This is a genomic window from Tessaracoccus luoxuelianae, assembly GCF_055326245.1.
Window position 1 is genome coordinate 466,859 of record NZ_JBUZNO010000001.1, and the last position, 55,901, is coordinate 522,759.

Annotated in this window: 55 protein-coding genes, 1 other RNA gene and 1 riboswitch (2 of these 57 running past the window's edge); of the genes, 24 read left to right on the top strand and 32 right to left on the bottom strand. The window is 70.2% G+C overall.

Annotated features, from left to right (window positions below):
* The 4 genes in view from ACZK39_RS02090 to ACZK39_RS02105 are tightly spaced (at most 27 nt apart) and all read right to left on the bottom strand, a layout consistent with a single transcriptional unit that may run on beyond the window.
* Window positions 1–1,399, bottom strand: the 5' portion of a protein-coding gene (locus tag ACZK39_RS02090; RefSeq protein ID WP_463612383.1) for an FAD-dependent oxidoreductase. 122 nt of this gene lie to the left of the window's left edge; 1,399 of the gene's 1,521 nt are visible here — the first part of the coding sequence; its start codon is at window positions 1,397–1,399; its stop codon lies beyond the left edge, outside the window.
* Window positions 1,396–2,112 (bottom strand): class I SAM-dependent methyltransferase, encoded by a 717-nt coding sequence (locus ACZK39_RS02095; protein ID WP_459056431.1) that lies wholly within the window; start codon window positions 2,110–2,112, stop codon window positions 1,396–1,398. The genes ACZK39_RS02090 and ACZK39_RS02095 overlap by 4 nt, the downstream gene beginning before the upstream one ends.
* A gap of 27 nt (window positions 2,113–2,139) precedes the next feature.
* A complete protein-coding gene (locus ACZK39_RS02100) occupies window positions 2,140–3,159 on the bottom strand; it encodes an NAD(P)H-binding protein (RefSeq protein WP_459056430.1) in 1,020 nt (339 codons plus the stop codon).
* Window position 3,160: 1 nt separating this feature from the next.
* Window positions 3,161–3,883, bottom strand: a complete 723-nt coding sequence (locus tag ACZK39_RS02105; protein WP_182800097.1) for a CPBP family intramembrane glutamic endopeptidase — start codon at window positions 3,881–3,883, stop codon at window positions 3,161–3,163.
* Window positions 3,884–4,024: 141 nt separating this feature from the next.
* Here ACZK39_RS02105 and ACZK39_RS02110 point away from each other — a divergent pair, with 141 nt between their 5' ends.
* Entirely contained in the window at window positions 4,025–4,768 is a 744-nt protein-coding gene (locus ACZK39_RS02110) for a DUF554 domain-containing protein (RefSeq protein WP_182782445.1), read from the top strand.
* Window positions 4,769–4,786: 18 nt separating this feature from the next.
* Complete coding sequence (lipB, locus tag ACZK39_RS02115; RefSeq protein WP_463612384.1) at window positions 4,787–5,428, top strand: lipoyl(octanoyl) transferase LipB; 642 nt, start codon at window positions 4,787–4,789, stop codon at window positions 5,426–5,428.
* Here lipB and ACZK39_RS02120 read toward each other — a convergent pair whose 3' ends face one another.
* On the bottom strand, window positions 5,429–6,361 hold the full coding sequence (locus ACZK39_RS02120; protein ID WP_463612385.1) for a DMT family transporter: 933 nt from the start codon (window positions 6,359–6,361) through the stop codon (window positions 5,429–5,431).
* Window positions 6,362–6,419: 58 nt separating this feature from the next.
* On the opposite strand from ACZK39_RS02120, the gene ACZK39_RS02125 reads away from it, so the two are divergent.
* The 4 genes from ACZK39_RS02125 to ACZK39_RS02140 are packed head-to-tail and all read left to right on the top strand — an operon-like array spanning window position 6,420 to window position 11,080.
* The gene (locus ACZK39_RS02125) at window positions 6,420–7,355 is read left to right on the top strand and encodes a lipoyl synthase (protein WP_182782442.1); all 936 of its coding nucleotides are present in this window, start codon (window positions 6,420–6,422) and stop codon (window positions 7,353–7,355) included.
* A 13-nt stretch (window positions 7,356–7,368) separates the two neighbouring features.
* Window positions 7,369–8,124, top strand: a complete 756-nt coding sequence (locus tag ACZK39_RS02130; RefSeq protein ID WP_463612386.1) for a DUF4191 domain-containing protein — start codon at window positions 7,369–7,371, stop codon at window positions 8,122–8,124.
* Between the two features lie 3 nt (window positions 8,125–8,127).
* A complete protein-coding gene (locus tag ACZK39_RS02135) occupies window positions 8,128–9,885 on the top strand; it encodes an ABC-F family ATP-binding cassette domain-containing protein (protein WP_463612387.1) in 1,758 nt (585 codons plus the stop codon).
* Between the two features lie 52 nt (window positions 9,886–9,937).
* Window positions 9,938–11,080 carry an AAA family ATPase gene (locus ACZK39_RS02140; protein WP_463612388.1) on the top strand — a complete coding sequence of 381 codons (1,143 nt, stop codon included), beginning with the start codon at window positions 9,938–9,940 and terminating at the stop codon, window positions 11,078–11,080.
* 9 nt (window positions 11,081–11,089) lie between these two features.
* Here the strand turns inward: ACZK39_RS02140 and ACZK39_RS02145 are convergent, their stop codons facing one another.
* Window positions 11,090–11,512 carry an RDD family protein gene (locus ACZK39_RS02145; protein WP_182782438.1) on the bottom strand — a complete coding sequence of 141 codons (423 nt, stop codon included), beginning with the start codon at window positions 11,510–11,512 and terminating at the stop codon, window positions 11,090–11,092.
* A 196-nt stretch (window positions 11,513–11,708) separates the two neighbouring features.
* Here ACZK39_RS02145 and ACZK39_RS02150 point away from each other — a divergent pair, with 196 nt between their 5' ends.
* From ACZK39_RS02150 to ACZK39_RS02175, 6 genes are all read left to right on the top strand, one after another.
* A complete protein-coding gene (locus tag ACZK39_RS02150; RefSeq protein WP_182800103.1) occupies window positions 11,709–13,058 on the top strand; it encodes a dicarboxylate/amino acid:cation symporter in 1,350 nt (449 codons plus the stop codon).
* A gap of 99 nt (window positions 13,059–13,157) precedes the next feature.
* Window positions 13,158–13,877 carry an ABC transporter ATP-binding protein gene (locus tag ACZK39_RS02155; protein WP_463612389.1) on the top strand — a complete coding sequence of 240 codons (720 nt, stop codon included), beginning with the start codon at window positions 13,158–13,160 and terminating at the stop codon, window positions 13,875–13,877.
* Window positions 13,874–14,656 (top strand): ABC transporter permease, encoded by a 783-nt coding sequence (locus tag ACZK39_RS02160; protein ID WP_370586115.1) that lies wholly within the window; start codon window positions 13,874–13,876, stop codon window positions 14,654–14,656. The genes ACZK39_RS02155 and ACZK39_RS02160 overlap by 4 nt, the downstream gene beginning before the upstream one ends.
* Before the next feature lie 117 nt (window positions 14,657–14,773).
* Window positions 14,774–16,195, top strand: coding sequence for a type I glutamate--ammonia ligase (glnA, locus tag ACZK39_RS02165; RefSeq protein WP_182782435.1), 1,422 nt, complete (start codon window positions 14,774–14,776; stop codon window positions 16,193–16,195).
* Between the two features lie 144 nt (window positions 16,196–16,339).
* A complete protein-coding gene (locus ACZK39_RS02170; RefSeq protein ID WP_463612390.1) occupies window positions 16,340–18,484 on the top strand; it encodes an MMPL family transporter in 2,145 nt (714 codons plus the stop codon).
* Between the two features lie 33 nt (window positions 18,485–18,517).
* Window positions 18,518–19,483, top strand: a complete 966-nt coding sequence (locus tag ACZK39_RS02175; RefSeq protein WP_463612391.1) for an MDR family oxidoreductase — start codon at window positions 18,518–18,520, stop codon at window positions 19,481–19,483.
* Between the two features lie 529 nt (window positions 19,484–20,012).
* Here the strand turns inward: ACZK39_RS02175 and ACZK39_RS02180 are convergent.
* The 3 genes from ACZK39_RS02180 to ACZK39_RS02190 form a co-directional block, all read right to left on the bottom strand.
* Window positions 20,013–21,035 carry an ABC transporter substrate-binding protein gene (locus ACZK39_RS02180; RefSeq protein ID WP_463612392.1) on the bottom strand — a complete coding sequence of 341 codons (1,023 nt, stop codon included), beginning with the start codon at window positions 21,033–21,035 and terminating at the stop codon, window positions 20,013–20,015.
* Entirely contained in the window at window positions 21,032–21,871 is an 840-nt protein-coding gene (locus tag ACZK39_RS02185; RefSeq protein WP_463612393.1) for an ABC transporter permease, read from the bottom strand. The genes ACZK39_RS02180 and ACZK39_RS02185 overlap by 4 nt, the downstream gene beginning before the upstream one ends.
* Window positions 21,872–21,956: 85 nt before the next feature.
* Window positions 21,957–22,089, bottom strand: a riboswitch (FMN riboswitch).
* 50 nt (window positions 22,090–22,139) lie between these two features.
* Window positions 22,140–25,058, bottom strand: coding sequence for a bifunctional [glutamine synthetase] adenylyltransferase/[glutamine synthetase]-adenylyl-L-tyrosine phosphorylase (locus tag ACZK39_RS02190; RefSeq protein WP_463612394.1), 2,919 nt, complete (start codon window positions 25,056–25,058; stop codon window positions 22,140–22,142).
* 70 nt (window positions 25,059–25,128) lie between these two features.
* Here ACZK39_RS02190 and ACZK39_RS02195 point away from each other — a divergent pair, with 70 nt between their 5' ends.
* Window positions 25,129–25,554, top strand: coding sequence for a sterol carrier family protein (locus tag ACZK39_RS02195; protein WP_182800110.1), 426 nt, complete (start codon window positions 25,129–25,131; stop codon window positions 25,552–25,554).
* Between the two features lie 6 nt (window positions 25,555–25,560).
* Here ACZK39_RS02195 and ACZK39_RS02200 read toward each other — a convergent pair whose 3' ends face one another.
* Entirely contained in the window at window positions 25,561–26,853 is a 1,293-nt protein-coding gene (locus ACZK39_RS02200) for a glutamine synthetase family protein (RefSeq protein WP_182782515.1), read from the bottom strand.
* 172 nt (window positions 26,854–27,025) lie between these two features.
* Here ACZK39_RS02200 and ACZK39_RS02205 point away from each other — a divergent pair, with 172 nt between their 5' ends.
* Genes ACZK39_RS02205 through ACZK39_RS02215 form a run of 3 tightly spaced genes read left to right on the top strand, consistent with a single transcriptional unit; the run spans window position 27,026 to window position 29,558 of the window.
* Entirely contained in the window at window positions 27,026–27,871 is an 846-nt protein-coding gene (locus ACZK39_RS02205; RefSeq protein WP_463612395.1) for a DUF2510 domain-containing protein, read from the top strand.
* A 26-nt stretch (window positions 27,872–27,897) separates the two neighbouring features.
* Entirely contained in the window at window positions 27,898–28,758 is an 861-nt protein-coding gene (gene map / locus ACZK39_RS02210) for a type I methionyl aminopeptidase (protein WP_182800111.1), read from the top strand.
* Complete coding sequence (locus tag ACZK39_RS02215) at window positions 28,755–29,558, top strand: transglutaminase-like domain-containing protein (RefSeq protein ID WP_220489360.1); 804 nt, start codon at window positions 28,755–28,757, stop codon at window positions 29,556–29,558. The genes map and ACZK39_RS02215 overlap by 4 nt, the downstream gene beginning before the upstream one ends.
* Here ACZK39_RS02215 and ACZK39_RS02220 read toward each other — a convergent pair.
* Window positions 29,522–30,484 (bottom strand): transglutaminase family protein, encoded by a 963-nt coding sequence (locus ACZK39_RS02220; protein WP_459056411.1) that lies wholly within the window; start codon window positions 30,482–30,484, stop codon window positions 29,522–29,524. The two genes, ACZK39_RS02215 and ACZK39_RS02220, sit on opposite strands and share 37 nt — an antisense overlap.
* Window positions 30,481–32,985 carry a circularly permuted type 2 ATP-grasp protein gene (locus ACZK39_RS02225; protein WP_463612396.1) on the bottom strand — a complete coding sequence of 835 codons (2,505 nt, stop codon included), beginning with the start codon at window positions 32,983–32,985 and terminating at the stop codon, window positions 30,481–30,483. Before ACZK39_RS02225 ends, ACZK39_RS02220 begins: the two co-directional genes overlap by 4 nt.
* Before the next feature lie 472 nt (window positions 32,986–33,457).
* Here ACZK39_RS02225 and ACZK39_RS02230 point away from each other — a divergent pair, with 472 nt between their 5' ends.
* Window positions 33,458–33,700, top strand: a complete 243-nt coding sequence (locus ACZK39_RS02230; RefSeq protein WP_463612397.1) for a hypothetical protein — start codon at window positions 33,458–33,460, stop codon at window positions 33,698–33,700.
* A gap of 13 nt (window positions 33,701–33,713) precedes the next feature.
* On the opposite strand, the gene rnpB is transcribed toward ACZK39_RS02230, so the two are convergent.
* From rnpB to rplM, 6 genes are all read right to left on the bottom strand, one after another.
* Window positions 33,714–34,080: RNase P RNA component class A (gene rnpB / locus ACZK39_RS02235), an RNA gene on the bottom strand.
* A gap of 34 nt (window positions 34,081–34,114) precedes the next feature.
* Window positions 34,115–35,548, bottom strand: a complete 1,434-nt coding sequence (locus tag ACZK39_RS02240) for an RNB domain-containing ribonuclease (protein ID WP_459056408.1) — start codon at window positions 35,546–35,548, stop codon at window positions 34,115–34,117.
* Window positions 35,548–36,288 (bottom strand): zinc ribbon domain-containing protein, encoded by a 741-nt coding sequence (locus tag ACZK39_RS02245; RefSeq protein ID WP_182782423.1) that lies wholly within the window; start codon window positions 36,286–36,288, stop codon window positions 35,548–35,550. Before ACZK39_RS02245 ends, ACZK39_RS02240 begins: the two co-directional genes overlap by 1 nt.
* Window positions 36,289–36,351: 63 nt before the next feature.
* Window positions 36,352–37,704: a phosphoglucosamine mutase gene (gene glmM / locus ACZK39_RS02250; RefSeq protein WP_182782422.1), complete on the bottom strand. Its 1,353-nt coding sequence runs from the start codon at window positions 37,702–37,704 to the stop codon at window positions 36,352–36,354.
* Window positions 37,705–37,808: 104 nt separating this feature from the next.
* Window positions 37,809–38,336 (bottom strand): 30S ribosomal protein S9, encoded by a 528-nt coding sequence (gene rpsI, locus ACZK39_RS02255; RefSeq protein ID WP_182782421.1) that lies wholly within the window; start codon window positions 38,334–38,336, stop codon window positions 37,809–37,811.
* Window positions 38,337–38,356: 20 nt separating this feature from the next.
* Complete coding sequence (gene rplM / locus ACZK39_RS02260) at window positions 38,357–38,800, bottom strand: 50S ribosomal protein L13 (RefSeq protein WP_182782420.1); 444 nt, start codon at window positions 38,798–38,800, stop codon at window positions 38,357–38,359.
* Window positions 38,801–39,047: 247 nt separating this feature from the next.
* On the opposite strand from rplM, the gene ACZK39_RS02265 reads away from it, so the two are divergent.
* The gene (locus tag ACZK39_RS02265) at window positions 39,048–41,129 is read left to right on the top strand and encodes an elongation factor G-like protein EF-G2 (protein ID WP_182800117.1); all 2,082 of its coding nucleotides are present in this window, start codon (window positions 39,048–39,050) and stop codon (window positions 41,127–41,129) included.
* A 31-nt stretch (window positions 41,130–41,160) separates the two neighbouring features.
* On the opposite strand, the gene coaBC is transcribed toward ACZK39_RS02265, so the two are convergent.
* Window positions 41,161–42,384 carry a bifunctional phosphopantothenoylcysteine decarboxylase/phosphopantothenate--cysteine ligase CoaBC gene (coaBC, locus tag ACZK39_RS02270; protein WP_459056406.1) on the bottom strand — a complete coding sequence of 408 codons (1,224 nt, stop codon included), beginning with the start codon at window positions 42,382–42,384 and terminating at the stop codon, window positions 41,161–41,163.
* Between the two features lie 68 nt (window positions 42,385–42,452).
* On the opposite strand from coaBC, the gene ACZK39_RS02275 reads away from it, so the two are divergent.
* Window positions 42,453–43,157, top strand: coding sequence for an NRDE family protein (locus ACZK39_RS02275; protein WP_182782417.1), 705 nt, complete (start codon window positions 42,453–42,455; stop codon window positions 43,155–43,157).
* Between the two features lie 8 nt (window positions 43,158–43,165).
* Here the strand turns inward: ACZK39_RS02275 and ACZK39_RS02280 are convergent, their stop codons facing one another.
* The gene (locus ACZK39_RS02280) at window positions 43,166–43,549 is read right to left on the bottom strand and encodes a YccF domain-containing protein (RefSeq protein ID WP_182782416.1); all 384 of its coding nucleotides are present in this window, start codon (window positions 43,547–43,549) and stop codon (window positions 43,166–43,168) included.
* Between the two features lie 120 nt (window positions 43,550–43,669).
* Here ACZK39_RS02280 and trmB point away from each other — a divergent pair, with 120 nt between their 5' ends.
* The 4 genes from trmB (at window position 43,670) to ACZK39_RS02300 (ending at window position 46,598) form a co-directional block, all read left to right on the top strand.
* Window positions 43,670–44,401 (top strand): tRNA (guanosine(46)-N7)-methyltransferase TrmB, encoded by a 732-nt coding sequence (trmB, locus tag ACZK39_RS02285; RefSeq protein WP_459056404.1) that lies wholly within the window; start codon window positions 43,670–43,672, stop codon window positions 44,399–44,401.
* Window positions 44,385–45,218 carry a tRNA pseudouridine synthase A gene (locus ACZK39_RS02290; RefSeq protein ID WP_459056403.1) on the top strand — a complete coding sequence of 278 codons (834 nt, stop codon included), beginning with the start codon at window positions 44,385–44,387 and terminating at the stop codon, window positions 45,216–45,218. The genes trmB and ACZK39_RS02290 overlap by 17 nt, the downstream gene beginning before the upstream one ends.
* Window positions 45,215–45,817 (top strand): class I SAM-dependent methyltransferase, encoded by a 603-nt coding sequence (locus ACZK39_RS02295; protein ID WP_370585712.1) that lies wholly within the window; start codon window positions 45,215–45,217, stop codon window positions 45,815–45,817. Before ACZK39_RS02290 ends, ACZK39_RS02295 begins: the two co-directional genes overlap by 4 nt.
* Window positions 45,818–45,983: 166 nt before the next feature.
* A complete protein-coding gene (locus ACZK39_RS02300; protein ID WP_182782414.1) occupies window positions 45,984–46,598 on the top strand; it encodes a superoxide dismutase in 615 nt (204 codons plus the stop codon).
* Between the two features lie 60 nt (window positions 46,599–46,658).
* On the opposite strand, the gene ACZK39_RS02305 is transcribed toward ACZK39_RS02300, so the two are convergent.
* From ACZK39_RS02305 to infA, 11 genes are all read right to left on the bottom strand, one after another.
* A complete protein-coding gene (locus ACZK39_RS02305; protein WP_182782413.1) occupies window positions 46,659–47,450 on the bottom strand; it encodes an ABC transporter ATP-binding protein in 792 nt (263 codons plus the stop codon).
* Window positions 47,450–48,355, bottom strand: coding sequence for an ABC transporter permease (locus tag ACZK39_RS02310; RefSeq protein WP_459056399.1), 906 nt, complete (start codon window positions 48,353–48,355; stop codon window positions 47,450–47,452). The genes ACZK39_RS02305 and ACZK39_RS02310 overlap by 1 nt, the downstream gene beginning before the upstream one ends.
* 20 nt (window positions 48,356–48,375) lie before the next feature.
* Window positions 48,376–49,401 carry an ABC transporter substrate-binding protein gene (locus ACZK39_RS02315; RefSeq protein ID WP_182782411.1) on the bottom strand — a complete coding sequence of 342 codons (1,026 nt, stop codon included), beginning with the start codon at window positions 49,399–49,401 and terminating at the stop codon, window positions 48,376–48,378.
* Between the two features lie 89 nt (window positions 49,402–49,490).
* Complete coding sequence (locus tag ACZK39_RS02320; RefSeq protein WP_459056397.1) at window positions 49,491–50,507, bottom strand: ABC transporter substrate-binding protein; 1,017 nt, start codon at window positions 50,505–50,507, stop codon at window positions 49,491–49,493.
* A 129-nt stretch (window positions 50,508–50,636) separates the two neighbouring features.
* Complete coding sequence (rplQ, locus tag ACZK39_RS02325; protein ID WP_182782409.1) at window positions 50,637–51,179, bottom strand: 50S ribosomal protein L17; 543 nt, start codon at window positions 51,177–51,179, stop codon at window positions 50,637–50,639.
* 26 nt (window positions 51,180–51,205) lie between these two features.
* Window positions 51,206–52,228, bottom strand: coding sequence for a DNA-directed RNA polymerase subunit alpha (locus ACZK39_RS02330; protein ID WP_182782408.1), 1,023 nt, complete (start codon window positions 52,226–52,228; stop codon window positions 51,206–51,208).
* A gap of 102 nt (window positions 52,229–52,330) precedes the next feature.
* On the bottom strand, window positions 52,331–52,936 hold the full coding sequence (gene rpsD, locus ACZK39_RS02335) for a 30S ribosomal protein S4 (RefSeq protein WP_182782407.1): 606 nt from the start codon (window positions 52,934–52,936) through the stop codon (window positions 52,331–52,333).
* Window positions 52,937–52,964: 28 nt separating this feature from the next.
* Window positions 52,965–53,375 carry a 30S ribosomal protein S11 gene (gene rpsK, locus ACZK39_RS02340; RefSeq protein ID WP_182782406.1) on the bottom strand — a complete coding sequence of 137 codons (411 nt, stop codon included), beginning with the start codon at window positions 53,373–53,375 and terminating at the stop codon, window positions 52,965–52,967.
* A gap of 36 nt (window positions 53,376–53,411) precedes the next feature.
* Window positions 53,412–53,786, bottom strand: a complete 375-nt coding sequence (gene rpsM, locus ACZK39_RS02345) for a 30S ribosomal protein S13 (RefSeq protein WP_182782405.1) — start codon at window positions 53,784–53,786, stop codon at window positions 53,412–53,414.
* Window positions 53,787–54,036: 250 nt separating this feature from the next.
* The gene (gene rpmJ / locus ACZK39_RS02350) at window positions 54,037–54,150 is read right to left on the bottom strand and encodes a 50S ribosomal protein L36 (protein WP_020575560.1); all 114 of its coding nucleotides are present in this window, start codon (window positions 54,148–54,150) and stop codon (window positions 54,037–54,039) included.
* 260 nt (window positions 54,151–54,410) lie between these two features.
* Complete coding sequence (infA, locus tag ACZK39_RS02355; protein ID WP_068749455.1) at window positions 54,411–54,632, bottom strand: translation initiation factor IF-1; 222 nt, start codon at window positions 54,630–54,632, stop codon at window positions 54,411–54,413.
* Window positions 54,633–54,753: 121 nt separating this feature from the next.
* Between infA and ACZK39_RS02360 the strand changes: the two genes are divergently transcribed.
* The gene (locus ACZK39_RS02360; protein WP_182782404.1) at window positions 54,754–55,035 is read left to right on the top strand and encodes a YciI family protein; all 282 of its coding nucleotides are present in this window, start codon (window positions 54,754–54,756) and stop codon (window positions 55,033–55,035) included.
* A gap of 13 nt (window positions 55,036–55,048) precedes the next feature.
* On the opposite strand, the gene ACZK39_RS02365 is transcribed toward ACZK39_RS02360, so the two are convergent.
* On the bottom strand, window positions 55,049–55,901 hold the 3' portion of the coding sequence (locus tag ACZK39_RS02365; protein ID WP_459056395.1) for a family 4 glycosyl hydrolase. 527 nt of this gene lie beyond the right edge of the window; the window shows 853 of its 1,380 coding nt (coding positions 528–1,380); the start codon falls outside the window, past its right edge; it ends in the stop codon at window positions 55,049–55,051.

A 55,901-nucleotide genomic window follows, 5' to 3' on the forward strand; every position in this document is an offset into this window, starting at 1 on the left:
CCATCAGTGCCACCGGGTACTGGCAGCGGACCCAGTCGCCCGCCAGCACCAGCCGCGGCGACGGCGTCCTCACGCCTGGGCGGTCCGCCCACCTGCCCGGCCCGATCAGCGTGCAGTCGTCGCGCACCAGCACCTCGCGCTCCAGAACGCCGGCCGCGGCCGTCTCCGGGAAGATCCGGTGCAGTTCCTCCTCCAGCCTCGCCGCGACCCCCTCAGCCGCGCCCGGATCAGACGCCACCGCCGGGTCCGCGGCGTAGGCGTGCAGCTCGACGACGGAGCCGCGATGCTCCGTCGCCCAGTCCGCGGCGCCCTTCTCGAAGCGCTCCAGCACGGAGACGTTGTCCAGCGGCCCGTAGCCGGAGGTGCCGACGAACGCCGGGCGCGAGGCGTCCACCGGGGTGTCCAGCCACAGCCGCACCACAACGAACGGCGGCGCGTTGACCGTGCCCGCGACGCGTCGCTGCCACGCCCCCCAACTGCTGCCGGCCAGGTCCGAGATCAGCTCCCGGCTGGTGCGTGGGTCCGTGGCGAGGACGACGGCGTCGTAGGTGCTCGCCTCCCCGTCGATCACCACAGTGGTGGCGCCCTGCCCGATGCCGATCGCCTCAACGTGCTGGCCGACCCTGATGTCCACCCCGCGACCCGCGAGGTAGCGGCCGAGGGGCGCCCACAGGGCGGTGTCGTAGTCGTCGACGGGCACGTCGAAGAGCAGGCCCTCGGCCGATCCCATGAAGTAGGTGTGGAACATGGCCACCAGTTCCCCGGCGCCGAACTGCGACGGGTCGGCGAAGAACGACCGGGCAAACACCTCCAGGGCCAGGTCGCGGGCCGCCTCCGGGAAGCGCAACCTGTCCAGGAAATCCGCGGCGGACTCGCCGTCGTAGGCGGAGTAGGTCTCGGGGAACTTCACCCGGAGCAGTTCCATGGCCGCGGGCACGTTGACCTTGGCCAGCGTGCGCGCGCTGAACGCGGGACTGCGCCACACGAACTGCATCACGGAGAACGGCGGCGTGGTGGCCAGCCCGGTGAAGGAGTCCCGCATCCCGTCCGGGCGCTGCAGCGGGTAGTCCTCGATCGGCACGAGCGAGTTCAGCTGCGGATCGATGCGCCGCAGCAGCCCGCGCAGGTTGTAGTACTGCCGGAAGAACGCGTGGAACCCGCGGCTCATGGTGCGACCGTCGTCCAGCGGCCATGCCGCCACCCGCCCACCGAGGCGGTCCGAGGATTCGATGAGCGTGACCTGCACCCCGCGCTCGGCCAGCCCGGCGGCGGCGGCCAGGCCTGCGATCCCTCCGCCGACGACGGCCACCGACTTCGGCTCCCCCACCCGCGACACTCCCAGCGGGCCCGGATGTCGGACGGCCCGCTTGTCGCGGCCGGGGTGGGTGGTGGTGCTCATGCATGCTCCTCGGGCTTGCGGGCGACGAACGTGTGGAGGATGCCGCGCTGCCATCCGGAGGCGGTGCGGTGCGCGATGTCGACGAACCCGGCCCTGGTGAGCCGGTGCGCGAAGCGGTCGACGGAGTCGAAGTCGCGGACGCTGCGCCACAGGTAGCGGTAGAGGTCCACGTCGCGGTCCACGACGGTGCCCAGCGGGATGATGACGGCCCGGCACACCGCGTCCCAGACGCGCCTGGCCCGGTCGTCGCCGGCCACCGAGTACTCCTGGACGACGAGCCAGCCCCCGGGGCGCAGCAGCTGGAACACCTCCGTCACGGCGCGGTCACGCGTCATGGGCGGCACGTTGCGGAAGAGGTAGCAGGTCAGGATGCCGTCCCGGTCACCGCCGACGGCGTCGAGGTCCAGCGTGCCGGCCACGGCCTGCTCGAAGCTGACCCCGCCGGGCCACTGCTTGCGCCCGGCCTCGGCGAGCATCCCCGAGGACGCGTCGAGGCCGAGGATCTCCGTGCCCTCGGGGGCGGCACCCACCAGCGCCGCCGTCGAGGCACCGGAGCCGCAGGCGAGGTCGATCAGCCGCAGCCGGGCATCCCCGCCCACCCGCTCGACCAGCGCCGTGGCGGCGCGCCTGAGCTCGCGGTGGTACCCGGGGTTGAGGGCCACCATGAGGTCGTAGTGCCCTGCGCCGCGGTCGAACGCCTCGGTCGTGGTCACGCTTCCAGCCCTGTAATGGTCGTGCATTCAACGGCCTCCATTCCTACGTCGGATCAGGCTACTCGCGGCAGCGACCACGAGGGCCAGAGCGAGCAATGCGACCCCGAGGCGCGCGTAGGTGCGGCGGGGACGCGCCGGATCCACCTCCGCGGTGGCCTTCCGGACGGCGTCGTCGAACCCGGTCAGCCCACCCGGGGGGTCCCCGAGCAGGCCCGCGGCGTCGTCGTCGCTCTTGACGGCGTCGTGGATGAGGCTGCCCACCAGCGGCCTGGCGATCGCGGAGTCCACGGGGGTCACCAGACCCACCCACAGCGAGGCGAGGCGGGGCGTGAGGACGGGGAGCGTGACCACGAACGGCGGCTGCAGCCCGGTGGCCGTGGCGTAGCGGTGCATCATCTCCACATAGGTGAGCACCTCCTCCATCCCGACGTCGATGGCGCGGTTGACGTCTGGCTGGAGGTCGGCGGCGCGGACGAGGTAGTGGATGACGTCGTCGACGGCGATGGGCTGGATGCGGTTGCGCAGCCACTTGGGCCCCACCGCCACGGGAAGCCGCTCGGAGAGGTGGCGCAGCATGTCGAAGGACGCCGACCCCTCCCCCAGCACCACGCCGGCCTGGAGGACCGCCGTCGGCACCCCTGAGCCGAGCAGGATCTCACCCACCTCCACCCGGGAGGCCATGTGTTCCGAGAGCTTCCCCTCCGGGTGCAGTCCGCTGAGGTAGACGATCCGCTCCACCCCGGAGGCCAGTGCGGCGGCGGCGAAGGTCTCGGCGAGCTCGCGGTCACGCCGGCGGTAGTCCCCGCGACCGTCCATCGAGTGCAGCATGTAGTAGGCCACCTCCACCCCGTCCAGCGCCCGGAGCACGTCGGAGGTGCGGGTGGCGTCTCCGGCGGTGACCTCGACCCGGTCACGCCAGGCGGGCGCGAGCTTCCCGGGGTTGCGCGACAGCACCCGGACCCGCCACCCGGCGTCCAGGAGCGCGGGGACGAGCCGGGCGCCGACGTGGCCGGTGGCGCCTGTGACGAGTGCGGTGCGGGTGGACATGTCAGCCTCCAAGGGACAACAACGGTGGGAGCAGGATCAGCATGCCCAGTGACCAGGTCAGGTGGGAGGCGATCGGCCCGAGGACCCCGCCTGTGACCCTGCGTTGGGCGGCGGTGAGCAGGCCGAGGCAGACCGCGGCGAAGGTGAGCAGCGGGACCCCCGTGAACAGCGTGGACGCGGCATACAGGGCGGTGGAGCCGACGGCGTTGAACCGTCGGTCCAGCGACGCGTAGACGGCGCCCCGGAAGAACAACTCCTCGGCCACCCCGTTGACGGCCGTGACGAGCGCCACGAGCCACAGCGACCCGTAGCGGGCGTAGTCCAGCAGGTCCTCGACGGGGGCCGAGAGGACGGGGATCCGGTTGACGACGAGGGCGCCGGCGAGGAAGACGGCGAGCAGTATGAGCCCCAGCAGGAAGCCCTGCAGCGCGCCCCTGCTGCGGCCACCGTCGCGGGTGCGCCCCTCCCCGAGGTAGAGGGGGCCGGAGACGAACGCCCCGAGGATCCAGAGCGCCGCGACGCCGAGTGTCGCGGCGTAGAACTCGGGCGCGCCGGGTTCGATGGAGAGCGCCAGACCCAGGGCGACGGCGCCCAGGACAACCGTGACCCCCACCACGATCCGGCGACGGCGGCGCACGGCAGGCGTCTCCGTGCGGATCCGCTCGACGGGATTGACCAGGGCGGCGGTCAGGAAGGCGCGCGGTTCGTGCAGGAATCGGCGCACGGTCCCCTCCTTCTCCCGCCGGTGCCCACAGCCTAAACGTTACACAAAGTTTGAACAACTCGTTCGTGGCTGGTGGACAGCCCTCCCCCAGACTGGCACGGATCGACCCCCGCGTAGGGCGGGAACGCCGGATCTGATTGGATGACAGGCGTGTTCATCGGGGTCGGGACTGTCGTCAACGTCATCACCGTGGTGGTCGGCGCCCTCCTCGGGATAGCCCTGGGCAACCGGATCCCCGAGAAGACCAAGGACACCGTCACCTCCGTGCTCGGCCTGGTCACCCTGGTGCTCGGCGGACTGTCTGTGGTGGCCATGGGATCGGAGGCGCTGCGGCACGAGGTCGACGGCGCGGCGATGCTGATCGTGCTCGCGTCGCTGCTCGTCGGGGCTCTGCTGGGGTCCTGGCTGCGGGTCGAGGACCGCCTCGAGCAGGGCGCCGCCTGGCTGCGGGGGCGCTTCACCGCCTCCGGGGACGCGGCGCGGTTCGTCGACGCCATGGTCACCTCCACGCTCCTGTTCTGCGTGGGTCCCCTCGCCATCCTGGGCTCGCTGTCCGACGGGCTGGGTCGCGGCGCGGACCAGCTGCTCGTCAAGTCCGTGCTCGACGGCTTCGCGGCCATGGCGTTCGCCTCTACGCTGGGCTGGGGAGTGCTCGCCTCGGCCGGGGCGGTGGCGCTCATCCAGGGGTCGCTGACCGCCGTCGGCTACTTCGCCGGCGACGTGCTGAGCACCGCGCAGGTGGACGCGCTGACCGCCACCGGCGGCGTGGTGCTGCTCGCGCTCGGGCTCCGGCTGCTCAACCTCAAGCAGATCCCCGTCGGCGACCTGCTGCCCGCGCTGCTGCTGGCCCCGCCCCTGGTCTCGCTCACCGCCGCCCTGTTCTGAGCGGTTAGCATCGGGCCCATGTTCACGTTCGACGATCGCGGCCTGGGCGAGTCCCTGGCCGACTACCAGGAGACCTGGGACCGGCAGCGCGCCCTGCACGCCGCGGTCGCGGGCGGCGCCCCCGGCCAGGTCCTCTACGTCGAGCACTCCCCCGTCTACACCGCCGGCCGCCGCACCACCGCCGAGCAGCGCCCGCAGGACGGCACCCCGGTCATCGACGTGGATCGCGGCGGGCTCATCACCTATCACGGCCCCGGCCAGCTCGTCGGCTACCCGATCGTGCAGCTGCGGGAGGGCGTCGGCGTGGTGGACTACGTGCGCGCCCTGGAGGCGGCCGTCATCGAACTGCTCACCGGCTACGGGCTGACCAGCGGCCGGGTCGAGGGCCGCACCGGGGTGTGGCTGCCCGCCGACGGGGATCGGCCTGAGCGCAAGATCTGCGCCATCGGCGTGCGCGTGGCCAGGCGCACCACGATGCACGGCTTTGCGCTCAACGTGCTGAGCTCGGCCGAGCGTTTCAGCAACATCATCGCCTGCGGCATCGCCGACGCGGGGGTGACGTCGATCGCCGAGGAGCTGCCCGGCCAGTGGAGCGTCAAGGGCGTGGCCGACGATCTGCGCACCCCCCTGACACGGGCCCTGGATCCGATCCTCGGCTGATCACTCGACGGCGTGCGGAGGCGCGGCCGCCCGTCGCGACGACAGCACCACCGCCGCCAGCAGCAGCGCCGCGCCGACGAGCCCGGCGGCGCTGAGGCGCTCCCCCAGCACCAGGAACGCCAGCGCGGCCCCGGTGAGCGGCTCCAGCAGCGCCACCATCACCCCCGTCGTCGAGCTCTGAGTGCGAAGCCCGCGCAGGTAGGCGAGATAGGCGATGGCAGAGGGGATGAGGCCGAGAGCCACCACAAGTGCAACGCTCGCGGGCGTCGGAGCGAACCAGACGCCCTGGCCGGCGGCGGTGGCCACGCCGAGCACCACCAGTCCGCCGAGGAGGAACGCCAGCGCCGACCCGGTGGCGTCGTGGTAGTCCGGCACCGGACGGGCGCCCAGCAGGCTGATGACCGCGAACGCCACCCCGGCCAGCAGGGCCAGCCCCGCCCCCCAGAGCGCATCGGCCACCTGCACCCCCTGCGGCGGCGCACCCATGAACAGGGCCAGGCCGACGGCGGTGAAACCCAACGCCAGCGCCAGCGGCCGCGTGAGCCGCTGCCGGCCCGTCGCGAGGTCCACCACCAGCACCATCACGGGCGCCGAGCCGACGGTGACCAGCGTGGCGATGGACACGCCCAGCAACCCCACCGCGCTGAAGAAGCCGAACTGGTACACCGCCGAGCACGCGGCCATCGCCGCCACCCGCCTCCACCCGGAGCGACGGCGCGGCCACCGCACGCGGCCGGTCAGCGCCACCGCGAGCATGAGCAGCAGCCCGCCGACGAGGATCCGGTAGCCGGCGACGGCCAGGAATCCCAGCCCGGAGGTGCCGCGCAGGAGGGTGCCGAGCGTGCCGGAGGTGCCCCAGGCGACGCCGGCGACCACCAGGGCCGCGACACCGGCGGTCACCGGGCGGGTCGAAGTGGCGGGGCGCGTGAGCACCCGCTCAGGCTAGCGCCACGGCCGGGGCCCTCCCGGCGGCAGCGGGTAGGCTGTGCGGGTGACCGCAGTGCAGCCCGATGGACGTCGACTCCTCCGCGTGGAGTCGAGAAACGCCGAGACCCCGATTGAGCGCAAGCCGAGTTGGATCCGCACCACCGCGAAGATGGGCCCCAACTACACGGACCTGCAGAAGATCGTGCGCGACGGGGACCTCCACACCGTGTGCCAGGAGGCCGGCTGCCCCAACATCTACGAATGTTGGGAGGATCGCGAATCCACGTTCCTCATCGGCGGGGATCAGTGCACCCGCCGCTGCGACTTCTGCCAGATCGAGTCCGCCAAGCCCGAGAGCTACGACCCGTCGGAGCCCCTGCGGGTGGCCGCGTCGGTGAAGAAGATGGGCCTTCGCTACGCCACCGTCACCGGGGTGTGCCGCGACGACCTCCCCGACGAGGGGGCCTGGCTGTACGCGGAGACCATCCGCCAGATCCACGCGCTCAACCCCGGGGTCGGCGTCGAGATGCTGGCGCCGGACTTCTCCGGGCGCGCCGAGCTGCTCGGGCAGCTGTTCGACGCCCGCCCCGAGGTGTTCGCACACAACGTCGAGACGGTGCCGCGCATCTTCAAGCGCATCCGGCCCGGCTTCCGCTACGACCGCTCGCTCCGGGTGCTGACCATGTCGCGGGAGGCCGGCCTGGTCACCAAGTCCAACCTCATCCTGGGTATGGGAGAGACCCGCGAGGAGATCAGTCAGGCGCTTCAGGACCTGCACGACGCGGGCGCCGAACTGATCACCATCACCCAATATCTGCGCCCCAACGCCACGCTCCACCCGATCGACCGCTGGGTCACGCCGGAGGAGTTCGAGGACCTGGCGGAGGAGGCGCGCGGGATCGGATATTCTGGCGTGCTGTCTGGTCCTCTGGTCCGCTCCTCGTACAGGGCGGGCCGCCTGTACCGGACCGCGATGGACGCGCGCATCACAATCGGCTGAGACGGAGACACAGATGGCCAGCGAGAGAGCCAAGGCGCTAGCTGAAAAGCAGAAGGCCGAACTGAAGGCCGCCAAGGCGGCCAAGAAGAACTCCACAGACCCCAAGGACTGGGGCTGGTGGAAGCAGCTCCGCGAGACCTACAAGGTCACGGTCAAGTTCGACACGGTGCTGCCGTGGCTCATGCTCGTCGGGTTCCTGGTCCCGTTCGCGGCGCTGCTGATCCTGGGCTTCGTCCTCGACGCTCCCCTCATCTGGGGCCTCGTCGGAATCTCGGCGGGCGTACTCGGCGCGTTGTCGGTGTTCACGTGGCGGGCCCGCAAGGCCGTCTACCGTCGCTTCGAGGGCCAGGCCGGCTCCGCGGAAGTGGCGCTGCAGATGCTGCCCAAGCAGTGGATCTCCACCCCCGTCATCACCGCGACCCGGAGCCTCGACGCCGTGCACCGCACGCTCGGTCCCGGGGGGCTGGTGCTCATCGGCGAGGGCGAGCCCGGCAGGCTGAAGCCGCTGCTGGCCAGCGAGAAGAAGAAGCACGAGCAGGTGGCCTACGGCGTGGACGTCACCATCATCCAGATGGGCAAGGGCACGGGCCAGGTGCCGCTGGACAAGCTCGCCGATCAGATCAAGAAGCTGCCCAAGAAGCTGTCGCCCGCCAAGATCACCGAGGTCAACCAGCGCCTCCGCGCTCTGGACGCCATGCGCCCCAAGGCCCCCATCCCGAAGGGCCCCATCCAGACGAAGGGCGCCCGGTCCGCCATGCGCGGCCGCTGACGCGTGGCGAACCTGGTCAACCTCGAATCCGTCACCCACGGCTTCGGGACGCGCATCCTGCTGGACTCCGTCTCGCTCGGCGTCGGCGCCGGTGAGGTGATCGGCGTGGTGGGCCGCAACGGCGACGGCAAGACCACCCTGCTGCGCATCCTCACCGGAGACCTGGAGCCGGACTCCGGGCGTGTCACCGTCACCGGCAACGCCTCCATCGGTGTGCTGACCCAGGCCACCGTCGGGCAGGACTCGCAGACGCTGCGGGACTGGATCCTCGACGGGGAGCCGGATCACGTGTGGGCGGCGAACGCGGAGAAGCGCGCCGTCGTCGAGGCACTGCTGGCGGACATGGAGCTGGACCGCCGGCTGGACACATTGTCCGGCGGCGAGCGCCGTCGGGTGGGGCTGGTGGCCGTGCTGCTGGGCCACCACGACCTCATCGTGCTCGACGAGCCCACCAACCACCTCGACGTCGAGGCAATCGCGTTCCTCGCCACGCACCTGCAGGCCCGCACCAGGTCCGGGCTGTCCATGCTGGTGGTCAGCCACGACAGGTGGTTCCTGGACGCGGTCTGCACGCGCATCTGGGAGGTCCACGACGGCGTGGTCGACGGCTACGACGGCGGCTACGCGGCCTACGTGCTGGCGAGGGTTGAGCGGCAGCGGCAGTCGGCCGCCAACGAGTCGCGGCGCAAGAACCTCGCCCGCAAGGAGCTCGCCTGGCTGCGTCGCGGTGCCCCGGCCCGGACGTCGAAGCCCAAGTTCCGCATCGAGGCCGCCAACGTGCTCATCGCGGACGAGCCCGAGCCGCGCGACAAGCTTGCGCTGCAACAATTCGCCGTGACGCGCCTGGGCAAGGACGTGTTCGACCTCATCAACGTCACCTACGCCATCCCGGACCAGACACTGCTGGACAAGCTCACGTGGTCGATCGGGCCGGGAGACCGGATCGGGCTGGTGGGCGTCAACGGCGCGGGGAAGACCACGCTCCTGGATCTGCTCGCCGGGTTCCGGGAGCCGGACAGCGGCAAGGTCAAGCGCGGTAAGACGCTGCGGTTGGGCTTCCTGTCGCAGACGGTCGGTGAGCTGGACGACGCGGACCGGGTGCTCGATTCGGTCAAGCGCCTCAAGGAGGAGACGAAGCTCGCCACCGGGCGCGAGGCCACCGCGTCGTCGCTGCTGGAGGAGTTCGGGTTCACCGGGGACAAGCTGGTGGCACGGATCGGGGACCTCAGCGGTGGCGAGCGCCGCAGGCTGCAGTTCCTCCGTCTCCTTCTCACCGAGCCCAACGTGATGATCCTCGACGAGCCCACCAACGACCTGGACATCGACACCCTCACCATCATCGAGGACTACCTCGACAGTTGGCCCGGCACCCTGATCGTGGTCAGCCACGACCGCTACTTCCTCGAGCGGATCACCGACTACACCTACGCCCTGCTGGGCGACGGATCGTGCGCGCTGCTGCCGGGTGGGGTCGAGGAGTACCTGGAGCGTCGCGCGAGGGCCAAGGCCCCCGCCCCGACGGCCGGACAGGCTACGCCCGGGTCGCCGTCGGACGCTGCGGCGGAGCGCCAGAAGAAGAAGGACCTGGCCCGGATCGAGGGACAGTTGGAGAAGGCTGCGGCGTTGATCGAACGGCTGCACGCGGACATGGCCAAGGCCGGGACGGACTTCTCGCGGTTGGCGGCCCTGGACGCCGAACTGCGCGACGCGGAGGCCCGGCACGAGCGCCTCGAGGAAGCCTGGCTCGAGACGGCCGACTGACCCACCCGTCCGGCCCTGAAAAGCGTCGGGGGAGCCGCCTAGGGTGGCGGGCATGTATCGCACCCTCGCCGTCGCCGGATACCGGTCGCTGCGCGACGTCATCGTCCCCCTGGGGCGCGTCACCGTCGTCACCGGCGCCAACGGCTCCGGCAAGTCAAGCCTCTACCGCGCGCTCCGGCTGCTCGCCGGCTGTGCACTCGGGGACGCCGTCGGCTCGCTCGCCCGCGAAGGCGGCCTCAGCTCAGCGCTGTGGGCGGGCCCCGAATCGTTGGCGGGGGCGCGCCGGGGCCACGCCGTCGAGGGGACCAGGCGCGCAGGGCCGGTGTCGCTGCGGCTCGGCATCGGCTCCGATGCGCTGTCCTACCTCATCGACCTCGGGCTGCCCGTCCCCGGCCGGTCGGCCTTCGACCGCGACCCCGAGATCAAGCGCGAAGCCGCCTGGGCCGGGCCCATCATGCGGCCCGGCACCATGGTGGCCAAGCGCCTTCGGGCCGGGGTCATGATCCGCGACGACGGCCCGTGGATCGAGTTGCCCTTCCACCTCCCCGCCCACGCGTCGATGCTGGCGGACGTGCCCGAGTTGCGCCCACTCCGCGACGACCTCGCCGCCTGGCGCTTCTACGACGCTCTCCGCACCGACGCCGACGCCCCGGCCAGGCAGCCCCGCGTCGGCACCCGCACCTGGGCGCTGGCCTCCGACGGCTCGGACGTGGCCGCGGCGCTTCAGACCATCATCGAGCGGGGGAAGGAGCCCCTGCACGAGTCGGTCGAGGACGCGTTCCCCGGCAGCAGGGCGGGGATCGAGGTGCGCGACGGCGTGTTCGACCTCACCCTCCAGCAGCCCGGAATGCTGCGCCCCCTCCGGGGCGCCGAACTCTCCGACGGCACCCTGCGCTACCTGATGTGGCTCGCGGCGCTCCTGGCACCCAGCCGGCCGCCACTGATGGCCATCAACGAGCCGGAGAACAGCCTCCACCCCAGCCTGATCTCTCCCCTGGCCCGGCTGATCGCCCGCGCCGCCGTCGACGCGCAGCTCGTGGTGGTGACGCACTCCCGGCCGCTGTTGGAGCAGCTCACCGAGGCCGTCCCCGCTGAGCACCTCGAGGTGGTGGAGCTCGGCAAGGATCTCGGGGAGACGATGGTCGAAGGCCAGGGACTGCTCAGCCGTCCGACGTGGGAGTGGGGCCGACGGTGAACCCGCGGATCAGCGGCGGTTGACCACCACGGTGCCCAGCAGCAGGTCCGTGAGCGCCCGGCGCTCGGCCCCCACCACGATCGCAGGCACCACCATGCACTTCATCGCGGTCCGCGCCACCGGGCGCCACCACCCGAGCGGCTGCCCGTCCAGGCGCGTGATCCCGATCCGCGCGATCAGCTGCCCGAACGATCCGCCGGCCAGGGCGGTCAGCACGCTGGCCTCCACGAAGTAGACGGCCAGGATCAGGAACGACTCCCCCTGGTAGCCGGTCATCACATCCATCCCGAAGAGGCCGATCGCCACGATCATGCTCGCCGCCCAGTCCCCGATCATGGCCGCCACCCGCGCCCGCCACGACGCCAGCGACCCTGCGCCGGACTCCGGAAGCCCGAGGGTTGAGCCGGGGTACTCAGCGGGGGTCGTCGTCACGGGCGGCAGCCTAGCAGCGACCGCCGGGTCTGCCCTCGGCGAACGAGGTTGGTCCCCACCCGGTGGGCGTGGGAGGGTGAGCCCATGCCTTTGCTCGTCGTCCGCCTGTGGGTGGACCTCTGCCGCGTCCAGGTCGGCAGCTGTCGCTGAACGCGCAGCGCCAACCCGCCACACCCCCAGCAAAGGAATTCCCTTCATGTCAACAGCCACGTCTGAGCGCGCCCTCGAGGCGACGCCGCAGCCACGCAAACCCTTCTACACCAACCTCGGCTTCCAGATCGTCGTCGGCCTCATCGTCGGCCTGGTTCTCGGCCTGATCGCCGTGGCCATCGGCCCCGACGGCGAGGAACGCAACTGGCTGGCCACGCTCCTCTCCGAGGTGGGCAACGCCTACGTCAGCCTGCTCACGCTCCTGGTGGTCCCGCTCGTCGTGACCGCCGTCATCTCCTCCATCTCCCGACTCCGTGAGGTGGCCAACGCCGCACGGCTGGCCGTCCAGACGCTCGTCTGGTTCGCCATCACGGCTTTCGCCAGCGTGGTTGTCGGCATCGCGGTGGGGCTCCTCTCCGCGCCCTGGCTGACCGCCGGCGTCAACGGGGAGGCGGCCGCCGAGCCGAGCCGCGTGGGCTCATGGTCGGCGTTCCTCCTCGGGCTGATCCCCAACAACTTCCTCGGCCTCGGCGTCCGCATCTCCGGCGACCCCGAGGCGGGCTTCACCGCAGCCGCCAACTTCTCGGTCCTCCAGGTCCTCCTGATCTCCATCCTGTTCGGCGTCGCCGCGCTGAAGGTGGGCGACAAGGCCGCCCCGCTGGTCGGGTTCATGGAATCCGCCCTCTCGGTCATCCAGAAGGTCCTCTGGTGGATCATTCGGTTGGCGCCCATCGGCACCGCGGCGCTGATCGGCAAGGCTGTCGCCACCTACGGCTGGACCTCTCTCGCCTCGCTCGGCTCGTTCGTGGTGGCGCTCTACATCGGGCTCATCATCGTGTGGGCGGTGGTCTACCCCGCCATCCTCAAGGCTCACGGCCTGAGCGTGCGCCAGTTCTACCGCAACGTCTGGCCCGCGATCTCCCTGGGCTTCGTGACCCGTTCGTCGATGGGCACCATGCCGGTCACCGAGCAGGTGGTGGAGAGGAACCTGGGCGTCGCGCGCCAGTACGCGAGCTTCGCGGTGCCGCTGGGCGCAACCACCAAGATGGACGGCTGCGCCGCGGTCTTCCCTGCGCTGGCCTCGATCTTCGTGGCCCAGTTCTACGGCATCGACCTGGGCGTCACCCACTACCTGCTGATCGCGTTCGTCGCGGTGCTTGGGTCGTCGGCCACGGCCGGCACCACGGGCGCGACGGTGATGCTCACACTGACGCTGTCCACCCTGGGCCTGCCGCTGGCCGGGGTCGGCCTCCTGCTGGCAGTGGAGCCCATCGTCGACATGGGCCGAACGGCGCTCAACGTCACCGGCCAGGCGCTGGTGGCCGCAGTCGTCGGCAAGCGCGAGGGCATCCTCGATCAGGCGACCTACGACGCCGAACCCCAGTTCAGCGCCTGACCCGCACCTCGCGCCCCGTCCTCCACCCAGGGGCGGGGCGTCGGCGCGTCGTTCCGCCCCGGACGCCGCGGCCGCCGGCGCGGGAGTAGATTCCGGGCCATGGCACATCCCGCCGCGGAGGCCCGCGGCCTCGTCGTCCATCGCGCCAGGGACGAGATCCTGCACGGGCTGGACCTGACCCTTGCCCCCGGCTCGGTCACCGGCCTCTTCGGTCCCTCCGGCTGCGGGAAGACCACCTTGATGCGCGCCATGGTGGGCGTCCAGAAGATCACCTCCGGCACGCTGAACCTGTTGGGGCTGCCTGCCGGTGACCCGCAGCTGCGCCGTCGCGTCTCGTACACCAGCCAGTCGCTGAGCATCTACCGCGACATCTCCGTGCGCGCCAACGTCCTCCTCTTCGCCCGCCTCCACGGCGCCCCCGACGAGGCCGCCGACGACGCGATCGCCTACGTGGAGCTGTCACACCTGGCCGCCAGGCGCGTCGAGACCCTCTCCGGGGGCGAGGCCAGCCGCGCGTCCCTGGCCTGCGCCCTCGTCGGGAAGCCTGAGGTGCTGATCCTGGACGAGCCCACCGTCGGCCTCGACCCGCTGACCCGGGAATCGCTGTGGGAGCACTTCCGGATGCTCGCCTCCTCCGGGACAACCCTGCTGGTGTCCAGCCACGTCATGGACGAGGCCACCCGCTGCGACTCGGTCCTGCTCATGCGCGAGGGCCACTTCCTCGCCAGCGGGCACATGGACGAACTGATGGCCGCCAGCGGCGCCGCGACCCCCGAGGCCGCGTTCCTGGCCCTGGTCCGGCGCGAGGTCGCGGCGTGAACGGCCCGCGGCACGCCGCCCCGCGCAGCCGCGTGGCACCGTTGGCCACCGTCGCCCGGATCCTGGCCCAACTGCACGCGGACCCGCGCACCATCGGCCTGGTGATGGTGCTGCCCATCGTGTTCATCTCGCTGCTCTACTACGTGATGATCGATCTCCCCACCCCGCCCGGGGCGCCGACGGCGTTCGACACGATCGGGCCGACGATGCTGGCCGTGCTGCCGATGATGCTGATGTTCCTGGTCACCTCCATCGCCATGCTGCGCGAGCGCACCACCGGAACCCTGGAGCGGCTGCTCACGACGCCGCTGAGCCGCTGGAATCTGCTGGCCTCCTACGGGCTGGTGTTCGGCGTGCTCGGCGTGGCCCAGGCCTCGCTGCTGGCCACGTTCGTGCTGGGCGTGTTCGGCGTGGACATCGAGGGTCCCCTCTGGGTGCTGCTGGTGATCACCCTGCTCGACGCCCTCGTCGGGGTGTCCTTCGGGCTGCTGGCCAGCGCCTACGCCCGCACCGAGTTTCAGGCGGTGCAGTTCATGCCGATGTTCATCGGGCCCCAGATCTTCCTGTCCGGGCTCTTCGCCCCCGTCGATCTGATGCCCGACGCGCTGGCGGCGGTCGCGCGCGTCCTGCCCATGACGTGGGCCGCCGAGGCGGTCCTCGATGTGACCGGCAACGCCGAGGTGGCCTCCAGCACGTGGGTGGGCATCGCGCTGCTGGCCGCTCTGGTGATCGGGATGCTGGTGATCGCCGCGGCGTCGATGCCCCGCCAGACCCGCTGACGGCCCTCAGTTCCGGAAAAGCTGTAACAGCGCTGTTACTCATCGGCAACTGACGGACAAGTTTTTCCCCGTATGGTCTCATTCAAGACATCCCGACACGTGAGGAAAGATCCGCCCATGTTCCAAGGCGCAGACGACCTGCTGGCTTACGTCAAGGAAGAAGGCATCGAGACCATCGACGTCCGCTTCTGCGACATTCCCGGGGTCATGCAGCACTTCACCGTTCCTGCCGGCTCGTTCGGCCCTGAGGTGTTCGAGGAGGGACTCAACTTCGACGGCTCGTCCATCACGGGCTTCCAGAAGATCCACGAATCGGACATGTCGCTGCTGCCGGACCCCACCACCGCCTACGTGGATCCCTTCCGCAAGTCGAAGACCCTCAACGTCAACTTCTTCGTCCACGACCCGCTGACGAAGGAGCCCTACTCCCGCGACCCGCGCAACATCGCGCGGAAGGCGCAGGCGTACCTGGCCTCCACCGGCATCGGTGACACCGCCTTCTTCGCGCCCGAGGCCGAGTTCTACGTGTTCGACGACATCCGCTTCGAGACCACGGCCAACTCGTCGTACTACCACATCGACTCCGAGGCCGGCGCCTGGAACACCGGGCGCCTCGAGGACGGCGGCAACCGCGGCTACAAGGTCAAGTACAAGGGCGGCTACTTCCCCGTGGCGCCCGTCGACCACTTCGGCGACCTCCGCGACGACATCGTCCGCCACATGGAGGCCGCAGGCCTCGAGGTTGAGCGCGCGCACCACGAGGTGGGCACCGCCGGCCAGGCCGAGATCAACTGGCGCTTCGACACGCTGCTGAAGTCTGCCGACGACGTGATGAAGTTCAAGTACCTCGTCAAGAACACCGCGTGGGCCGCCGGCAAGACGGCCACGTTCATGCCGAAGCCCATCTTCGGCGACAACGGCTCCGGCATGCACTGCCACCAGTCCATCTGGAACGAGGGCGTGCCCCTGTTCTACGACGAGAACGGCTATGCCGGGCTCTCGGACATGGCCCGCTACTACATCGGCGGCCTCCTCAAGCACGCCCCCGCGCTGCTCGCCTTCACCAACCCGTCGGTGAACTCGTTCCACCGCCTGGTCCCCGGCTTCGAGGCCCCGGTCAACCTGGTCTACTCGCAGCGCAACCGCTCGGCCTGCATCCGCATCCCGATCACGGGCTCCAACCCGAAGGCCAAGCGCATCGAGTTCCGCTGCCCGGACCCGTCCTCGAACCCGTACCTGGCATTCGCCGCCATGCTGCTGGCCGGCATCGACGGCATCCAGAACCGGATCGAGCCGATGGCCCCGATCGACAAGGATCTCTACGAGCTGCCCCCCGACGAGCACGCCCAGGTTCCGACGGTGCCCGCCTCGCTCGGCGCGGTGCTGGACGCCCTCGAGGCTGATCACGAGTTCCTGCTCGCCGGTGACGTGTTCACCCCGGACCTGATCGAGACGTGGATCGAGCTCAAGCGAGCCGAGATCCAGGCCATCGCGATGCGCCCGCACCCGCACGAGTTCGAGCTGTACTACGCGCTCTGATCCGTAGCCCCTTGAGAGTGGCCCCCGTCCTGCACCGCAGGGTCGGGGGCCATTCTCGTTGCGGGGGCGGCCGCCCGCGACATCAACCGTTCGGCCGACCCCGCGACACTCCACTCCCCCGCCACGCCACCCTAGGCTGAGCGCGTGTCCAAGACCCGTCTCGCGCGCATCGCGATCCCCGTTGCCCTCATCCTGATCTGGCTCGTCGGCGCCGCTGTGGGCGGCCCCTACTTCGGCCGCATCGAGGAGGTGGCCACCAACGACCAGTCGACGTTCCTCCCCACCAGCGCCGAGGCCACGGTCGTCAGCGAGCGCTACCTGGACTTCGTGGACAGCTCCACCATCCCCGCCATCGTCCTGTTCACCTCCGACGAGGCCCTGACGCCAGAGACGCTCACCGAGCTGGGCGAGCGAGCCGCGGCGCTGGCCGACGTCGAGGGGGTGGAGGAGGTCTCCCCCCTCATCCCGTCCGAGGACGGCAAGGCCGCGCAGGTCTTCGCCGGCGTGGACTCCGACGGCGAGATCGCCGAGGTCGTCACGCTCCTCCGCGAGGACTTCGCCGAGGGGCTCCCCGACGGCGTCACCCCCTATGTCACCGGCCCGGCGGGGTTCACCGCGGACATCACCGAGGCCTTCAGCGGCATCGATGGGCTGCTGCTGGTCGTCGCCCTTGCCGTGGTGCTGGTGATCCTGCTGGTGGTCTACCGCTCGCTCATCCTGCCGTTCGCGGTGCTGCTCACGAGCATCTCCGCCCTCGCCGTCGCGCTGCTGGTCAACTGGTGGCTGGCCAAGGCGGGCATCGTCACCCTGACCGGACAGACGCAGGGCATCCTGTTCATCCTCGTCATCGGCGCGGCCACCGACTACTCGCTGCTCTACACCGCGCGCTACGCCGAGGAGCTGAAGCGGCGCGCGTCGAAGGCCGATGCCACCCGGGCCGCGCTCAAGGGGGTCATCGAGCCGGTGCTGGCCTCCGGCGGCACGGTCATCGCCGGCCTCATGTGCCTGCTGCTGAGCGATCTGGGCTCCAGCCGCTCGCTCGGCCCCGTCGCGGCCATCGGCATCGTGTTCGCGATGCTGGGTGCGCTCACGCTTCTGCCGAGCATGTTGTTCCTCATGGGCCGCGCGTCCTACTGGCCACGCCGCCCCCGCTTCGACCCCAACCGCGGCGACGACACCCAGATGACCACGGGCATCTACGCGAAGGCGGCAGGGCTGGTGTCGCGGCGTCCCCGGACCGTGTGGATCGCGTGCGCGATCGCGCTGGCAGCCGGCGCCGCGTTCGTGCCCACGCTCAAGGCCGACGGCGTCCCCCCGAGCGAGTTCGTGCTCGGAGCCTCCGAGGCCCGCGACGGCCAGGTTGCGCTCGCCGAGCACTTCCCCGCCGGCTCGGGCAGCCCCGCCCGCGTCCTGACCGACGAATCCCGGCTCCAGGAGGTGACCGACCTGCTTCTGGCCAACGACGGCGTGGACTCGGTCTCCGTGATCGCCGCCGACTCGCCCGCCGGCACCGCGCCAGTGACCGCCGACGGCATCCAGCCGCTGGGCCCGCCCGGAACCCCGGCCCCGGCACCGTCCGTCAGCGACGGTCAGGTCCTGCTGTTGGCCACCCTGACGGACGCGGCCGACAGCGACGCCGCGTCGGACACGGTTCGCGCCCTCCGGACGGACCTCGACGGCGCCGCCCAGATCGGCGGCGAGACGGCCACCAACGTCGACACCCGCGACACCTCCATCCGCGACCGCAACGTCATCATCCCTCTGGTGCTGGTGGTGATCCTGCTGATCCTCATCCTGCTGCTGCGCAGCATCCTGGCGCCGGTGGTGCTGATCCTCACCACGGTGCTGTCCTTCGGCACCGCGCTGGGCACCGCGGCGCTGGTGTTCAACCACGTCCTGGACCTGCCGGGTGCCGACCCGTCGGTGCCGCTGTACGGGTTCGTGTTCCTGGTGGCGCTGGGGATCGACTACAACATCTTCCTCATGACCAGGGTCCGCGAGGAGTCGATGATCCACGGTACCCGCGAAGGCATCAAGCGGGGCCTGGCCGTCACCGGTGGCGTGATCACCTCGGCGGGCCTTGTGCTGGCCGCCACCTTCGCCGCCCTCGCCGTCCTGCCCATCCTGTTCCTCATCCAGCTCGCGTTCATCGTCGCGTTCGGCGTCCTCATCGACACCTTCCTCGTCCGGACCCTGCTGGTGCCGGCGCTTGCCTATGACATCGGCCCCGCCGTCTGGTGGCCGGCGAAGCTGAAGGCGGACCAGGCGGCGCACGCCAAGCTCGACTGACCGCTGTCCGCGCAGACCAGTAGGGTGATGGCCATGCGTGGAATCGTGGTGCGGGACGACGGCGTGGCTCTGGAAGAGGGCATCGAGGAGCTGCTGGGCGACGAGGGGGTCCTCGTCGAGGTGGTGTATTCGGACCTCAACTACAAGGACGCCCTGGCCGTCACCGGGCGGCCTGGCGTGGTGCGCCAGCGGCCGCTGATCGCCGGTGTGGACATGGTGGGCCGCGTCGTCGAATCGCCCGACGACCGCTGGGCCCCGGGAGAGTGGCTGATCCTCAACGGCGCGGGCCTGTCCGAGACCAGGCACGGAGGGTACGCCACCTTGGCCAGGGCGGACGCCGAGCTCGCGGTCCGCGTGCCGGACGGCCTCACCCCGGAGCGCGCCGCGGCCCTCGGCACCGCCGGCTACACGGCGGCGCTGGCGGTGCTGCGGCTGGTGATGGAGGGTGCCTCACCCTCCGACGGGCCGGTGCTCGTGACGGGCGCGACGGGGGGCGTGGGGTCGATCGCGACGATGCTGCTGGCGTCGGCCGGCTTCGATGTCGCGGCGTCGACGGGGCGCCCCGACGAGTTCGGCGGCTACCTCCGGGAGCTGGGCGCGGACACGATCGTGGCCAGGGACGAGCTCGCCACGCCGGGGCGGCCGCTCCAGAAGGCCACCTACGTGGGCGTGATCGACTCGGTGGGTGGCCAGATCCTGGCCAATGCCATCGCGCAGACTCAGCCTCACGGCGTGGTCGCGGCCTGCGGGTTGGCGGGCTCCTCCGAGCTGCCGGCCACCGTGCTGCCGTTCATCCTCCGCGGAGTGACGTTGGCGGGGATCGACTCTGTGTGGGCGGACGTGGAGGACCGCGCCGACGCCTGGCGTGTGCTGTCGCGGGGGGTCGACACGGACCTGCTGGACGCCATGACCACCCGGATCGGGCTCGACGGTGTGATCGCGGCCGGCGAGGACCTTCTCGCCGGGCGGCGCCACGGCCGCACCCTCGTCGAGCTCTGACCATCGTTCCCTGAGGAGTCGACCCGCCGAAGGCGCGTGGGCGTCTCGAAGGGTCGAATCGCAACCTGACAACCCAGTCTCGCTCAAAGGTCACCACACAACCCTTCGAGACGGCCGACGGTCGCTCCGCGACGCCGACCTCCTCAGGGACCGATTGCGACGGCCGACGGTCGCTCCGCGACGCCGACCTCCTCAGGGATCGATTGAGACACGGCCGATGCGTCCCCACAAGGGAGGGTGACGGCAGGGCGGCACGGCGCAGTGATGCCCAACCCGACCATCGCCGAACTGGCGTCCCGCCCAGGCAGACCCGCACCGGGGCCGCCCTGCCGGCACACGCCCGAAGGTGACAACGCCACATCGCGACCGGCGCGGAGCCGGGAGACGCTGCCCGGGCAGCCCTCAACACCCAGCCCCAGCGCGACAGGCCCCAGCGCGACAGGCAGGTGCCGATGCGGGCCAACCACCAGGGGCTGCCCGGGCAGCGGCTCACGTCTCCGCGCACCGTAGGCAGGTGGAAAGAGAACAATCAGGCGAGGTCGATGTAAGGGTTCGCCGGGGCCTGCTCGATCACGCCCACCTCGACGAGGAACTCCGCCATCCGGCCGAACGCCGCGACATCCAGCGACACGTCCACCTCCCCGTCCCTGGTCCACAGCCCCGTCGTGGCCTCCAGCACCCGGGCCGCCGACTCCCTCTGGGCGGGGTCCGCCAGGGCAGGCACCTGCTCGGCGGTGGCATCCAGCGCCGCCTCCGGGTCCGCGATGACCGCCTCCTGCGCCTCGCGCATCCCCGCCGCGACCGCCGCGAGCACGTCGTCGGGCACCTCGGTGCCGACGGTGACCAGGCTCGGCCCCACCAGCCGCGGCGACGCCGGGTCCGAGATCGGGATCGAGATGACGGGCTCGCCCTGGGCCTGCAGCTGCACCAGTTCGTTGTTGCGGAATCCCATGATGAAGTCCACCTGGCGGGCGGCCAACGCGCTGAGCTGCGTGTAGCCGATGTCCATCAGCTTGACGTCGGCCTCGGTGAGGCCGGCTTCGTGCATGGCGGCCAGAGCAGCGTAGTAGCTGGAGCCGAAGTGGCCGGGGATGCCGAGGCTGCGGCCGGCGAGCACGGTCAGCCCGTCGTCGGCCGACAGCCCCAGCCCGGCGCCTCCCATCACCTCAAGCGGGTAGGTCTGGTAGCTGGTGGCGAACGTGCGCAGGTCCTGCCCGTTCGCGGCCGCCACCATCGCCTCGTCGGCGGAGGCGAACACGACGTGCTCCTCGCGGGCCAGGACGGCGCCGAACACGTCCTCCTGCTGCCCGTGGTGACGCAGCGTCACGTCCAACCCGTGCTTGGCGAAGATGCCCTGCGCCACACCCAGGTAGAAGGCGCTGAACTGCACGTTGGGAATGTAGGTGAGGCCCACGGTGAGCGTGCCGTTGGCGAGTATGCTGCCGCTTGCGGTAGGTGTGGGGGTGGCTTCGGGCTGGGAGGAGCAGGCGGCGAAGCCGGCTGCGCCGGCCACGGCGAAGCCGCCGAGGACGAGGGATCGTCGGGTGATCATGTGGTTTCTCCTTGGAGTCTGGCGACCGCGGCGCGTTCAGCGACGAGGACGAGGCCGTGCAGGGTCAGTGAGGTGAGGCTGATCCAGGCGACGACGGCGAACAGGCCCGCTGTGTCCGCCGCCTCCCTGGTGAGGGTGAGGAGCGTGCCCAGTCCGGCGCCGCCCATGACGAGTTCCCCGACGACGGCGCCGGTCATGGTGAGGACCACACCGCCGCGGACGCCGGCGAGGATGGCGGGGGCCGCCATCGGTCCCTCGACGTGGATCAGCCGCTGCCAGGCGCTGGCGCCGTCGAGCAGCGCGTTCTCGACCACCCGCATGTCGAGGGATCGGAGTCCCACCACCGTGGTGGTGATCATCGGGAAGAACGCGATGATGGCGCACAGCACCGCGATGGGCACGGTGCCGTAGCCGATCCACAGCACCAGCAGCGGCGCGATGGCCACGAGCGGAATGGTCTGTGAGATGGCGACGAACGGCTCGACGACGGCGGCCAGGAGCCGCGAGTGGGTGATCACCACGCCGAGCGGGATCGCCACGGCGATGGCCATGAACGCGCCGAGCAGGGCGGCTCCCAGGGTGGGGGCGAGGTAGCGCCAGGCCACGCCGGTGGTGGCCTGGGTCACCATCCGCGCCACCACGTCGACGGGGTTGGGCAGGTAGACGGGGGCGACGAGACCCGTGGCGGTGACAGCCCACCACAGCAGGCCCACCAGCGCGAAGGAGGCGAGCGTCGTCCGCCGCCGCCCCGCCGCGGGCCGAGTGCGGGCAGGGTAGGCGGACCACACGCCGAGATGCGCGAGGGTGCGCGCCCGTCGCCGCTCCTGGATGGTCATCGTCCCGGTCCTTCGTCTCAGGTCCCGGGGTACGCGCAGGCACGACGGCTGAATGCGCGCACGAAAGTGCGCACGCCGTCGCGCACGCGTGTTCCTCCCATCCAGACTTTGACTGTCGGTCTCGGAATTTCACCGAGTCAACCCTTCGGCCCTGATGGGCCTCGGGGGTCGCGGACTATCACCGCCGGTTCGGACTTACACCGACCCCGGAACACGTTTGCACAGATGGTAGCACCGGAGAACCGGCACACCGCCGCCGGTCTCGGGCTCAGCTCTCCCAGAAGACCGCGTCCACCACGTCCGAGGCGCGGCGCAGCAGCCGGCGGGTGTCGTCGACCAGCTGAGAGGCCGCCCTGGGGCCGTAGCCCAGGAGGACCGAGACTGCGGCCAGCTCGCGCACGTCCGCGGGCAGTGCGTCGCTGGCGCGGCCGCGCACCAGCATCACCGCGTCCCGCAGCCGGCTCGCCCTCACCCACGCCTGCTCAAGGCGCTCGGCCTGAGGCTGCTCCAGCAGCTCCAACCGGGCCAGGAGACGCAGCGCGCCGAGGGTGGAGGTGGTGCGGAGCCCCGGGTGGGCGTACGCGTGCTGTAGCTGGAGCAGCTGAATGGTCCACTCCACGTCCGAGAGGCCACCGGGGCCGAGCTTGAGGTGCCGCTCCCGCGGCACACCCTTGGGGATGCGTTCGGTCTCCATCCGGGACTTCAGCTTGCGGATGTCGGTGACCTGCTCGGGTCGGAGCCCACCGACGGGATACCGGAAGCCGTCCAGCGCGGACAGCACCTGCTCGGCGAGGGCGCGGTCTCCGGCACCTGGCCGGGCGCGCAGCAGCATCTGCGCCTCCCAGGTCGAGGCCCATTTGGCGTAGTAGGCGGCATACGACGACACGGTTCTCACCTGCGGTCCGCCCTTGCCCTCGGGTCTGAGGTCCGTGTCGACGACGAGCCCCGGGTCCGGCCCAGGCTTCCCGATGATGTCGGAGGCCAGGCGGACCAGCTCGGTGGCGCGGGTGAGGTTCTCCCCCTCGACGCCGTCGGGAACCACGAAGATGCAGTCAGCGTCCGAGGAGTAGGACATCTCGCTTCCGCCCCACCGGCCCACCGCGATGACTCCCACCTGCGGGGCTTCGATGCGACGTCGGGCCAGCGCGAGCCCCGCGTCGATGGTGGCCGACGCCAGGTCGCTCAGCGCCACCCCCACCGTCGCCAGGTCGGCGTCGCCCAACACATCACTGAGGGCGATCCGGCACAGCTCCGCGCGGCGCAGCGCCCGAACTGAGGCGATGGCCTTGTCGAGGTCCTCCTGCCGGCTGGCGGCCCGCGTCATGGCCTCGGTCAGTTCCTCGATGGCGCGCGGGCGCAGCTCGTCGTTGCCGGCCAGCATGTGGATGTGGTGGGGGGCGCGCTTGAGCAGGTTGACCACGTACCGGCTCGAGGACGCGATGCGCGCCAGCCGGTGCGCCATGAAACCCTCGTCGCGCAGCGTCCGCAGGTACCAGGACGTGGTGCCCAGCGCCTCCGACAGCTGCCTGAACGACAGCAGCCCGAAGTCCGGGTTGGGGCCCTCGGCGAACCACTCAAGCATCGCGGGCATCAGCTGCCGCTGGATCTCGGCGCCGCGGTCGGTGCCCCGGGTGAGCGCCTGGATGTGGCCGAGCGCGGCCCGCGGGTCGGCGAATCCCAGCGCCCGCATTCGCGTCATGGCCGCGTCGGGGGTCAGCTTGAGGCCGTCGGTGGGGAGGTGGCTGACGGCATCGAGCAGCGGGGAGAAGAAGATCCGCTGCTGGAGGCGCCGGACGCGGCGCGTGGACTCGCGCCACTGCCTGGTCAGCTCGTCTGCGGTGAGTCCCAGGGAGCGGGCGACGTGCCGCAGCGCCAGCTCCTCGTCGGGCACCAGGTGCGTGCGCCTGAGCCGCCTCAGCTGGACGCGGTGCTCGAGCACGCGTTGGAAGCGGTAGGCGTCTGCCATCTCCGCGCCGTCGGTGCGGCCGATGTAGCCGCTGCCCACCAGCGCCTTGAGCCCGGTGAAGGTGCCGCGGACGCGGAGCCGCTCGTCGGCCCGGCCGTGGACCAGTTGGAGCAGCTGCACGGAGAACTCGGTGTCGCGGAGGCCGCCGGAGCCCAGCTTGATCTCCTTGTCGGCCTGCTTGGCGGGGATCAGGGAGATCACCCGCTCGCGCATGCTGCGCACCTCGGCGAGGAACTCCGGCCGCTCCCCTGCCTGCCACACCATGGGCCACACCATGTCCACGAAGCCCTGGCCGAGCTCGAGGTCCCCGGCCGCGGGGCGCGCCTTGAGCATGGCCTGGAACTCCCAGTTCTTGGCCCACTTCTCGTAGTAGGTCCGGCAGCTGGCCAAGGTGCGCACCAGCGGACCGGCCTTCCCCTCGGGCCGGAGCGCGGCGTCGACCTGCCAGATGGTGCCCTCGGCGGTGTGCGCCGAGCAGAGCCGCGCCTGCGCGGCCGCCAGCTTGGTGGCCGCGGCCATCGCCTCCTCGACGGTGGCCCCCTCCGCGGGCTCGGCCACATAGAGCACGTCGACGTCGGAGATGTAGTTGAGCTCCTGCGCGCCGGTCTTGCCGAGCGCGATGACCGCCAGGCGCGCGGAGCGCCAGCCGGGGACCTCGGCCCGGGCGTGCGCCAGCGACATCTCCAGCACGGCGTCGGCCACATGGGCGAGTTCGCGGGCCACGTCGTCGGCGACGGCGATCGGGTCCGGGGCGGTGAGGTCGCGGGCCGCGATCTCGATCAGCGCCACCCGGTCCGCGAGGCGCAGGGAGTCCGGGTTGCCCTGGGCGACGCCGTCGACCAGTCCGACGCGTCCGGCGAAGAAGGCCTGCCACCCCTCGCGTCCGCGTGCGCGGGGCTCCTCCCGGAGCGCCTCCGCCTCCTCCGGGTGACGCACCAGGGTCTGGGCCAGCACGGAGGATCCGCCGAGCACGGCCACGATCCGCCGGAGCCAGCCGTCGTCAGCGACCATCCGGGCGAAGAGCTCCGGGGCGGATTCTGAGATGCGCTCCAGGGCGTCGAGGGCGAGGTCGCGGTCCGCCACCGGCTCGAAGACGGCGAGGTCGACGGGCGGGTCGCCTTGCACCCGCTCCCGCCAGCGGTCCCAGACGCGGGCGCTCGCCGTGGCGGAGTCGAACCCGCGTCGGGCGAACTCGCCGATCTGCGACTGGTACCTGGTCACCGGCTCAGACTATCGACGCCGGCCCGGCCCCGCGGGTCCCACGGCGCGCCGCCACTATCCTGGGCCGATCATGTTCAAGCCCACCCCGAAGGTCGTCGCCGCGTTGCGGGCCCACCTGAGCGACGACGCCGCGATCGACGCAGAGCTTGCCCGCCGTCGCCCGGACCTCACCGGGCTCCTCCTGCGCGCCGCGAAGCTCCCGGGGCTCCTGGACCGGGAGCTCACCGCCGCGGTGTGCCGGGCCGGGTGCGCCCTCCTCGGTGAGCGGCATCCGGGGGCGTCCATCGAGGTGCGGGTGCCGCCGTTCGCGGCGGTTCAGATCGGGTTCGACGCCGGGCCGAGGCACACGCGCGGCACCCCGCCCAACGTCGTGGAGATGACGCCGGAGACCTTCGTGGGCCTCGCCGTCGGGCGCCTCGACTGGTCCGGGGCGACGCTCAGCGCCTCCGGCGTGCACGCCGGCGAGGCTGCCCGTGCCTTCCCGCTGGTGCGGTGAAGGCCCTCACATGACGCGGATGTGGCGCTCCAGCTCCCAGGGGGTGACCTGCTTGCGGTAGGCCGAGAACTCCTCGTGCTTGTTGCGCAGGAAGTACTCGAAGACGTGCTCGCCGAGGGTCTCGGCCACCAGCTCGCTCTCCTCCATCAGCCGGAGTGCCTCGTCGAGGTTGTGCGGGAGCTCACGGATGCCGATGGCCTGACGCTCACGGTCCGTGAGGCGCCACACCTCGTCCTCGGTCTCCTCGGGGAGCTCGTACTCCTCCTCGATGCCCTTGAGGCCGGCGTTGAGCAGCACTGCGTAGGCGAGATACGGGTTGACCGCCGCGTCGACGGCGCGGTACTCGATGCGCGCCGACGAGGTCTTGCCGGGGGTGAACTGCGGGATCCGGATGAGGGCCGAGCGGTTGGCCCGCCCCCAGCAGGCGTACGAGGGGGCCTCGCCGCCGCCGACGAGGCGCTTGTAGGAGTTGACCCACTGGTTGGTCACCGCCGTGATCTCCGGGGCGTGCCGCATGAGGCCGGCGATGAACTGCTTGGCGGTCTTGGACAGGTTGTACTCGTCCGAGGCGTCGTAGAAGGCGTTGGTGTCGCCCTCGAACAGCGACATGTGGGTGTGCATGCCCGAGCCGGGGTGTTCGGAGAACGGCTTCGGCATGAACGAGGCGTGGATCCCCTGGCTGACGGCCACCTCGCGGATCACCACGCGGAAGGTCATCACGTTGTCCGCCATGGTGAGCGCGTCGGCGTAGCGCAGGTCGATCTCATGCTGCCCGGGGGCGGCCTCGTGGTGGCTGAACTCCACCGAGATGCCCATCTGCTCCAGCATCGTGATGGCGTCGCGGCGGAAATCCGTGCCGTCGCCGAGCGTGGTGTGATCGAAGTAGCCGCCGTCGTCCAGCGGCACCGGCGGCGTCAGCGACCGGAGGAGGAAGAACTCGATCTCGGGATGGATGTAGAACGTGAAGCCCATCTGCCCGGCCTTCTGCAGGGCGCGCTTGAGCACGTAGCGGGGGTCCGCGAAGCTCGGGGAGCCGTCGGGCAGCTTGATGTCGCACAGCATCCGCGCCGTGGAACGGCCGGCCTGGCGCCAGGGCAGCACCTGATATGTCGACGGGTCCGGGTGCGCCACCATGTCGGACTCGAAGACGCGCGCGAAGCCCTCGATGGCCGATCCGTCGAACCCGACACCTTCGGAGATGGCGCCCTCCACCTCGGCGGGCGCGATGGCGACGGACTTGAGGGAGCCCAACACGTCGGTGAACCAGAGTCTGACGAACCGGATCCCCCGCTCTTCCATAGAGCGCAGGACGAATTCAGTCTGCCTATCCATGGCCCCAGTCTGCCCGCACTTTGTTTCAAGCGCATGACGAACCGCGTCAGAGGTCGTGATTCCGAGCGTGGGTCCCGGCGCTTGCCAGCGCCCTTGGCGCCACTGGGCCCGTCCGGGGCCACCATCTACTATTGGCCCTATGGCAGAGCCCGGCTGGTACGCGGACCCGACGGCGCCCCACGGACGGCGCTACTGGGACGGTCAGCGCTGGATGCAGGCCGGGCCCGTGCGCCAGGGGCCTGGCACGGGTCTGTGGGTGGTGATCGCGCTGCTGGTGGTCGCCGCCGTGATCGCGGCCATCATCCTCGTGCCCCGAGGCGCGAATCCGTTCGCGGCCACGCCCGAGGACAACAGGTCCGCCCGCCCCTCAGGCACCCAGTGGAACGAGCTCGTCCCCACGGAGACGCCCAGCCCCACCCCCGTCGAGACGGGATTCGGGCAGCCGATCGACTGCCCCATCACCGGCGAATCCCCCCGCAGCGACCTCCGCGACGGCCGCCTCCACGGTGGCGGGCTCTCCATCGAGCCGCCGTCGGGCTCTGACTGGTACCAGTCCGGGGCCTGGATCGAGTGGCTGTACGAGTCCAACGGGATGATCCGCGACATCGCCACCGGCTGGATCAGCAACGTCAACGTCGGCTACATCCGCGTATCGGACGGCTTCTCGCCGGTGATGAGCACGGCCGCGGAGCAGTTCGTCACGTGCATGGCCTCCTCGGGCATGTTCTTCGGCTTCGAGCGCCGCGAGATCCTCATCAACGAGGACTACGTCGTCTCGGACCGGATCGGCTGGCGGCTCACCTCCAACATCTTCGTCGGCAACCAGCGCCATCAGGGCATCGAGGGCGACGTGGTCGACGTCATCCTGGTGCCCACCGGCGACAAGGACCGGTTCGCGGTGTACGTCTCGTGCGCCACCATCGACCATGAGGAGAACCAGCGGGAGGTCGAGCACGCGCTGGCCTCCCTGCGCTTCGACGGCTGATTCACCCGCACGTAGACTGGCGCACTGTGAACCCAGTGACACCCCACACCATCACCCCCTTGCGCGACGTCCCCCGCTCCATCCCGCGCCCCGAGTACGTCGGCAGGCCCGCACCCAAGCGCTATACCGGCTCGGACGTGCAGACCCCTGATGTGATCGAGCGGATGCGGGTGGCCGGCCGGATCGCGTCGGAGGCGATGCACGAGGCGGCCAAGGCCATCGCGCCGGGCGTCACCACGGATCAGCTGGACGCCGTCGCGCACGAGTACATGCTGGATCACGGGGCCTACCCGTCGGCGCTGGGCTACCGCGGCTTCCCCAAGTCCATCTGCACCTCGGTCAACGAGGTGGTCTGCCACGGCATCCCGGACCTGCGCCCGCTGGAGGACGGCGATCTGGTCAAGATCGACGTCACCGCGTTCAAGGACGGCGTCCACGGGGACAACTGCGGCACCTTCTACTGCGGCGACGTCGACGAGGAGTCGCGGCTCCTCTCCGAGCGCACCCTGGAGGCGCTGAACCGCGCCATCAAGGCCGTCAAGCCGGGCCGTCCCCTCTCAGTGATCGGCCGCGTCATCGAGTCCTACGCCAAGCGCTTCGGCTACGGGGTGGTGCGCGACTACACCGGCCACGGCGTCCACACCGCGTTCCACTCCGGGCTGGTGGTGTTCCACTACGACGAGCCCCGGGTCACCACCATCATGCAGCCCGGCATGACCTTCACCATCGAGCCCATGCTCACCCTCGGCACCCACGAGACCGACCAGTGGGACGACGACTGGACCGTCGTCACCACGGACCGGTCGCGGGTGGCTCAGTGGGAGCACAGCCTGGTGGTCACCGCCGACGGCGCCGAGATCCTCACCCTCCCTGGCAACGCGGCGTGAGTATCAGGCGGGTCTCCAGCCACCTGGAGGTGGGGGTCGGCGCCACCGCGGACATGGTTTTCTCGGTCGCGGTGAGCACGCACTACCCGGAGGTCGACGAGACGCTGACCTTCAAGGTCGGCGACGACGAGCTCGAGGTCGAGGAACTGATCGCACCATCGGGCAGCCGCCTGCACCGGCTCCGCGACGCCCCCGTCGGCACCCTCCACGTGGACTACAACGCGGCCGTGCTGGCCCCCGCCCCCGAGTACCCCCTCCAAGGCATCGACGAGATCCTCTACACCCGGCCCTCGCGCTACTGCGACTCGGACCGGCTGGCCAACCTCAGCCACACCCACTTCGCCGGCCTCACCGGATTCGAGCTGATGAGCGCCGTCACGCAGTGGGTCCGCACCAAGGTGATCTACCGCCCCGGATCCAGCCGGGTCGTCGACGGCGCGCTGGAGACCTACCTCAGCCGGGCCGGGGTGTGCCGGGACTCGGCGCACCTCGTGGTCGCCTTCCTGCGCGGGGTCAACATGCCGGCGCGTCTGGTGTCGGTGTATGCCCCGGGCCTGACACCGATGGACTTCCACGCCGTCGTCGAGGCCTACTGGGAAGGGTCCTGGTACCTGCTCGACGCCACCGGGCTGGCGCCGCGCACCCCCATGGTGCGGATCTGCACCGGGCGCGACGCCGCCGACACCGCCTTCATGACCACGCTCGGCGGGCGCACCACCCTCAACCGGTTGTCGGTCACCGCGACCGTCGACGGCGAGCTGCCCTACGACGACAACTTCAGCTTCAGGACGCTCACCTGAGGCGCCTCGTCGCCCTCCATCGGGAGGACGTCGACACCGACGCTGAGCCGTGAGGTCGCGGCCTCGGTGACGATGACCCCCCGCAGCGGGCTCACGTCCGCGAAGTCGCGGCCCCAGGCCGTCACGATGTAGCGCGAGTCCGCGAACTGCCCGTTGGTGGGGTCGATGTCGATCCACGTCCCGGTGGGCGCCAGCACCGAGATCCAGGCGTGCGACGCGTCGGCGCCCTCCAACTTGGTCTGCCCGGGCCCCGCGACCGTCTCGATGTATCCGGAGACGTAGCGGGCCGGCACGCCGAGTGAGCGCAGGATCGCGATGCCGAGGTGGGCGAAGTCCTGGCAGACGCCGGCGCGCAGCTCGAGGAGCTCGTCGACGGTGGTGCGCACGGACGTGACGCCCGGCCGGTACGCGAAGTCCCGACGGATGCCCCTGGTGAGCTCCACCAGCGCCTCACCGAAGCCCAGCCCGGGCGCCAGGATGGTCTCGGCGTAGTCGGCGAGGTCCTCCCCGGAGGCCACCGTCACGTGCCGGGACGGCAGCGAGAACATGGCGCGGTCCAGCCGGAACGCGGCGTTGCCGGCGGTGGCGCGCCGGGCCGACGCCAGCGTCCACTGGTTGAGGGAGTCCAGGTCCACCTCGGGCCAGGCCACGTCGACGATGGCCTCCTTGATCACCACGAGGTGGGTGTGAGGGTAGTGGATCTCCAGGTAGTGGCTGGTGTTGCCGAAACGGTCCAGATGCTCGGTGTGCAGCAGGGGACGCGGCAGCACCTGGGTGCCGTGGGCGCGGAGCCGCTGGGTGGCGGTGTCGCGGGGGGTGAGGAATCCCCGCTCGTAGCACAGCGTCACGGGCTCCGGATACTCGTAGCTGGTGCGATGCTTGACGAAGTAGCGGCGGGGCGTCAGGTTTTCGGGAAGCTGCCTCACGCGTCCTCCCCCAGGAGCGCCCCGGCGCTCCACTCGCTGAGCGTGGCCCGGCGCGGCGCGGACCGGGTCAGGTGCCTGCGGCTGAGCTCATCGGAGATCGCGCGAAGCTCGGACAGCTCGGCGGCCGCGAACCCGGTCACCAGCGCCCTCGGGCCGGTGAAGAGTCGCACCAGGTCCGCGTTGGCGAACGCCGCCACCAGCTCCGAGGCCCGCGCCGCCACCTCGTCGTCGCCGATGAGCTTGAGGTCCTCGACGAGCCGGTCCAGCTGGTAGGCCACGGATCGGGGGTTGGATCTGTCGCACAGCAGCAGCTGGGTGGCCGCCAGGGTCGGGCGACGGGGCCCCTCACCGGAGGCGGAGCGGCGGCGCTGCGTGATGAGCGACTCCCCCATCTCGAGGATCGCGTCTGCGAGCTGGTTCTCCACCACGGCCGCACGGTCGTCTCCAAGGGTGTGCAGCACCACAGCGAGCGTGCGCTGCGAGCGCTCGATCCGCACCCCGGCGTCGATGAACGCCCACGTCACGTCACGGGTCAGGCTCTCATTGTTGAGGCCCGCCACGGCCAGGGTGCCCGCGACGAGGTCGTCCAGGATGCCCGCCAGGTCGCGGCGCCTGCCCGCGTCGACGAGCAGCCGGTTGAGCTGGCTGAGAATGTGCCAGAGGTCGCTGGACATGATGTCGGGCACCTGGTTGGCGGCCTCCGTGAGGCGCCTGATCGCGTGCGCCACGGAGCCGGTGGAACTCCCGTCGACGACGGCGGGGCGCAGCCGCTTCAGAGCGGCGCCGACGTCGCCCGCGGACAGGTCCAGGCCGGTGATCCGCTCCCCGGCGACGAGGACGGCGCCGAGCACCTGGCCGCCGCGTGAGACCGGGCTCCGGCCATGGTCGTGGGCGAGGTCCACGGCCAGACGCAGCAGCCGCACCGTGCCGTCGGCGCGCTCCGCGTAGCGACCGAACCAGAACAGGTTGTCCGCGATGCGGGGCGCGAGCGTCGCCACCCGCTGGATGGCGATCGGTCCCCCCTCGAAGGTGGGGGTCCACGTCTCCTGGACATCGTCCGGGTCCAGCACCCAGACGTCCTTGGTCAGGGCACCGTTCATGGTGGTGATCCGGAACCGCTCGTCCGGCGCCACCCGCGCCAGGCCACCAGCCAGGATCTCGTGCGAGTGGTCCACCTGGGCGGCGAAGCAACGCAGCACCACGCGGCGCGGCTCCACGCCGTCGGCGGTGACCACCGGGGTGGTGGAGAGTTCGACGTTGTCCTGCCCGCACCACGCCCACGGCTCCGCCTCGATACGGGCCACCAGCTCCGCCTTGTCGGCAGCGGTGAGCTCCCACCCGGCCAGCGTCGAGCCTCCGAAACCTCGGTTGATGGGCTTGAGGAGCAGGCTGTCCAGGTGCGTCAGGACGTGGCTGCGTTGCGCGTCGTCGCCGCACCACCACGTCTGGGCCGACGGCAGGAGGAGCTCCTCCCCGAGGAGCTGGACGGCCAACCCCGGGAGCAGGCCGAGCAGGGCCGGGTTCTCCAACACCCCGCTGCCCAGTGGGTTGAGGGAGGCGACGTTGCCGAGGCGCGCGGATTCGACGAGGCCGGCCACGCCGAGCTGGGAGTCGCTGCGGAACTCGAGCGGGTCACACAGATCCGAGTCCACGCGGCGGAGGATGACGTCGACCAGGGCCCGACCCTCAGGGGAGTTGACCCACACCTGCCCGTCGCGGAGCACCAGGTCCTCGGCCTCCACGAGCGCATAGCCCAGCAGCGTGGCGAGGAAGCCCTGCTCGTAGGCGGTCTCCGCACCGGCCCCGGACCAGAGGAGGACCCCCTTGGGGGTGTGTCCGGTGCGGGGGGCGAGCTGCTGCAGCCCGGCCCGCATCGCCGAGAAGTAGCTGCGCAGCCGCGCCGGGCGGGCGTCGTGGTGCAGGTCAGCCATCACGCGGGAGATGAGCCTACGGTTCGCCATCGCGTAGCCCATGCCCGACGGGGCATCGGTGCGGTCGGCCAGCACCGTCCACGCTCCCCCGGCGTCGCGGCCCAGGTCCGCGGCGGCCAGCGGCAGCCAGGCATGGCTCGGCGCCTCGATGCCGCTCGCGCGGTGCAGGAACCCGTGGTGGCCCCACACGATCTCCGCGGGCAGCGCGCCCGAGGAAAGGAGCCGCTGCTCGCCGTACAGGTCCCGCAACACCAGGCCGAGCAGGCGGGCCCGCTGCTTGAGGCCGGCCTCCAGCGCGTCCCATTCGTCGGCCCCGATGACGAGGGGAAGCGGGTCGATCATCCAGGCGAGGCGCAGTTCGCCGCCGTAGTGGATCCCCTCGTCCTGGACCAGGCGGTCCAACTCCTCACGGGCCGACTGCAGCCCCCGCAGGCCGAGCGTTCCGATGGCGCCCTCGAGGAACGACTTCCCGGGCGTGGCTTCAGCCCCGGAGGTGAGCTCGTCCCAGCCCGTGCCCAGCCGCCCACGGTAGGCCGCCAGATGGCTGGTCGGGGCTGCCTGGGCTGTCACATTCGCCACCTTAGTGGTGCTCCCGGCGGGGGGCGCTGCCGTCGGCGGCGGTGGACGACGAGCGTCGCCCTCCCTGACGGCGGCCCCAGCCCTCTCTTCCCCGCTCCCTGAGGAGGGCCGCCCGCGGAGCGGCGTGGCCCGTCTCGAAGGGTCGTGACTACCACCTTCACGCAGTTCTGGTGGTCGGGTGTGGGAAGCCGTGAGTCGATGCCCGGGCGGCCGTTGTCCAGGGTCTGGTTTCTGGCTGCCGGTCAGTGTGTGGTCGGGTGGTGAGGCCGCCCGGGCCTCGACTCTCGACTCACCGCACTCGTCTTCCCTGTGGCGTTGCCAGGTCCCGGGTGTGGACCGGCAGGGCGGCGTTGCGGTTGGGTCTCCTTGAGCGGGATGCCGGTTGGGTGATCCTCGGGTTGGGCACCGCTGCGCAGTGCCGCCCTGCCGTCCCTCACCCTCGTTTTCAGGAGCGGGACCCTCCGTGTTCGAAGCGCCGCACCTTCGGCGAAGCCCCTGGCGCTGGCTCCGGTGGCTCGACCGAGGCTCCGCCGCGGAGACGGGACCCACCTGCTTCCACGAAGCCAAGCAGAGCGCGGCAGACGCGGTGATGGAAGGGGTGCGCCTGTCGGTGCCCACCACACCCGCGCAGGCCACCGCCGCCCTCAAGCTCGCCGACGATATCGGGGACCGGTTCCCGCTGGTCGGTGCCCCCACAAGCCTGTGAGGGGTGTTCATGGTGGACGAGTCGGCCGGTAAGCCGGATTCTGTTTCCCAGATGATCATCTATCTGAGGCCCGACGTTGCCGCCGGGCTCCTGCAACCTACCCGGACGCCTCGCGCGAGCAGCGCTCAAGTGGCGTCCGCGGCCGGCCAAAGGCCGACCTTCTTGGTCTTGCTCCGGGTGGGGTTTACCTAGCCGCACCGGTCACCCGGCACGCTGGTGGTCTCTTACACCACCGTTTCACCCTTACCTGTTGCCAGGCGGTCTGTTTTCTGTGGCACTGTCCCGCGGGTCACCCCGGGTGGGCGTTACCCACCACCCTGCTCTGAGGAGTCCGGACTTTCCTCAGCCACCGAAGTGGCCGCGATCATCTGGCCGACTCGTCCGCAGACCATCGTACCCGCTGGATGGATGCGGTCAGTTCGGCCGCGACAGTGTCACCTTGCCCGACCGCACATCCACCTTGTCGACGCGGACGCGGATCTCCGAGCCCACCTCCTTCTGCGACGCCTTGACGCGCAGCTCGACGGCGGGGTCGGGCACCTGCAGGGTGCCGACTCCGGTCTTGGGGTGCACGTCAGTGACCACGCCGGTCAGCACGCGGCCCAGGGCGCCGCGCAGGACGAGCGCCTCGGCCAGGTCGAGCACCCCGTTCTCGTAGGCCCGGGCTGCCCGCCCGGAGTCGGCCATCTCGGCCGGCAGCGCATCGAGGCCGTCACGGGCCCACTGCGGAACCTCCACACCGTTGAGCAGCGCGTGGCACACCTCAAGGACGTAGCGGTCGACGAGGCGGCGCAGCGGGGCCGTGGTGTGCGCGTAGGGCGCGGCGAGGGCGGAGTGCTCCAGGTGTGCGTCGGGGACCGCGCCGTCGAAGGCCAGGTAGCCGGCGCCGCGGAACAGCATGGTGCATTTGGTGAGCACGGCCAGCTCGCGTGGATTGTCCGGGGACAGCGACCGCACGAACTCGGGGTAGCCCATGGACTTCGGCCAGGCGACGCCCAGCGTGGCGGCCGCTCGGCGGAGCTTCTCCAGCGACCACTGTTCGGCGGGCGGCAGCGTACGCAGGATGCCCACCCCGCCGTCAAGCATGGTGCGGGCGGCAGCGAAGCCGGTGAGCAGGGAGATCTGCGCGTTGTGGTCCTCGACCGGCACCAGGCTCCGGAACTCCAGCTGCCAGGTCCCGTCGTGCTCGAGGATCTCCTGCTCCGGCAGATTGAGCGAGACGCCTCCCCGCTGGATCTCCAGCTGGCGACGCAACTCCCCCACCTCCGGCAGGAGCGCGATGCTGGGATGCGACTCGTCGCGATCGAGGTCGCGCTGGACGCCGTCGTAGTTGAGCTTCGCGCGGCTCAGCACCAGGGCCCTGGTCAGGGAGACCCCGCGGAGCTCCCCCGCGGAGTCGAGCCGGTGCTCCCACAGCATCGCGGGGCGTGGCACGCCGTCGGCCAGGAGGGAGGCCGCACCCTCCGCCAACACGGAGGGGTGGAGCGGGACGCGCGCGCTGGGGGCGTAGAACGTCTGGCCCCGGCGATGGGTCTCCTCCTCCAGGGCGGTGCCGGGCCGCACGAAGTGGGCCACGTCGGAGATGGCGTAGCGCACCAGGTAACCGTCGCCGTCGCGCTCGATCTGCAGCGCCTGATCCAGGTCCGTGGAGGACTCCGGGTCGATGGTGACGAACTCGATGTCGGTGCGGTCCACATGCCCACTGGGCGGCAGCTGCGCCGCCAGCTCGGCCTCGGCCAGCACCTCCGCCGGGAAGGACGTGGGCAGCTCGAGCCGTCGCTGGAGATCCAGGAGGCCGTGGTGGACCTCAGCCGGGATATTGCGGATGTCCAGATGCGTCGACGGCATCAGAGGCCGGACTCCGCCGTGCGCACCAGGATGCGGTCACACTCCACGCAGCGCACCACCTGCTCCGCGGGCGCCCGACGGTAGAGATCCAGGTCCGAGACGGTCAGCTGCAGCTGGCAGCCGCCACAGCGCCCGGCCTTCAGGAGGGCCGCCCCCAGCCCGGACGAGGCCCGCATCTTCTCGTAGAGCGCCAGAACGGCGACCGGGATGCGGGCGGCGATGGGCGCGCGGGCCACGCTCAGGTCCTTCGCCTCTTGGCTCAGCTTGGCAACCGCCTCGTCGCGCACGGCCACCTCTTCGTGCAGCCGGGCCTCGATCTCGATCTTGCGGGCCGCGATCTTCTCCCGGTGTGCGACGGCCTCCTCCAGCCGGCCCATCACCTCCAGCTCCGAGTCCTCCAGATCCGAGATGCGGCGCTGGAGGTGGGCGACCTCGTCCTGGAGCGAGCGCAGGATCTTGCCGTCGGTGACGGAGCCGTCGACGATGCGCTTCTCGTCCCGCGCCAGCCTGGCCCGCACCGGCTCGAGGTCCGCCTCAGCCTTGCTGACGGCGACCTGAAGGTCGTCGGCCTCGGTGGTGGAGAAGATCAGCTCGTCGGTGACGCGCTGGCGGGCGGCGATGAGGTCCGCGATGGCCTTGTGCTGAGGAAGGGACCGGGCCGCGTGCTGAATCCTGGCCACCTCCGAATCGAGGTCGGCCAACGTGAGCAGCGAGCGTTGGGCGGCGGGGTCAGCGAGCATCGGGGCGTCCTTTATCCAGTTTGGGGTGCGCCCCAGACTACCCGCCGGGCCTGGCCCGGAGACTCAGAGCGCTAGACGCGACTTGACCTTCTCAGCGAGGGTGTCGGCGATCCGGCGCGCCGCCTCGTCCGTGGGCGCCTCCACCATCACGCGCACCACCGGCTCCGTGCCGGAGGGGCGAAGCAGCACCCGTCCCGCGTCGCCCAGCTCCCGGGACGCGGCCGCCACCGCCTGCTGAACCCCTGTGTCGATGCCGGCGCGCAGCTTGTCCACACCGCGGACGTTGATGATCACCTGCGGGAGCACCGTCATGACGGAGGCGAGCTCCTTCAGGGACCTGCCGGTGGAGATCATGCGGGCCGCCAGGTGCAGGCCTGTGAGGGTGCCGTCTCCGGTGTTGGCGAACTCGTTGATGATGACGTGGCCGGACTGCTCGCCGCCGAGGGCGAAACCGTTGGCGTTCATGGACTCCAGAACGTAGCGGTCCCCCACCTTCGTCTGATCCACGCGGATGCCGTGCTCCCGCATCGCGTTGATCAGCCCCAGGTTGCTCATCACGGTTGCGACGACGGTGTCGGAGTGCAGACGGTGCTCCTCCTTCATGGCGATGGCGAGGATGGCCAGGATGTGGTCGCCGTCCACCACGTTGCCGGCATGGTCGACGGCGAGGCAGCGGTCCGCGTCCCCGTCGAGGGCGATGCCCAGATCCGCGCCCTCGGCCTTGACGCGCGCGATCAGGTCGCCGAGGTGGGTGGAGCCACAGTCGCGGTTGATGTTGAGCCCGTCAGGATCGGCGTGGATGGCGATCACCCGCGCACCCTGGGCCGCGAACGCCTCCGGGGCGGTGGCCGAGGCGGCGCCGTTGGCGCAGTCGATCACCACGGTGAGGCCCTCCAGGGAGGCGTCCTCGCCCAACGAACCCACCAGGTGAGCGACGTAGGCCTCGACGGCGCCCAGATCGCTGCGGATGCGGCCGACGGCGTCCCCGATGGGACGCTCCCAGCCTTCACCCATCCGGGTCTCGATGGCGTCCTCCAGGTAGTCGTCGAGCTTGACGCCGCCCTTGGAGAAGAACTTGATGCCGTTGTCCGGCATGGGATTGTGCGAGGCGGAGATCATCACGCCCAGATCAGCGTGCAGGCTGTTGACCAGGAAGGCGACGCCCGGCGTGGGCAGCACCCCGAGCCGCAGCACGTCCACGCCCGCCGAGGCCAACCCGGCGATGACTGCCGCCTCGAGGAACTCGCCGCTGGCTCGCGGGTCTCGGCCGACGAGGGCCACGGGCCGATGCCCGGCGAAGGCGCCGGCCTCCCCCAGGATGTGCGCCGCCGCGACCGAAAGGTCGAGCGCCAGCTCGGCGGTCAGTTCGCTGTTCGCGACGCCACGGACGCCGTCGGTACCAAAGAGTCGTGCCACGCAGGCGAGACTACCGCCGCCTGACGCAGCCGGGCGAATTCCTCGTCGAATGCGACGAACGCCCACCCCCTGCGCGGGGATGGGCGTTCGAGGAGCGGCTGGAATCAGCGCTTGCTGTACTGCGGGGCCTTGCGGGCCTTCTTGAGACCGGCCTTCTTGCGCTCGATGATGCGGGAGTCACGCGTCAGCATCCCGGCCTTCTTGAGGGCGGGACGCGAAGCCTCGGTGTCCACCGCGTTCAGCGCGCGGGCGATGCCCAGGCGGAGGGCGCCGGCCTGACCGGTGATGCCGCCGCCGTGGATGCGGGCGATCACGTCATAGGAGCCGGACACGCCGGCCACCACGAACGGGTCGCTGACGAGCTGCTGGTGCACCTTGTTGGGGAAGTAGTCCTCAAGGGTGCGGCCGTTGATGGTCCAGGAGCCGGAGCCGGGAGCGATGCGGACGCGGGCGACCGCCTCCTTGCGGCGGCCGGTGGCGCCCATGGGGGCGACGACGGCGGGACGCACGTCGGAGCCGGCGGCGGCAGCCGGGTTGGCGTCCGAGCGGTAGGCGATCTCGCGGTTCTGATCGTCGACGAACGGGGTGATCTCGTCCGCGACGGTCTCTTCGATGTCAGCAGTCTGGGTCATGGGATGCGTCTCGCTCTCGCTCACTGGGCGATCTGGGTGATCTGGTAGGCCTGCGGCTGTTGCGCGGCGTGCGGGTGCTCCGGGCCGGCGTAGACCTTGAGCTTCCCGATCAGCTGACGGCTCAGCTTGTTCTTGGGCAGCATGCCCCACACAGCGAGCTCAACCGCCTTACGGGGATCCTTGTTCAGCATCTCTCCGATAGAGACGGCCTTGAGGCCGCCCGGTCGGCCGGAGTGCGAGTAGCGCATCGAATCCGTGCGCTTGTTGCCGGAGACAGCGATCTTCGAGGCGTTGACGACGACGACGAAGTCTCCGCCGTCGACGTGCGGGGCGAAGGTGGCCTTGTGCTTGCCGCGCAACAGGGTGGCAGCGGCCACGGCGAGACGCCCGAGGATGACGTCCTCGGCATCAATCACATGCCAGTTCCGGGCGATTTCGCCCGGCTTTGGGGTGTACGTAGACACGAGACCAACTTCCATTCGTTTCCAAACAAACTGCGGATCGCACTGGCGGCGTCGACTCGCGGAGCCGCAGCCGACCCCAGTAAGTCGCACAGGCCTCTCGGCGCGCAACAGCTGCCAAGCTTACGTGGCCGGAGGCCAGCGGGGCAAATCGGTGCGCCACCTCGACGGTGCCCGCCCGGGAGGCGCTCCCCCACCGATTTGCGGGGGTTGCCTCATTGCGCCCTCACGAGGGGTCTAACGTTAGGCCATGGCCTCAAAGACGAGTCCCCAGATCGCCGTCTCGACCCCCATCGACGTCCGCAACGTCGTCCTCGTGGGAGCCAGCGGCTCGGGCAAGACAACACTGTTCGAACATCTTCTGCGCGCCCGCATCGAGGGCTACCGCGGCGAGAAAGACACCCCCGAGCGGGGGGCATCGCTGACGCTGGCCTCGATCCCGTCAAACAATGTGCAGATCAACCTCCTCGACGCCCCCGGGCATGCGGAGTATGTCGGCGAGCTGCGGGCGGGCCTTCGGGCTGCCGACGCGGCGATCTTCGTCGTCGCCGCCGGCGAGGACATCGACGCCGGCACCGTCGCGCTGTGGCACGAATGCCAGGACGTCCAGATGCCCCGCATCCTCGCCATCACCAAGCTGGACCAGGGGCGCGCGGACTTCGAGCTGATGGTCTCGGTCGTGCAGGACACGTTCGGCGACAACATCATCCCTGCCCTCATCCCGCTCGAGGTCGACGGGGAGAACGTGGGCAACCTCTCTCTGCTGAACAAGCGCGCGCACGACTACTCGTCGGGAGTCCGGGTGTCGCGGGATGCCACGGAGGAGGAGTTGGCGCTCATCGACGAGCGCCGCGCCCCCCTGCTGGAGGCCATCATCACCGAGGTGCAGGACGAGGACCTCATGGAGCGCTACCTCGAGGGCGAGGAGCTGGCCGCCGAAGAGGTGCACACCGCGCTGCTGGCGGCGGTGGAGTCGGGACGGTTCTTCCCGGTGCTGCCTGCCCACACCACCTCGGACAAGGGCACCGAGGAGCTGATGCGCTGGATCGAACGCGGCTTCCCGGCCCCGGCGTCGCACCACATCCCACCGATCACCACACCCAACGGCGCCACGCTGCCGCCTGCGTCGTGCGAGCCTGACGGCCCGCTCGTCGCGCAGGTCATCCGCACCACGTCGGACAACTTCGCCGGCCGCACCAGCCTGGTGCGGATCTTCAGCGGGTCGCTGAGGGTCGACGACGTCGTCCACGTCTCGGGGCACCGCGAGCTCTTCGGCGCGGAGGCCGACCCGATGCATCCGGACCACGACGACGACGAGCGGATCGGCCCGATGAGCGTCACCCTCGGCGGCGAGATCGTCGCCAAGCCGGTGGCTGTCGCGGGCGAGATTGTCGCGGTGACCCGGCTCTCGAAGGCCGAGACCGGGGACACGCTGTCGGATCCCGCCCGCCCCGCGCTGCTTCCGCCCTGGTCTCTACCCTCGCCTCAGCTGCCTGTCGCCATCCACGCGGCCAGCCGCGGCGATGAGGACAAGCTCGCATCCGCCCTCCACCGTCTCGCGCTGGAGGACCCCACGGTGCATCTGGAGCGCAACGCGGGCACCGAGCAGCAGCTGCTGTGGGTGATGGGCCAGGCCCACAAGGAGCTGCTCTTGGCGCGGCTCAGGGACCGCTACCAGGTGGGCTTCAAGGAGGAGCCGGTGCGGGTGGCGTTGCGGGAGACGTTCGTGGCGCCGTCGAAGGGCAAGGGCCGCCACGTCAAGCAGTCCGGCGGGCATGGTCAGTTCGCGGTCTGCGACGTCGAGGTGGAACCCCTCCCCCGTGGCGGCGGTTTCGAGTTCGTGGACAAGGTGGTGGGCGGCTCGGTGCCGCGTGCCTACATCGGCTCCGTCCAGAAGGGCCTCGAGCAGCAGCTTGCGCACGGCACCACCTTCGGGATGCCGATGGTGGACGTGCGGGTGACCCTCTACGACGGCAAGTCCCACTCGGTGGACTCCTCGGACATGGCGTTCCAGGTGGCCGGCCAACTCGCGCTCCGGGACGCCGCCGGCCCCGGGAAGGTGGGCCTGCTGGAGCCCATCGACCGGGTGCGCGTCACCACCGGCGACTCGTTCATGGGCTCGGTGCTCACGGACCTCGCCGGCCGCAGGGCGCAGGTGCAGGGCAGCGACCTCGACGGCCAGGGCCACGCCACCATCGAGGCACTGGTTCCGCAGAGCGAGCTCGTGACCTACCCGATCGACCTGCGCGGCGTCGCGCAGGGCACCGGCAGCTTCACCCGCGAGTTCCACGGCTACGAGTTGATGCCCGAGGAGCTCTGGCCGAAGCAGTAGTTCCAGGCAGAGTCGCGGCCGCGTGTTCCCGTCAGGGGCGCGCGGCCGCGCCGCGTCCGGGATGCCCCACGACGGCGTCGAGGAGCGCGTCGGCGACCTCACGTTTGGTGCCTGCCGACTCGGCGATCACCGCATCGTCGGCGCCCAGGATCAGCACCCTGTTGTCCGCCGCCTCGAAGCCCTTGTGCCAGCCCACCTCGTTGACGGCCAGCAGGTCGACGCCCTTGCCGCGACGCTTGGCGACGGCGCGGCGCAGCAGTTCGTCGCCGGTGGAGGTCTCCGCCGCGAAGGCGACGATCAGCTGCCCGGGGCGGCGCCGGGCGGCCAGGCCGGCGACGATGTCCTCGTTCTCCACCAGCGTCAGCACCGGCGGGGCCCCCGCCTCCTTGGTGAGCTTCCCTTCGGAGGTTTCCGCCACCCGGTAGTCCGCGACGGCGGCCGCCATGATGACGACGTCGGCCGTCCGCGTCAGCTCTCCCATCACGGCCGACAGCTCGGAGGCTGACCCGGCGGTGCGCGTCTCGATCCCGGGCCGCTGGGCGGGGCGCAGCACGTCGGCGTCGATGTTGCAGGCCGCGAGGTAGACCCTCGCGCCGCGCTCGGACGCCGCCACCGCCAGCGCCACCCCCTGCCGACCGCTGGACCGGTTGCCGAGGTAGCGGACGGGATCGATGGGCTCGCGGGTCCCTCCGGCCGACACCGCGACGGTGAGCCCCGCGAGATCCTGCCGGTGGGCGCTGATCCGCCGCGCCGCCGCGTGGATCTCGTCGGGTTCGCTCATCCGGCCCGGCCCGGAGTCGCCGCCGGTGAGCGGTCCGTCTGCCGGCCCGATCACGTGCACGCCCCTGGACCTGAGCGTGGCCATGTTCGCCACCGTCGCCGGGTGCTGCCACATCTCGGTGTGCATCGCCGGCGCGATGAGCACCGGTGCGCGGGTGGCGAGCAGGGTGGTGCCGAGCAGGTCGGAGGCGAGGCCGGCCGCCATCGACGCGATCGTGTTGGCGGTGGCCGGCGCGACCACCACCAGGTCGGCCCGCTGGCCGAGCGCCACGTGCCGCACCTCGGGCACGTCGTCGTGGACGGAGGTGGTGACCCGGTTGCGGGAGATCGCTTCCCACGTGGGAAGCCCGACGAACCGCAGAGCATCCTCGGTGGGGACGACGTGCACCTCGTGCCCGTCGAGTACGAACAGGCGGACGAGCTGGACGGCCTTGTAGGCGGCGATGCCGCCCGTGACTCCCACGACGATGACCATGCCGACGATTCTTCCAGAGGCATCCGCGTTGCGCCGGTACGGAGACCGGGGCCCGGTACTGTCGCGGCATGTGCACTGTGGTGATCCGGGTGCCGGAGCCGGGTGAGGGTCCGGTCCGGGTGCTGGCGGTCCGAGACGAGGACCCGGAGCGTCCCTGGCTGCCGTGGGGCGCCTGGTGGCCGGATCGGCCGTCGGTACGCGGGGTCCGGGACGAGCTTGCCGGCGGGGCCTGGCTCGCCGCCGACGGGTCGCGGCTCGCCGTGCTGCTCAATCGCGCAGGCGGCGCGGACGTGCCGGTGCCCACCTCGAGGGGATCGCTGGTGTTGGACGCGGTGGCGGGGCGGCCGCTGCCCGAGCCGCTGACCACCCTGGGCTTCAACCTGGTGGAGGCCCACGCCGAGGGCGCGCGCGTCACGTCGTGGGAGGGCGGGCGCCCCAGTGTCACGGACCTGGCGCCCGGCACGCACATGGTGGCCCACGAGGACGTCGATGATCCCACCACCCCGAGGATCGCGCAGTGGTTGGGCCGCTTCGCGACCACCGCCACCGACGACCGGGGCGACGGCCGCTGGTGGGAGGCTTGGCTACGGGTGCTGGAGGAGTCCGCCCGGCTCGAGGCCGCCGACGACAGGGCGATCATCCGCGACAACCGGCCTCACGGCTACCCGACGCTCAGCCTGCTGGTGGCCGTGGCGTCGCTCGACGCCTCGGGGATCCGGGTGGCTACGGACGCGCTGGCGCGACCCGGTCAGTGGAACCGTCCGCGCCTCTGAAGGGTGGCTCAGAAGATGGAGCCGTTGTCCACGATCTGCTTGCCGAAGGGGAAGCAGGTCACGGGGATCATCTTGAGGCTGACGTAGGCGTTCGCGATGCCGATGATCGTGAGGGTCTGCGCCAACGCCGCGGCGACGTGCGCCAGGGCCAGCCACCAGCCGGCGATGAGGAACCAGATCACGTTCATGATCGCGGATCCGGCCCCGGCTTCCGGCCGCCTGATCACGCTCCGCCCGAAGGGCCAGAGGACGTAGTTCGCCATCCGGAACGACGCGACGCCGGCCGGGATGGTGATGATGAAGATGCAGGCGATCACGCCGGCGACGAAGTAGCCGAGGGCGAGCCAGAACCCGCCGAAGACGACCCAGATGATGTTGAGCAGTGTGCGCATGTCTCTCCTTGTGGCGCGGCCGACATGCACAAGCGTATGCGCTGCGCAGCGGGCTCCGGGCCGGCCCTGCGGGGTAGGGCCCCCGGTGAGGCCGACGGCGATCCCCACTAGGCTGGTCCGGTGGATCCGCTGCCCCCCAGACTGCACCGCGACGTTGTGAGCTTCGTCCGACGCAGCGCGCGCATGAACGAGTCCCAGGCGAGGTCCTGGGAGCGCCACCGCGACACCTACGTGGTGGACCTGCCCCGGGGGCCCATGTCCACCTCAATCGCCGACGATGCCACCGTGGACTGGGCTGCGGAGTTCGGGCGCGAGGCGCCGCTGATCGTGGAGATCGGCTCCGGCACGGGAGACTCGTTGGCGCCGATGGCCGCCGGGCGGCCGGAGTCGGACGTGGTGGCATTCGAGGTCTTCGAGCCTGCCATCGCCTCCACGGTGGGGCGGCTGGCCCGTGCCGGGGTGCTCAACGTCCGCATCGTCATCGCCGATGGCGCGCAGGGCCTGGACAGGCTCTTTGGCGACGGCACGGTCAGCGAGCTGTGGACGTTCTTCGCTGATCCCTGGCACAAGAAGCGCCACCACAAGCGGCGGCTGGTGGGGCCGGACTTCGCGGATGTGGTGACGGCCAAGCTCGCCCCCGGGGGACTGTGGCGGCTGGCCACCGACTGGGAGGACTACGCGCTCTGGATGAGGGATCACCTCGATGCCGCGCCGGGCCTGGTCAACGAGCACGACGGTTGGGCGCCGCGTCTCGCGGAGCGGCCCGTGACCAAGTACGAGGCCAAAGGGCTCGCCGCGGGCCGCCGCGTCTACGACCTCACGTATCGGAGGATCGATGCGGCTCAGGCTTGATCTGGCCTACGACGGCACCGCGTTCCACGGCTGGGCCACCCAGCCAGGGTTGCGTACCGTGCAGGAGGTGGTGGAGGAGCGGATCGGGCAGTTGCTGAGTCTGCCGGTGAGGCCCAGGCTGGTGGCCGCCGGGCGCACCGACGCGGGCGTCCACGCCCGCGGTCAGGTCTGCCACCTCGATCTCGTCCTCCCTGAGGGTGCACCCGCCGCGCACCAGCCGGACGGCGCGGCCTACCTCTACCGCCGCCTCCGCCGCGCCCTCCCCGCCGACGTGGTCGTCAAGGCCGTCTCCCCCGCCCCGGCGGGATTCCACGCCCGCTATTCCGCCATCTGGCGGCGGTACTGCTACCGGGTCCTGAGCGCCGACTCCCCGCCGGACCCGTTGGTGCGGAGCCACGTGGTGTCGCTGCGACACACCGTCGACTTCGACCGCTTCAACGCCGCGGCCGCGACCCTCATCGGTTTGAGGGAGTTCGCGCCGTTCTGCAAGCCCCGCGACGGTGCCACCACCATCCGCGAGCTGCGGGAGTTCAGCGCCACCCGGCGCAGCGACGGCCTGATCGAGATCCATCTTCTGGCCGACGCGTTCTGCCACTCCATGGTCCGCTCACTGGTGGGCGCCGTCACTGCGGTGGCCGCCGGCCGCCGCGACCTCGCCTGGCTGGAGCGGGTCGCCGCCACCCCTGCCAGGCACGGCGAGGTGCTCGTGATGCCCGCCCGTGGGCTCACCCTCGAAGAGGTGGGCTACCCCGCCGACGACCGCCTCGCGGCCCGCGCCCTCGAGGCCCGCGCTACGCGCACCCTGGAGGATCTGTGAGCCACTACTTCCACACGCCGGAGGGTCCGGTCTCGACCCGGCAGATCACCGCGCACATCTGGGGCATGGAGCTGAGCTTCACCACCGCCGGCGGCGTGTTCTCCGGGGCCCGCCTGGACCCAGGCACGGCGATCCTGCTGAGGGAATCGCTGCCGCCTGAGGAGGGTCACCTGCTGGACCTGGGGTGCGGCTTCGGACCCATCGCGGTGGCTCTGGCTGCGGCCTCCCCCGCGGTCACCGTCGACGCCGTCGACGTCAACGCCCTCGCCGTCGAGCTCACCGGTCTCAACGCCGCTGCTGCCGGGGTCGCGGAGCGGGTGCGGGCCACGGCCCCCGACGGCGTCGCGGCGGAGGTCCGCTACCGCGAGATCTGGTCAAACCCGCCCATCCGGATCGGCAAGGTGGCCCTGCACCAGCTCCTGCTCACCTGGCTCCCCCGCCTTGAGCCGGGCGGCGTGGCGCGCCTCGTGGTGAACAAGAACCTTGGCGGTGACTCGCTCCAGCGCTGGCTCATCGAGCAGGGCTATCCCACCGAGCGGGTCGCCTCCGCCAAGGGCTTCCGGATCCTCGAGGTGTCCCCGGGCCCGTCGCCCGAGTGATCGCGCCCCTGAGGGTGGCGACGCGGTGATCCGCGACTCGAAGGACAGCGGGTTCTGCCTAGACTGACGTCTCGAAGCGCCATAGTTGAAGCACGAACTATTTTTCGCCCCTAGGATGGGAGAGTCAGCGCGCCCCCGGGCGCGAGTCTTTCCACAAGGAGTGAGCATGACCTACACCCTCCCCGACCTCGACTACGACTACAGCGCGCTTGCGCCCCACATCGCCCCCGAGATCATGGAGCTGCACCACAGCAAGCACCATGCCGCCTACGTCAAGGGCATCAACGACGCGCTCGAGCAGCTCGCCGCCGCGCGCGAGAAGGGCGACCTGGGCGCCGTCAACAAGCTGAGCAAGGACGCCGCCTTCCACCTCGGCGGGCACATCAACCACTCCGTGTTCTGGAAGAACATGTCCCCCGACGGCGGGGACCGCCCCGACGGCGAGCTCGCCTCGGCGATCGACGAGTACTTCGGCGGCTTCGAAGGCTTCCAGAAGCATTTCAACGCCGTGGCCAACGGCATCCAGGGCTCCGGCTGGTCGATGCTCGTGTGGGACACCCTGGGCCAGCGGATGAACATCAACCAGCTGTTCGATCAGCAGGGCAACCTGCCGGCCGGCCAGATCCCGCTGCTGCAGCTCGACATGTGGGAGCACGCCTTCTACCTGCAGTACAAGAACGTCAAGGGCGATTACGTCAACGCCTGGTGGAACGTGGTCAACTGGGCCGACGTCGCCGAGCGCTTCACGAAGGCCAAGGCCGCCTCGGCCGCCCTCGCCTGATCCGACGCCGACACGTTGAAGGGCCCCGGGGATTCCCCGGGGCCCTTCAACGTGATCGAGTCAGTCGAGGAGGGTGCGGTCCGCCAGGCTGGCTCCCTTGATCTTCGAGAACTCCTCCAGCAGGTGCTCGGCGGTGATGTGCTTCTTGGCCGCCTCGTCGACCTCGAGGACCACCTTGCCCTCGTGCATCATGATGAGCCGGTTGCCCAGCTCGATGGCCTGGTGCATGTTGTGGGTGACCATGAGGGTGGTGAGGCGGTGGCGGGCGACGGCCTCCCCGGTCAGCCGGGTGATCAGCTCCGCCCGCGACGGGTCCAGGGCCGCGGTGTGCTCGTCGAGCAACAGGATCGACGGCTGGGCATAGGTGGCCATGAGCAGGCTGAGCGCCTGCCTCTGACCGCCCGACAGCATGCCCACGCGCATCTGGAGCCGGTCCTCCAGGCCGAGTTCCAGCGTGGCCAGCGCCTCGCGGTACAGCGCCCGCTTCGGCTTGGTGACCGCCATCCCCAGGCCCCGGCGCTTGCCGCGCTCGAAGGCGATGGACAGGTTCTCCTCGATGGTGAGGTGCGGCGATGTCCCGGCCATGGGGTCCTGGAACACGCGCGCCACCCACTTCGCGCGGCGGTGCTCGGGCATCCTCGTGACCTCGCGTTCGTCGATCAGCACCTGTCCGCCCTCGGCGAGATAGCGACCCGCCACCACGTTGAGCATCGTGGACTTGCCGGCGCCGTTGGAGCCGATGACCGTGACGAAGTCGCCCTCGTGCAGGGTGAGGGTCAGGCTGTCGAGCGCGAGCCGCTCGTTGACGGTACCGGGGAAGAACCGCTTGGTGACGTTGACGAGCTTGAGCATCAGGCAGCCGCCCCTTCAGTGATCGCCTTGGCGCGCCTGCGCTGCGCGCGCAGCCTCCGGATCGGGTCCCACGCAGGCAGGACGAGGGCGAGGACGACGAGCACCGCCGAGACGAGTTTCATGTCGTTGGGGTTGAACCCGTTGCTGAGCGCCACCTGGATGACGCCGCGGTAGATCACGGAGCCCAGCGCGGCGGCCATGACGGCCTGCCACACCGAGGTCAGCCCGAAGATCGCCTGGCCCACGATCACCGACGCGAGCCCGGCGACGATGAGGCCGATGCCCATGGAGATGTCGGAGAAGCCCTGATACTGGGCCACGAGCGTCCCGCAGAGCGCCACCAGGCCGTTGGAGATCATGAGGCCGACGATCTTGGTGGACCCGGTGTTGATGCCCTGCGACTGGGCCATCAGCTCGTTGTCGCCCGTGGCGCGCATCCCGACGCCGTAGCTGGTGCCGAGGAACCAGTACACCAGCACGCCGATCACGATCACCACGACCGCGAAGAGGCCCACCGACGTCCAGGTGCCCAGCACCTTGTCCGCCCGCAGGCCGGAGAACAGCGTATCCTGGCGCAGCAGCGGGACGTTGGCCTTGTTGCCCATGATCCGCAGGTTGATCGAATACAGGGCGATCTGGGTCAGGATGCCCGCCAACAGCGGGTTGATCCCGCCCCACACGTGCAGCAGGCCGGTAACGGCGCCGGCGATCATGCCGGCCACCACCCCGGCCACCATCGCGAGCGGGATCGGGGCCCCGTTCACGATGAGGATGGCGCAGGTGGCCGCCCCCGTCGTGAAGGAGCCATCCACCGTGAGGTCCGGGAAGTCCAGGACCCGGTAGGTGAGATACACCCCCAGCGCCATGACGGCGTAGAGGAGTCCGATCTCGAGCGCGATGATCATGGTGTGTGTCTACTCGTCGGTCAGAACTGCTTGGTGGCGCGGGAGACGATGGCCTCGGGCAGCGTCAGGCCCTGCTTCGCGGCGCCCTCCACGTTGACGAAGAGGTCGAACTCCTTCTGCGTCTCCACCGCGATCTCGGAGGCCGGGGTGCCCTCCAGCAGCTTGAGGAACACCGCTGCGGCGTCCTTGCCCTGCTGGGTGTAGTTCACCGACAGGCCGGCGGCCGCGCCGCGCTCCATCGTCGACTCGTCGGAGGCGAACACGGGCTTCTGCTTCTGTTCGGCGACCTGGATGAGCGACTCTGCGGCGGAGACCACGGTGTTGTCGGTGGGGATGAGGTAGGCGTCGACGTCGAGGGACTCGGCGGCCTGCTGGACCTCAGACGAGTTCGTGACGGTGGCCGACACGATCTCGATGCCCATCTCGCCGGCGGCCTCCTCGGCCTCCGTGACCTGGACCTCGGAGTTGACCTCGCCGGAGGAGTAGACGATGCCGACGGTCGCCACCTCGGGCAGCGCCTCCTTGATCAGCTCCAGCTGCTCCTTCATCGGGTTGAGGTCCGAGACGCCCGTGATATTGGCGTCCGGGGCGTCCCACGACGACACCAGCCCGGCCTCAACCGGGTCGGTGACGGCCGCGAACACGATGGGGCGGTCCGTGATGACGTTGGCCAGCGACTGCGCCGTGGGCGTAGCGATGGCGAGGAAGCCGTCGTAGTCCGACGAGGCGAACGTGTTGGCGATGTTGGTGAGCGTGGACTGGTCGCCCTGGGCGTTCTGGAGGTCGAACTCCGCGTTCTCGCCTTCCACGTAGCCGGCCTCGGCCAGCGCGTCGATGAAGCCCTGCTGGGCGGCGTCGAGCGCGGGGTGGGACACGATCGTGGCGATGCCGACGCTGATCGACTCGGGCGCAGCCTGGGACTCGGCGGCCGAGCTTGAGGCGGCGACGGTGGACTCGGCGGGGCTGGTGGCGGGGCTGGTAGTACCGCCGCAGGCGGTGAGTGCGAGGGCGCTGGCTGCGCCGATCGCGAGGGCCTTGAGCTTCATGATTCTCCTAGAAGGGGTTCCGCTGATTCGGTGTCTCGCTGATGGCTCAGCGTAGTTTCAGGGCGGGGGTCGCAACGAGCCCGTCCACATCAGTAGGTGGTGGCCGCGTCTTCAGCCACGTCGTCCGGGATGGTGACGCCCATCCGCTCAACGGCCGCCGGGTTGATCACAAGATCGAGCGCCTCCGCCAGCTCCACGGGCGTCTCGGCGGGGTCAGCGCCCTCGATGATGCGGGCGATCATGGCCGCGGTCTGCAGACCCTGGGCCTTGTAGTCGGTGGCCAGCGCCGCGGCGGCGCCCCGCTCCACGGAATCAGGATCGGAGGTGACGAGGAGGCGCTGGCGCTGCTCCGCCACCTGGATCATGGATTCCATCGCCGAGACCACCGTGTTGTCCACCAGCACGAAGTAGGCGTCGACGTCCAGGGACTCCGCGGCCTGCTGCACCTCGGAGGAGTTGGTGATGGTGGCTGTCTTGACCTCGATGCCCAGCTCGGCGCCGGCCTCGATGGCGGCCTCCGCCTGCACCTGGGCGTTGACTTCGGCCGACGAGTAGACGATCCCGACGGTCTTCACCTCCGGCATGATGCGCTGGATGACGGCGAGCTGCTCGTCGGTGGGCAGCTGGTCGCTGGTTCCGGTCACGTTGCCGCCGGGGTTGTCCATGGATTCGACGAGCCCCGCGGCAACGGGGTCCGTCACAGAGGCGAACACGATGGGCCTGTCCTGGACCACTTGTGCCAGGGCCTGCGCCGGCGGCGTGGCCAGCGCGACGAACAGGTCGTGGTCCGAGGCTGCGTAGGTGTTGGCGATGCTGGTGAGCGTCGCCTGGTCCCCCTGCGGGTTCTGGAACTCGAGCGTCAGGTTCTCGCCCTCCACGTAGCCGGCCTGCGCCAGGCCCTCCCTGATGCCCTCGAACACTGCGTCCAGTGACGGGTGGGACACGATGGTCACCGCCCCGATCGACACGGTCGCCTTCTCGGGGGCGCTGGAACCGCCGTCTCCGGGCGCGGCCTCGGAGCCCCCTGGGGCAGTGGCGCCTGTTCCGCACCCGGCCACCAGCAGTGCACCGGCCAGAGCAACAGCCCACACTTCGCGTCGCGTCATCACAGTCTCCTCCTTCGGCGTCGCCCAACCTTATCTACGACGGGCGTCGCCACCGAAACCGGGCCCACCAGTGGTGTCCGGGAACGCAAAGAGGGGGCCCTCGAAGGCCCCCTCTCTGTAGTGTGCGTGCTACTTGGCGTCGGTCTCCTCGACCTCAGCCTCGTCAGCCTCGTCAGCGGCGGCCGGGGCCTCGTCGACGAGGTCAGCCTCCACAGTCTCGTCGGCAGCGGACTCCTCGACGACCGGGGCCTCGTCGACGACCGGGGTCTCCTCGACCTTGTCGGCCTTCTTCGCGGCCTTCGGCTTCGACACGACGGGCTCGGTGATGATCTCGATCACCGCGAGCGGGGCGTTGTCGCCCTTGCGGTTGCCGATCTTCGTGATGCGGGTGTACCCGCCTTCACGACCCTCGAGCGACGGCGCGATCTCCTCGAACAGGCGACGCACGACGTCCTTGTCCGTGACGGAGGTGAGCACGAGGCGACGCGCGTGCAGGTCCCCCCGCTTGGCCTTCGTCAGCAGCTTCTCAGCCAGCGGCTGGACGCGCCGGGCACGCGTCTCGGTGGTGGTGATGCTTCCATGCTCGAAGAGCTGGGTGGCGAGGTTGCGCAGGATGAGGCGCTCGTGGGCCGGGCTGCCGCCCAGACGAGCGCCCTTGGTTGGCTTGGGCATGTCTATTCTCCAGAACTAGTGGGCGGTCAGTACTGCTCGGTCTCGGCGAAGTCAGCGTCCTCGTCGTTGTCCTCGTCGTAGCGCTCGATGGCCTGCAACGGGTCGAAGCCGGGGTGCGAGTCACGCAGCGCGAGACCGAGACCGGCCAGCGTCTCCTTGACCTCGTCGATGGACTTCGATCCGAAGTTGCGGATGTCGAGCAGGTCCTCTTCGCTGCGGGCCACGAGCTCGCCCACGGTGTGGATGCCCTCGCGCTTGAGGCAGTTGTAGGAACGCACCGACAGCTCAAGATCCTCGACGGGGAGGTTGAGCGACTCGGCTATCTGCTCGTCGACGGGCGACGGGCCGATCTCGATGCCCTCGGCATCTGCGTTGAGCTCCCGGGCGAGGCCGAAGAGCTCCACCAGGGTGCGGCCGGCCGAGGCCATGGCATCGCGGGGGGCGATCGACGGCTTGGTCTCCACGTCGATGATGAGGCGATCGAAGTCGGTGCGCTGGGCCACGCGGGTGGCCTCCACCTTGTAGGTCACCTTCAGGACCGGCGAGTAGATCGAATCCACGGGGATCCGGCTGATCTCGGCGTCGGGGTTCTTGTTCTGCACGCTGGACACGTAGCCGCGGCCTCGCTCGACCACCAGCTCCATCTCGATCTTCCCGTTGTCGTTGAGCGTGGCGATGTGCAGCTCCGGGTTGTGGATCTCGACGCCCGCGGGGGGCTGGATGTCACCAGCGGTGACGGTGCCTGCGCCGGCCTTCCGGAGGTACATGACCACCGGCTCGTCCTCCTCGGAGGAGAGCACGAGGCTCTTCAGGTTGAGGATGATCTCGGTGACGTCTTCGACGACGCCCTCAAGGGTGGAGAACTCGTGCTGGTTGCCCTCCACCTTGATGCTGGTCACCGCGGCGCCAGGGATCGAGGACAGCAGGGTACGGCGCAGTGAGTTGCCGAGCGTGTAGCCGAAGCCGGGCTCCAGCGGTTCGATCATGAACCGTGAACGGAACTCGGAGACGACGTCCTCGGAGAGGCTGGGGCGCTGTGCGATAAGCATGGGTGTTCCTTCCCGCACCAACCGATATCTGATGGTGCGAATGCGGCCGCGAGGCCTGAGGGTGATACGGGCCGACCGGAACTCCCGGCCGGCCCTTCAGCATTACTTCGAGTAGAGCTCGACGATCATCTGCTCCTGGACATCCACGACGATCTGCTCGCGGACGGGGAGCTGGTGCACGAGGATCCGCATCCGGTTGGGACGGGCCTCGAGCCACGCGGGGACCGCGCGGTCGCCGTGGGTCTCGCGGGCGATGACCAACGGGGCCATGGTCAGCGACTTCTCCGCGACGTCGATGATGTCGTGCGCGCGGACGCGGTACGACGGGATGTTCACGCGCTGACCGTTGACCAGGAAGTGGCCGTGGACCACGAGCTGGCGGGCCTGCCGACGGGTGGTGGCGAAGCCTGCGCGGTAAACCACGTTGTCCAGGCGCGACTCGAGGATCTGCAGCAGACGGTCACCGGTCTTACCCGGATGACGATCAGCTTCCTGGTAGTAGCGGCGGAACTGCTTCTCCAGGACGCCGTAGGCGTAGCGCGCCTTCTGCTTCTCCTTGAGCTGCAGCGAGTACTCGGAGTCCTTCGTGCGGCCGCGACCGTGCACACCCGGGGGGTACGGACGGCGCTCGAAGGCCTTGTCGTTGCCAACCAGGTCTGTCCCGAGACGACGAGACTTCTTGGTCAAAGGGCCGGTGTAACGAGCCATTTTCTTCTAGTCCTTTTCTCTCGGGCGATCAGACGCGACGGCGCTTGGGCGGGCGGCAGCCGTTGTGCGGCGTCGGGGTCACGTCCGAGATGGCGCCGACCTCGAGGCCGACGGCCCCCAGGGAGCGGATCGCGGTCTCACGGCCGGAGCCGGGGCCCTTGACGAACACGTCGATGCGCTTCATGCCGTGCTCCATGGCACGACGGCCAGCGGCCTCGGCGGCCATCTGCGCAGCGAACGGCGTCGACTTGCGGGAGCCCTTGAAGCCGACGGTTCCGGCTGAGGCCCACGCAATCACAGCCCCGGTGGGATCGGTGATCGAGATGATGGTGTTGTTGAAGGTGCTCTTGATATGCGCCTGACCGGCGAGCACGTTCTTCTTTTCCTTGCGGCGCACCTTGGTTTTGGTGGCGGCCGCCTTGCGGCTTGCAGTAGCCATTGAGTCCTTCTCCTAAGTCCTGCAGAGGGGCGCGGGTTAGCGCGCCTTCTTCTTGCCAGCGACGGCCTTCTTCTTGCCCTTGCGGGTGCGCGCATTGGTGCGCGTGCGCTGACCACGAACCGGCAGACCACTGCGGTGGCGACGGCCCTGGTAGTTACCGATCTCAACCTTGCGGCGGATGTCGGCGGCAACCGTACGGCGGAGGTCGCCCTCGATCTCGTACTTGCCTTCGATGTGGTCGCGCAGGGCGACGAGCTGGTCCTCCGTGAGCTGGTGGACTCGGACATCTCCGCTGATACCAGTGGCGGAGAGGGTCTCGGCGGCGCGGGTCTTCCCGACGCCGAAGATGTAGGTGAGTGCGACTTCCAGACGCTTTTCGCGCGGGAGGTCAACACCAACGAGGCGTGCCATCAGGCGGTTACCTTTCTCAAACATGTCGATCCTGACTCGATGAGGAGCCCGGTCGCGGACCGCGAAGGTGTGTGGCGTGAAGCGTCCCCGCCGCCTGTGGTGCACTCATGCACCGACGGGGCCCTGGCCTTCGCCCAGGGGTGGGGACCCCGAGAGGGGTCCTTGCGTTCACGTTGCTTTCAGTTGTCGGCGGAGTGGGCGATCGACCCGTCCCGCGGTGTTCTGCATGCCAGGGGCCAGTGGCCCCGGGTCAGCCCTGCCGCTGCTTGTGGCGAGGGTTTTCGCAGATCACCATCACACGACCGTGCCGGCGGATGACCTTGCACTTGTCGCAGATCTTCTTGACGCTCGGCTGAACCTTCATTCGAGCAACCTTTTCAATCGGCGACTGGGAGCGCGGACGCGCCCAATCTTGTGGTGGATAGCTTGATCGACATGCCGGGCATGCAGACATGTCCGGTCATAGACGACCGACGCACCACTCTACGTGACGAGGGCTCGAGTTGCCAAAACGAGGAGGCTCCCCTGGGCTGGGGTGGCGGTGGCGCGACGGGAAAAGCAAAAAGGGCCCCCGCCGTCGATCGGCGAGGCCCTTCTCTGTGGCGTGCGACGGGTGTGCCGCGCTCACTTGTGACGGTAGACGATGCGTCCGCGCGTCAGGTCGTAGGGAGACAGCTCCACCACGACGCGGTCCGCGGGGAGGATGCGGATGTAGTGCTGGCGCATCTTGCCGCTGATGGTCGTGAGGACCTTGTGTCCGTTGGCCAACTCCACGCGGAACATCGCGTTGGGCAGGGCCTCGACCACGGTGCCCTCGAGCTCGAGGGCTCCTTCTTTCTTCGCCATGTATTCTCTCTCGTTGCCCCGGCCCGCCCACTGCGCGCCGGTTAGTACCAATCGGCTATTCTACGCTGCCCCGCCCGGCAAGGCCAAACACTGACCCCACCCGTGGGGCTAGCCTGGGGCCATGAGCTACTTCGTGGTCCAGTACACCTACACAGACGACCCGCGGGCCCTCGACGCCGAGCGCCCCCACCATCGCGCCTACCTCACGTCCCTGCTGGACGACACGCTGGTGACAAGCGGTCCATATGTGGGAAGCGACCTCCCTGGGGCACTGCTGATCTTCACCGCCGATTCCGCCGCCGAAGTCGAGGACCTCCTGGACCGCGACCCCTTCTGGGCGGCGAACCTGATCGCCGAGCGCTCGATCGAGGAATGGAACCCGGTCCTCGGTTCGCTGGCCTGATCCAGGGGAGAATTCAGCGCTGGAACAACTCGGCGATCGACGGATGGGCAGCCGCGTAGCCGTCGAGCAGCTCCTTGCCCAGGCGCGGCGAGGCCACCAGGGGATGGATGGAGAAGCCCTCCCACGCCTTCTCGCGGTTGCCCGTGAGCGCCGCCTCGGCGATCGCCTGCTCGGCGGCCCGGAGGGTGCTCATCTGACCCAACTGCTGCAGCGTCAACGGCGCGACCGGCTGCGGGTGAACCCCCGTCCCGTCCGCGAGGCAGCCCACCTCCACCACGACGTCGTCGGGCAGCTCCGGCACGATCCGCCCGGCTGAGCTCCGGTTGCCCACGTCGAGGATCATGCGTTCCGGAGCTCCGGTGGCCAGCGCGGTCATGAGCCGCAGCGCCACCTCCTGGTAACCGCCACCGGCGACATCCTCGTCGTTGCGGGCCTCGTCGCCCTCGCGGGCCTCGGCCATGTAGGTGGCCTCGCGTTCGTGGAGGGCATCGTGCCAGAGCCCTAGCGGCGACTCGCAGCAGGCGACCGCATCGTAGAAGCGGCCCTGCTGGTCGCCCAGGTACTGGCCGCGCGTCTGCGCCGCGCGACGGATGTTGCGGATCGCCTCGTCGGTCTTCCAGTAGTAGTAGAGGTATTCGTTGGGCAGCGCCCCCATCGCCCTGACCCACGGCTTCTCCAGGAGCCGCGCCTCCTCGACGTGCTCCAGCGCGTCGTCCGAGGCGAGGAGGCCTGGGAGCAGGTCCACGCCGTCCACGCTCACCGACCTCAGCCAGCCGAGGTGGTTGAGGCCCACGTAGTCGTAGTCGACGCGATCGCGGTCGTACTCGAGGGAGACCCCGAGCAGCCGCGACACGCGCCGCACCAGG

Excerpts from the sequence above, each read along its gene's own strand:
- rplQ (WP_182782409.1), bottom strand. The coding sequence starts at position 51,179 with ATGCCCAAGCCAACCAAGGGCGCTCGTCTGGGCGGCAGCCCGGCCCAC.
- ACZK39_RS02185 (WP_463612393.1), bottom strand. The coding sequence starts at position 21,871 with ATGACCATCCAGGAGCGGCGACGGGCGCGCACCCTCGCGCATCTCGGC.
- ACZK39_RS02130 (WP_463612386.1), top strand. The coding sequence starts at position 7,369 with ATGGCCAGCGAGAGAGCCAAGGCGCTAGCTGAAAAGCAGAAGGCCGAA.
- ACZK39_RS02245 (WP_182782423.1), bottom strand. The coding sequence starts at position 36,288 with ATGCTCGCTGACCCCGCCGCCCAACGCTCGCTGCTCACGTTGGCCGAC.
- ACZK39_RS02315 (WP_182782411.1), bottom strand. The coding sequence starts at position 49,401 with ATGAAGCTCAAGGCCCTCGCGATCGGCGCAGCCAGCGCCCTCGCACTC.
- ACZK39_RS02155 (WP_463612389.1), top strand. The coding sequence starts at position 13,158 with ATGGCACATCCCGCCGCGGAGGCCCGCGGCCTCGTCGTCCATCGCGCC.
- ACZK39_RS02320 (WP_459056397.1), bottom strand. The coding sequence starts at position 50,507 with ATGACGCGACGCGAAGTGTGGGCTGTTGCTCTGGCCGGTGCACTGCTG.
- infA (WP_068749455.1), bottom strand. The coding sequence starts at position 54,632 with ATGGCGAAGAAAGAAGGAGCCCTCGAGCTCGAGGGCACCGTGGTCGAG.
- ACZK39_RS02265 (WP_182800117.1), top strand. The coding sequence starts at position 39,048 with ATGGCCTCAAAGACGAGTCCCCAGATCGCCGTCTCGACCCCCATCGAC.
- rpsM (WP_182782405.1), bottom strand. The coding sequence starts at position 53,786 with ATGGCACGCCTCGTTGGTGTTGACCTCCCGCGCGAAAAGCGTCTGGAA.
- ACZK39_RS02300 (WP_182782414.1), top strand. The coding sequence starts at position 45,984 with ATGACCTACACCCTCCCCGACCTCGACTACGACTACAGCGCGCTTGCG.
- ACZK39_RS02205 (WP_463612395.1), top strand. The coding sequence starts at position 27,026 with ATGGCAGAGCCCGGCTGGTACGCGGACCCGACGGCGCCCCACGGACGG.
- ACZK39_RS02140 (WP_463612388.1), top strand. The coding sequence starts at position 9,938 with ATGTATCGCACCCTCGCCGTCGCCGGATACCGGTCGCTGCGCGACGTC.
- ACZK39_RS02180 (WP_463612392.1), bottom strand. The coding sequence starts at position 21,035 with ATGATCACCCGACGATCCCTCGTCCTCGGCGGCTTCGCCGTGGCCGGC.
- ACZK39_RS02100 (WP_459056430.1), bottom strand. The coding sequence starts at position 3,159 with ATGTCCACCCGCACCGCACTCGTCACAGGCGCCACCGGCCACGTCGGC.
- glnA (WP_182782435.1), top strand. The coding sequence starts at position 14,774 with ATGTTCCAAGGCGCAGACGACCTGCTGGCTTACGTCAAGGAAGAAGGC.
- lipB (WP_463612384.1), top strand. The coding sequence starts at position 4,787 with ATGTTCACGTTCGACGATCGCGGCCTGGGCGAGTCCCTGGCCGACTAC.
- ACZK39_RS02175 (WP_463612391.1), top strand. The coding sequence starts at position 18,518 with ATGCGTGGAATCGTGGTGCGGGACGACGGCGTGGCTCTGGAAGAGGGC.
- ACZK39_RS02275 (WP_182782417.1), top strand. The coding sequence starts at position 42,453 with ATGTGCACTGTGGTGATCCGGGTGCCGGAGCCGGGTGAGGGTCCGGTC.
- ACZK39_RS02195 (WP_182800110.1), top strand. The coding sequence starts at position 25,129 with ATGTTCAAGCCCACCCCGAAGGTCGTCGCCGCGTTGCGGGCCCACCTG.
- ACZK39_RS02310 (WP_459056399.1), bottom strand. The coding sequence starts at position 48,355 with ATGATCATCGCGCTCGAGATCGGACTCCTCTACGCCGTCATGGCGCTG.
- rpsK (WP_182782406.1), bottom strand. The coding sequence starts at position 53,375 with ATGGCTACTGCAAGCCGCAAGGCGGCCGCCACCAAAACCAAGGTGCGC.
- ACZK39_RS02200 (WP_182782515.1), bottom strand. The coding sequence starts at position 26,853 with ATGGAAGAGCGGGGGATCCGGTTCGTCAGACTCTGGTTCACCGACGTG.
- ACZK39_RS02305 (WP_182782413.1), bottom strand. The coding sequence starts at position 47,450 with ATGCTCAAGCTCGTCAACGTCACCAAGCGGTTCTTCCCCGGTACCGTC.
- ACZK39_RS02330 (WP_182782408.1), bottom strand. The coding sequence starts at position 52,228 with ATGCTTATCGCACAGCGCCCCAGCCTCTCCGAGGACGTCGTCTCCGAG.
- rpsI (WP_182782421.1), bottom strand. The coding sequence starts at position 38,336 with ATGACCCAGACTGCTGACATCGAAGAGACCGTCGCGGACGAGATCACC.
- rpsD (WP_182782407.1), bottom strand. The coding sequence starts at position 52,936 with ATGGCTCGTTACACCGGCCCTTTGACCAAGAAGTCTCGTCGTCTCGGG.
- ACZK39_RS02240 (WP_459056408.1), bottom strand. The coding sequence starts at position 35,548 with ATGCCGTCGACGCATCTGGACATCCGCAATATCCCGGCTGAGGTCCAC.
- ACZK39_RS02360 (WP_182782404.1), top strand. The coding sequence starts at position 54,754 with ATGAGCTACTTCGTGGTCCAGTACACCTACACAGACGACCCGCGGGCC.
- coaBC (WP_459056406.1), bottom strand. The coding sequence starts at position 42,384 with ATGGTCATCGTCGTGGGAGTCACGGGCGGCATCGCCGCCTACAAGGCC.
- ACZK39_RS02280 (WP_182782416.1), bottom strand. The coding sequence starts at position 43,549 with ATGCGCACACTGCTCAACATCATCTGGGTCGTCTTCGGCGGGTTCTGG.
- rpmJ (WP_020575560.1), bottom strand. The coding sequence starts at position 54,150 with ATGAAGGTTCAGCCGAGCGTCAAGAAGATCTGCGACAAGTGCAAGGTC.
- ACZK39_RS02110 (WP_182782445.1), top strand. The coding sequence starts at position 4,025 with ATGACAGGCGTGTTCATCGGGGTCGGGACTGTCGTCAACGTCATCACC.
- ACZK39_RS02290 (WP_459056403.1), top strand. The coding sequence starts at position 44,385 with ATGCGGCTCAGGCTTGATCTGGCCTACGACGGCACCGCGTTCCACGGC.
- ACZK39_RS02150 (WP_182800103.1), top strand. The coding sequence starts at position 11,709 with ATGTCAACAGCCACGTCTGAGCGCGCCCTCGAGGCGACGCCGCAGCCA.